Annotated in this window: 53 protein-coding genes (1 of these 53 running past the window's edge); 23 read left to right on the forward strand and 30 right to left on the reverse strand. The window is 69.8% G+C overall.

All coding sequences use genetic code 11. The annotated features are described in order from the left end of the window. Positions 1-150 precede the first annotated feature (150 nt). Positions 151-318: a hypothetical protein gene (locus tag ACFLIM_RS36990; protein ID WP_393173038.1), complete on the reverse strand. Its 168-nt coding sequence runs from the start codon at positions 316-318 to the stop codon at positions 151-153. A 273-nt stretch (positions 319-591) separates the two neighbouring features. Here ACFLIM_RS36990 and ACFLIM_RS36995 point away from each other — a divergent pair, with 273 nt between their 5' ends. Further along, positions 592-3339: an AfsR/SARP family transcriptional regulator gene (locus tag ACFLIM_RS36995; protein ID WP_393173039.1), complete on the forward strand. Its 2748-nt coding sequence runs from the start codon at positions 592-594 to the stop codon at positions 3337-3339. On the opposite strand, the gene ACFLIM_RS37000 is transcribed toward ACFLIM_RS36995, so the two are convergent. Beyond that, on the reverse strand, positions 3336-4226 hold the full coding sequence (locus ACFLIM_RS37000) for an ABC transporter ATP-binding protein (RefSeq protein ID WP_393173040.1): 891 nt from the start codon (positions 4224-4226) through the stop codon (positions 3336-3338). The two genes, ACFLIM_RS36995 and ACFLIM_RS37000, sit on opposite strands and share 4 nt — an antisense overlap. A 353-nt stretch (positions 4227-4579) precedes the next feature. Then, positions 4580-5290, reverse strand: a complete 711-nt coding sequence (locus tag ACFLIM_RS37005) for a GbsR/MarR family transcriptional regulator (RefSeq protein WP_393173041.1) — start codon at positions 5288-5290, stop codon at positions 4580-4582. Between the two features lie 281 nt (positions 5291-5571). Here ACFLIM_RS37005 and ACFLIM_RS37010 point away from each other — a divergent pair, with 281 nt between their 5' ends. From ACFLIM_RS37010 to ACFLIM_RS37020, 3 genes are read left to right on the forward strand one after another with little or no spacing between them, the layout of a single operon-like run. Next, positions 5572-6399 carry an oxidoreductase gene (locus tag ACFLIM_RS37010; RefSeq protein ID WP_393173042.1) on the forward strand — a complete coding sequence of 276 codons (828 nt, stop codon included), beginning with the start codon at positions 5572-5574 and terminating at the stop codon, positions 6397-6399. Positions 6400-6442: 43 nt separating this feature from the next. Then, positions 6443-7336: an ABC transporter ATP-binding protein gene (locus tag ACFLIM_RS37015; RefSeq protein WP_393173043.1), complete on the forward strand. Its 894-nt coding sequence runs from the start codon at positions 6443-6445 to the stop codon at positions 7334-7336. After that, a complete protein-coding gene (locus ACFLIM_RS37020) occupies positions 7333-8961 on the forward strand; it encodes an ABC transporter permease (protein ID WP_393173044.1) in 1629 nt (542 codons plus the stop codon). Before ACFLIM_RS37015 ends, ACFLIM_RS37020 begins: the two co-directional genes overlap by 4 nt. Positions 8962-9101: 140 nt before the next feature. Here the strand turns inward: ACFLIM_RS37020 and ACFLIM_RS37025 are convergent, their stop codons facing one another. Beyond that, positions 9102-9416: a hypothetical protein gene (locus tag ACFLIM_RS37025; protein ID WP_393173045.1), complete on the reverse strand. Its 315-nt coding sequence runs from the start codon at positions 9414-9416 to the stop codon at positions 9102-9104. Positions 9417-9711: 295 nt separating this feature from the next. On the opposite strand from ACFLIM_RS37025, the gene ACFLIM_RS37030 reads away from it, so the two are divergent. Further along, positions 9712-11121, forward strand: a complete 1410-nt coding sequence (locus ACFLIM_RS37030) for a sensor histidine kinase (RefSeq protein ID WP_393173156.1) — start codon at positions 9712-9714, stop codon at positions 11119-11121. Between the two features lie 230 nt (positions 11122-11351). Here the strand turns inward: ACFLIM_RS37030 and ACFLIM_RS37035 are convergent, their stop codons facing one another. The 3 genes from ACFLIM_RS37035 to ACFLIM_RS37045 all read right to left on the reverse strand — a co-directional run bounded on the left by ACFLIM_RS37035 (position 11352) and on the right by ACFLIM_RS37045 (position 15059). Next, positions 11352-13016 (reverse strand): thiamine pyrophosphate-binding protein, encoded by a 1665-nt coding sequence (locus ACFLIM_RS37035; RefSeq protein WP_393173046.1) that lies wholly within the window; start codon positions 13014-13016, stop codon positions 11352-11354. A 33-nt stretch (positions 13017-13049) separates the two neighbouring features. After that, complete coding sequence (locus tag ACFLIM_RS37040) at positions 13050-14156, reverse strand: FAD-dependent oxidoreductase (protein WP_393173047.1); 1107 nt, start codon at positions 14154-14156, stop codon at positions 13050-13052. Positions 14157-14411: 255 nt separating this feature from the next. Then, positions 14412-15059 (reverse strand): class I SAM-dependent methyltransferase, encoded by a 648-nt coding sequence (locus ACFLIM_RS37045; protein ID WP_393173048.1) that lies wholly within the window; start codon positions 15057-15059, stop codon positions 14412-14414. A gap of 305 nt (positions 15060-15364) precedes the next feature. Here ACFLIM_RS37045 and ACFLIM_RS37050 point away from each other — a divergent pair, with 305 nt between their 5' ends. Further along, positions 15365-15910: an ATP/GTP-binding protein gene (locus tag ACFLIM_RS37050; RefSeq protein WP_393173049.1), complete on the forward strand. Its 546-nt coding sequence runs from the start codon at positions 15365-15367 to the stop codon at positions 15908-15910. Between the two features lie 18 nt (positions 15911-15928). Here the strand turns inward: ACFLIM_RS37050 and ACFLIM_RS37055 are convergent, their stop codons facing one another. The 3 genes from ACFLIM_RS37055 to ACFLIM_RS37065 are packed head-to-tail and all read right to left on the reverse strand — an operon-like array spanning position 15929 to position 19094. After that, positions 15929-16789, reverse strand: coding sequence for a fumarylacetoacetate hydrolase family protein (locus ACFLIM_RS37055; RefSeq protein ID WP_393173050.1), 861 nt, complete (start codon positions 16787-16789; stop codon positions 15929-15931). Next, the gene (locus ACFLIM_RS37060) at positions 16786-17859 is read right to left on the reverse strand and encodes a cupin domain-containing protein (RefSeq protein ID WP_393173051.1); all 1074 of its coding nucleotides are present in this window, start codon (positions 17857-17859) and stop codon (positions 16786-16788) included. Before ACFLIM_RS37060 ends, ACFLIM_RS37055 begins: the two co-directional genes overlap by 4 nt. Continuing rightward, positions 17856-19094, reverse strand: a complete 1239-nt coding sequence (locus ACFLIM_RS37065) for an FAD-dependent oxidoreductase (RefSeq protein WP_393173052.1) — start codon at positions 19092-19094, stop codon at positions 17856-17858. The genes ACFLIM_RS37060 and ACFLIM_RS37065 overlap by 4 nt, the downstream gene beginning before the upstream one ends. A 59-nt stretch (positions 19095-19153) precedes the next feature. On the opposite strand from ACFLIM_RS37065, the gene ACFLIM_RS37070 reads away from it, so the two are divergent. Beyond that, on the forward strand, positions 19154-19936 hold the full coding sequence (locus ACFLIM_RS37070) for an IclR family transcriptional regulator (protein ID WP_393173053.1): 783 nt from the start codon (positions 19154-19156) through the stop codon (positions 19934-19936). A 10-nt stretch (positions 19937-19946) separates the two neighbouring features. On the opposite strand, the gene ACFLIM_RS37075 is transcribed toward ACFLIM_RS37070, so the two are convergent. The 9 genes from ACFLIM_RS37075 to ACFLIM_RS37115 all read right to left on the reverse strand — a co-directional run bounded on the left by ACFLIM_RS37075 (position 19947) and on the right by ACFLIM_RS37115 (position 28041). Beyond that, positions 19947-20936 carry an ABC transporter substrate-binding protein gene (locus tag ACFLIM_RS37075; RefSeq protein WP_393173054.1) on the reverse strand — a complete coding sequence of 330 codons (990 nt, stop codon included), beginning with the start codon at positions 20934-20936 and terminating at the stop codon, positions 19947-19949. Beyond that, positions 20933-21697 carry an ABC transporter ATP-binding protein gene (locus tag ACFLIM_RS37080; protein WP_393173055.1) on the reverse strand — a complete coding sequence of 255 codons (765 nt, stop codon included), beginning with the start codon at positions 21695-21697 and terminating at the stop codon, positions 20933-20935. The genes ACFLIM_RS37075 and ACFLIM_RS37080 overlap by 4 nt, the downstream gene beginning before the upstream one ends. Next, complete coding sequence (locus ACFLIM_RS37085; protein WP_393173056.1) at positions 21690-22547, reverse strand: ABC transporter permease; 858 nt, start codon at positions 22545-22547, stop codon at positions 21690-21692. The genes ACFLIM_RS37080 and ACFLIM_RS37085 overlap by 8 nt, the downstream gene beginning before the upstream one ends. Further along, on the reverse strand, positions 22544-23344 hold the full coding sequence (locus ACFLIM_RS37090) for an ABC transporter permease (RefSeq protein ID WP_393173057.1): 801 nt from the start codon (positions 23342-23344) through the stop codon (positions 22544-22546). The genes ACFLIM_RS37085 and ACFLIM_RS37090 overlap by 4 nt, the downstream gene beginning before the upstream one ends. 253 nt (positions 23345-23597) lie before the next feature. Further along, positions 23598-23774 carry a PaaX family transcriptional regulator C-terminal domain-containing protein gene (locus tag ACFLIM_RS37095; RefSeq protein ID WP_393173158.1) on the reverse strand — a complete coding sequence of 59 codons (177 nt, stop codon included), beginning with the start codon at positions 23772-23774 and terminating at the stop codon, positions 23598-23600. 36 nt (positions 23775-23810) lie between these two features. After that, the gene (locus ACFLIM_RS37100) at positions 23811-24884 is read right to left on the reverse strand and encodes a Zn-dependent alcohol dehydrogenase (protein ID WP_393173058.1); all 1074 of its coding nucleotides are present in this window, start codon (positions 24882-24884) and stop codon (positions 23811-23813) included. A gap of 14 nt (positions 24885-24898) precedes the next feature. Continuing rightward, a complete protein-coding gene (locus ACFLIM_RS37105) occupies positions 24899-26320 on the reverse strand; it encodes an aldehyde dehydrogenase family protein (protein WP_393173059.1) in 1422 nt (473 codons plus the stop codon). 508 nt (positions 26321-26828) lie between these two features. Further along, a complete protein-coding gene (infA, locus tag ACFLIM_RS37110) occupies positions 26829-27053 on the reverse strand; it encodes a translation initiation factor IF-1 (protein WP_393173060.1) in 225 nt (74 codons plus the stop codon). Between the two features lie 217 nt (positions 27054-27270). Continuing rightward, complete coding sequence (locus ACFLIM_RS37115; protein ID WP_393173061.1) at positions 27271-28041, reverse strand: GNAT family N-acetyltransferase; 771 nt, start codon at positions 28039-28041, stop codon at positions 27271-27273. Positions 28042-28408: 367 nt separating this feature from the next. On the opposite strand from ACFLIM_RS37115, the gene ACFLIM_RS37120 reads away from it, so the two are divergent. The 9 genes from ACFLIM_RS37120 (at position 28409) to ACFLIM_RS37160 (ending at position 36583) form a co-directional block, all read left to right on the forward strand. Further along, positions 28409-28687: a TetR family transcriptional regulator gene (locus tag ACFLIM_RS37120; protein ID WP_393173062.1), complete on the forward strand. Its 279-nt coding sequence runs from the start codon at positions 28409-28411 to the stop codon at positions 28685-28687. Positions 28688-28801: 114 nt separating this feature from the next. After that, entirely contained in the window at positions 28802-29005 is a 204-nt protein-coding gene (locus tag ACFLIM_RS37125) for a ferredoxin (protein WP_393173063.1), read from the forward strand. Beyond that, positions 29002-30276 (forward strand): cytochrome P450, encoded by a 1275-nt coding sequence (locus tag ACFLIM_RS37130; protein WP_393173064.1) that lies wholly within the window; start codon positions 29002-29004, stop codon positions 30274-30276. The genes ACFLIM_RS37125 and ACFLIM_RS37130 overlap by 4 nt, the downstream gene beginning before the upstream one ends. 249 nt (positions 30277-30525) lie before the next feature. Further along, complete coding sequence (locus tag ACFLIM_RS37135; RefSeq protein WP_393173065.1) at positions 30526-31848, forward strand: MFS transporter; 1323 nt, start codon at positions 30526-30528, stop codon at positions 31846-31848. A gap of 213 nt (positions 31849-32061) precedes the next feature. Next, positions 32062-32850: an SDR family NAD(P)-dependent oxidoreductase gene (locus ACFLIM_RS37140; protein ID WP_393173066.1), complete on the forward strand. Its 789-nt coding sequence runs from the start codon at positions 32062-32064 to the stop codon at positions 32848-32850. Positions 32851-32888: 38 nt separating this feature from the next. After that, positions 32889-33290 carry a Zn-ribbon domain-containing OB-fold protein gene (locus tag ACFLIM_RS37145; protein ID WP_393173067.1) on the forward strand — a complete coding sequence of 134 codons (402 nt, stop codon included), beginning with the start codon at positions 32889-32891 and terminating at the stop codon, positions 33288-33290. After that, a complete protein-coding gene (locus tag ACFLIM_RS37150; RefSeq protein WP_393173068.1) occupies positions 33290-34435 on the forward strand; it encodes a thiolase C-terminal domain-containing protein in 1146 nt (381 codons plus the stop codon). The genes ACFLIM_RS37145 and ACFLIM_RS37150 overlap by 1 nt, the downstream gene beginning before the upstream one ends. After that, positions 34432-34665 (forward strand): hypothetical protein, encoded by a 234-nt coding sequence (locus ACFLIM_RS37155; protein ID WP_393173069.1) that lies wholly within the window; start codon positions 34432-34434, stop codon positions 34663-34665. The genes ACFLIM_RS37150 and ACFLIM_RS37155 overlap by 4 nt, the downstream gene beginning before the upstream one ends. A 13-nt stretch (positions 34666-34678) precedes the next feature. Next, entirely contained in the window at positions 34679-36583 is a 1905-nt protein-coding gene (locus ACFLIM_RS37160) for a flavin-containing monooxygenase (protein ID WP_393173070.1), read from the forward strand. Between the two features lie 39 nt (positions 36584-36622). Here ACFLIM_RS37160 and ACFLIM_RS37165 read toward each other — a convergent pair whose 3' ends face one another. The 10 genes from ACFLIM_RS37165 to ACFLIM_RS37210 form a co-directional block, all read right to left on the reverse strand. Beyond that, on the reverse strand, positions 36623-37903 hold the full coding sequence (locus tag ACFLIM_RS37165) for an Nramp family divalent metal transporter (protein ID WP_393173071.1): 1281 nt from the start codon (positions 37901-37903) through the stop codon (positions 36623-36625). A gap of 3 nt (positions 37904-37906) precedes the next feature. Next, entirely contained in the window at positions 37907-39598 is a 1692-nt protein-coding gene (groL, locus tag ACFLIM_RS37170) for a chaperonin GroEL (RefSeq protein ID WP_393173072.1), read from the reverse strand. Between the two features lie 22 nt (positions 39599-39620). Then, positions 39621-40646 carry an NAD(P)-dependent alcohol dehydrogenase gene (locus tag ACFLIM_RS37175; RefSeq protein WP_393173073.1) on the reverse strand — a complete coding sequence of 342 codons (1026 nt, stop codon included), beginning with the start codon at positions 40644-40646 and terminating at the stop codon, positions 39621-39623. Then, complete coding sequence (locus ACFLIM_RS37180; protein ID WP_393173074.1) at positions 40643-41350, reverse strand: iron-sulfur cluster assembly protein; 708 nt, start codon at positions 41348-41350, stop codon at positions 40643-40645. The genes ACFLIM_RS37175 and ACFLIM_RS37180 overlap by 4 nt, the downstream gene beginning before the upstream one ends. Next, the gene (locus ACFLIM_RS37185; protein WP_393173075.1) at positions 41347-42375 is read right to left on the reverse strand and encodes an amidohydrolase family protein; all 1029 of its coding nucleotides are present in this window, start codon (positions 42373-42375) and stop codon (positions 41347-41349) included. Before ACFLIM_RS37185 ends, ACFLIM_RS37180 begins: the two co-directional genes overlap by 4 nt. A 16-nt stretch (positions 42376-42391) precedes the next feature. Continuing rightward, complete coding sequence (gene mimD / locus ACFLIM_RS37190; protein ID WP_393173076.1) at positions 42392-42763, reverse strand: propane 2-monooxygenase effector subunit MimD; 372 nt, start codon at positions 42761-42763, stop codon at positions 42392-42394. Then, a complete protein-coding gene (locus tag ACFLIM_RS37195; protein ID WP_393173077.1) occupies positions 42760-43929 on the reverse strand; it encodes a hypothetical protein in 1170 nt (389 codons plus the stop codon). Before ACFLIM_RS37195 ends, mimD begins: the two co-directional genes overlap by 4 nt. A gap of 13 nt (positions 43930-43942) precedes the next feature. After that, positions 43943-44980, reverse strand: a complete 1038-nt coding sequence (locus ACFLIM_RS37200; protein ID WP_393173078.1) for an FAD-binding oxidoreductase — start codon at positions 44978-44980, stop codon at positions 43943-43945. A 67-nt stretch (positions 44981-45047) separates the two neighbouring features. Beyond that, on the reverse strand, positions 45048-46700 hold the full coding sequence (locus tag ACFLIM_RS37205; protein WP_393173079.1) for a hypothetical protein: 1653 nt from the start codon (positions 46698-46700) through the stop codon (positions 45048-45050). 90 nt (positions 46701-46790) lie between these two features. Beyond that, entirely contained in the window at positions 46791-47057 is a 267-nt protein-coding gene (locus tag ACFLIM_RS37210; protein ID WP_393173080.1) for a hypothetical protein, read from the reverse strand. 178 nt (positions 47058-47235) lie between these two features. Between ACFLIM_RS37210 and ACFLIM_RS37215 the strand changes: the two genes are divergently transcribed. After that, positions 47236-49044 carry a sigma-54-dependent Fis family transcriptional regulator gene (locus tag ACFLIM_RS37215; protein ID WP_393173081.1) on the forward strand — a complete coding sequence of 603 codons (1809 nt, stop codon included), beginning with the start codon at positions 47236-47238 and terminating at the stop codon, positions 49042-49044. A gap of 81 nt (positions 49045-49125) precedes the next feature. Here the strand turns inward: ACFLIM_RS37215 and ACFLIM_RS37220 are convergent, their stop codons facing one another. Next, positions 49126-50169, reverse strand: a complete 1044-nt coding sequence (locus ACFLIM_RS37220; protein ID WP_393173082.1) for an alcohol dehydrogenase catalytic domain-containing protein — start codon at positions 50167-50169, stop codon at positions 49126-49128. A 230-nt stretch (positions 50170-50399) separates the two neighbouring features. Between ACFLIM_RS37220 and ACFLIM_RS37225 the strand changes: the two genes are divergently transcribed. The 6 genes in view from ACFLIM_RS37225 to ACFLIM_RS37250 are tightly spaced (at most 37 nt apart) and all read left to right on the forward strand, a layout consistent with a single transcriptional unit that may run on beyond the window. Next, the gene (locus tag ACFLIM_RS37225; protein ID WP_393173083.1) at positions 50400-51755 is read left to right on the forward strand and encodes an ABC transporter substrate-binding protein; all 1356 of its coding nucleotides are present in this window, start codon (positions 50400-50402) and stop codon (positions 51753-51755) included. Positions 51756-51757: 2 nt separating this feature from the next. After that, on the forward strand, positions 51758-52675 hold the full coding sequence (locus ACFLIM_RS37230) for a carbohydrate ABC transporter permease (RefSeq protein WP_393173084.1): 918 nt from the start codon (positions 51758-51760) through the stop codon (positions 52673-52675). Then, a complete protein-coding gene (locus ACFLIM_RS37235) occupies positions 52672-53550 on the forward strand; it encodes a carbohydrate ABC transporter permease (RefSeq protein ID WP_393173085.1) in 879 nt (292 codons plus the stop codon). The genes ACFLIM_RS37230 and ACFLIM_RS37235 overlap by 4 nt, the downstream gene beginning before the upstream one ends. Before the next feature lie 14 nt (positions 53551-53564). After that, positions 53565-54371, forward strand: a complete 807-nt coding sequence (locus ACFLIM_RS37240; protein WP_393173086.1) for a VOC family protein — start codon at positions 53565-53567, stop codon at positions 54369-54371. Beyond that, entirely contained in the window at positions 54368-55318 is a 951-nt protein-coding gene (locus ACFLIM_RS37245; protein ID WP_393173087.1) for an aldo/keto reductase, read from the forward strand. The genes ACFLIM_RS37240 and ACFLIM_RS37245 overlap by 4 nt, the downstream gene beginning before the upstream one ends. 37 nt (positions 55319-55355) lie before the next feature. Next, a protein-coding gene (locus tag ACFLIM_RS37250) for a GH1 family beta-glucosidase (protein ID WP_393173088.1) crosses the window boundary here: on the forward strand, positions 55356-56027 show its 5' end (the start). 783 nt of this gene lie beyond the right edge of the window; only the first 672 of its 1455 coding nucleotides appear in the window; the start codon lies at positions 55356-55358; its stop codon lies beyond the right edge, outside the window.

Here is a 56027-nt window from a genome sequence, read left to right on the forward strand (position 1 = left end):
GGTATGGCTCCCGGCGTCAGACTCATCCACGGGGTCCAAGCCCGCCAAGAGGTTACGACGTCAGTGAGCGGCCACGCCCACCCTCAGTCTCACCGATCACAGCACCCCCGCTGGCAACAATCCGGAGTACGGCGGAGCAGGCCCCCCTTTTCACGCCGAAGCAGCGTCCTCCAAGGGCATTAAGGACTCATCCGGGAACAGGTTCCGGCACTCGCGGTGCAGCACCGCGTAGATCGAGTTCGGCGCCAGCCGACCCTCGACGAAACTCACCGTGGAGGACAGCAACCCCGGCTGCACCGGGGTGTGACCCACTGCCATCGCTCAGCCGCTCCTCGCTCCCGGTGACCAACACCGATCACCCTGGCACAGAAGGACAGAGCTACGCGAGATAGATCAAAAAACACCAGCCACCTAGCGGCCGGCCGGGCGCGCGGCAGGTCGATAAAAGGATAATCCCGCTCGCTTGACCTGGCCGGGGGGCGGGAGTCAAGCGCTTACAGTGACGTGCTCGTGAATTGTCGCGCATGAGCCAGGACAAAGCGGTTCGAATAGGGAATAATTACGGGGAACGCTAGGGGGATCGTGCCGCTGATGCGCTTTGGAATCCTGGGCCAACCGGCAATTTGGCAGCATGACGAGGAGATCAGGCTCGCCACCCGGCGGTCGCGCGGGGTTCTGGCACACCTGTTGCTGAGCCCCGCCCGCTCCGCCTCGGTCGAGAGCCTCATCTACGCGATCTACGGCGACACGCCCACGAAGAGCGCCCGGAATCAGGTGCACCGTGGGGTCGGGGAGCTCAGGAAGTACGGCGTCACCATCGACGTGCACGACAACGTCTACCGGCTCGAGGCCGCCGAGGACAGCGTCGACGCCTTCGTCTTCATCCGGTTGTACGACCAGGCGCGCGCCCTGGCCGGCGATCGGGACCACGCCGGGGCGGCCCGGACGCTGGGCGAGGCCCTGGCCCTGTGGCGTGGCGCGGCCCTGTCCGGCCTCGACAGCGAGGCGTTCCTCGCCGAGGCGGCGGTGTGGGACGAGCGCAGGCTCGCCGCGATCGAGGCCCGCATCGACGCCGACCTCGCGCTCGGCCGGCACCGGGAGGTGATCGCCGAGCTCCAGCGGCTCGCCGACCAGCACCCGCTGCGGGAGGTCTTCTGCGGCCAGCTCATGCTCGCGTTATACCGGTCGCAGCGGGGTAGCGAGGCGCTGCAGGCGTTCACCGACCTGGAGGAGCGGCTCAGGGACGAGCTCGGCACCGATCCGAGCCCCGTACTGCGGGACCTCAGGACGCAGATCCTGCGCCAGGACTCCGTCCTCGAACCGGCCCGCCCGTCGGCGCTCGTGCCACGGCAGCTTCCCGCGCGCTCGGGCGTCCTGGCCGGCAGGGATGCCGAGCTGCGGCGGATCGCCGACGCGATCGAGGACCACGGCACGTCTCCCGTGGTGGTGGTCACCGGTCCTGGCGGCGTCGGCAAGACCGCGCTGTGCCTGGAGGCCGCGCACCGCGTGGCCGGCCGGTACCCCGACGGTCAGCTCTACGCCGACGATCTGAGCGAGCCCGGCGACGTGCTGGCCGGGTTCCTGACCGCGCTCGGGGTCGCCGCCGACGAGATCCCGGAAGGCACCGGCGCACGCGCCGGGCTGCTGCGCAGCGTGCTGGCCCGCCGCCGCGTGCTGATCGTGCTGGACGGCGTGAGCGGCGCCCGCCGCATCGATCCCTTCCTGCCCGGGCATCCGGGCTGCGCCGTCATCGTGACCAGCCGCTCGCCGCTGGCCCTGCTGCACGGAGCCATCCGGGTGCGCGTGTCCGCGCTGGACCGGGCCGACGCCCGGGCGCTGCTGGCCACGGGCGCGGGCGACGAGCGGATGGCGGCCGAGCCGGCGGCGGCGGACCGGATCATCGACCTCTGCGCCCGGCTGCCGGTGGCCCTGAACATCGCCGCGGCCAGGCTCGCCACCCGGCCGCACTGGACCCTCGCGCGCCTGGCCGAGCGCCTCGCCGACCCGGCGAAGATCCTCGGCGAGCTGCGGTACGACGGCCAGAGCGTCGTCCCGACGTTGATGCGGGGCTACGAGGTGCTCCCCGCCGGCCCGCGCTCGCTGATCCGCAGGATCGGCTTCTACGGCAGTGCGGAGGTCACCGCCAGGACCACTGCGGCGCTCGCGGACGTCCCCATGGACGTGGCGGAGAACATGCTGGAAGAGCTGGCCGAGACCCATTTCCTGGTCACCCTGCAGGACGGCGAGCGGTTCCGCTGCCACGAGCTGCTGCTCAGCTTCGGGGCCGGCCGCGCGCTCGCCGAGGACCGGGAGCAGGACCTGCGCGCGGCCGCGCGGCGCGCGCTCGGCGGCTGGCTGGCGTTGACCGACGACGCCCACGCCTCGATGCGCGGCCAGGACAACTCCATCCCACGCGGTACGGCTCCGCGCTACCGGCCTCAGGGAGCAGCAGCCTGGTCAGGCCAGGGAGCGGCGTGGTTCGACGCCAACCTGGACGGGATACTGGCGGCCGTACGTCGGGCGGCCCCATTCCCCGAGGTGTGCTGGGAGCTGGCCATCGCCCCGCTCGCCCTCTACGAGGCGGGTTCCCGCTTCGACGTGTGGCTCGAGTCCCACGAGCTGGCGCTGTCCAGCGTGCGCGGCGCCGGGAACATCCGCGGCCAGGCGGCCCTGCTCTACTCCCTTGGACACCGCTCGTTGCTGGTCGGCGACTACGCCGGCGCGGCCCGCCGGCTGGAGGAAGCCCTGCGGCTCTTCCAGCACCTGGACGACGACCACGGCCGCGGGTTGGCGCTGCGGTTGCTCGCCGACCTCGACCGGATCCGCCAGGAGCTGGGCAAGGCGCGCAGGACCTACGAGGAGGCCGCCGAGGTGCTGCGGAGGAGCGGGGACCCGGTGGGCGAGGCCGACGCGCTGGGCGGGCTGGCGATGGTGCTGCACAGCACGGGGGAGGAGCAGGCGTCCCAGGCGTGTCTGGAAAGGGCGCTCGTTCTGTGCCGCGAGGGCGGCAGCCTGCGCAGCGAGGCCCAGATCCGGCGCGGGGTGGCCATGCACGCCGCCAGGGCGGGCACGCCGGAGGAGGCCTATCCCGAACTGCTCCAAGCCCTGGAGATCGCCACGTACATCGGTGACCGGGTCGTGCTGTCGGACATCCTGCTCGACCTCGGCACCACGCGGATCCTGCTCGGCGACCCGAGGGCCGCCTACGACAACCTGGTCACCGCTGAGGAGATCGCGAAGGTCGCCGGCGTGAAGCGGACCACCCTCAGGGCGCGAAGGGCCCGAGCCTTCCTCAACGGCAACGGCGAGGCCACCCCCAGACCGGCGCGTGACCACTAGAGGTCGGTCATTTTGGCGGTCGCCTCGGAGAACGCCTTCTTCAGGCTGCGCTCCTCCGTGAGCCCCAAGAGCACGATCCCGGCGTCGCGGGCGATCTCGCCGAGCTGGATGGAGGTCAGCCCGCTGATCTCCATGCGCTGGCCCTGGGTTTCGATGACCTCGCCGCCGGCCTCGATCACGGCGGCGCCCAGCGGCTGCGGCTTGTCCGACAGGACGCTGATCGTCTGCGGCTGGAAGCGATCGATGAACGCGGTGGCGGACCCGCTCCCGATGATCTCGCCGCGCGCGATCACCACCAGGTCGTCCACCAGGTCCTCCAGCTCGGCCAGCAGGTGGCTGGAGATGAGCACCGTACGGCCCTGGTCGCGGAAGCGGCGCAGCAGGTCCTTCAGCCACGCGATCCCTTCGGGGTCGAGCCCGTTCATCGGCTCGTCGAGCACCACGATCTCGGGGTCGCCGACCAGCGCGATCGCCAGCGCGAGGCGCTGCCGCATGCCGACGGAGAACTTGCCCGTACGCTGACCGGCCACCGCGCCGAGCCCGACCCGGTCGAGGAGCGTCTCGGCCTGGGACGTGGGTACGCCGGCCAGCCAGGCCGCCCACCGCACGCTGTCGATCGCCCGGCGGGAGGGATGGACGCACTGGGTGTCCAGCACGGCGCCGACCTTGCGGCTGGGAGCGGGCCACTCGTGGATCGGCCTGCCGTCGATGAGGGCGGAGCCCGACGTCGGGTGCACGAGACCCAGGAAGAGGCGCAACATCGTCGACTTGCCGGCACCGTTCGGTCCCAGGAAGCCGGTGATGGCGCCGGGCCTGATGGCGAAGCTGGCGTCGCTGACCGCCACGACCGCACCGAATCGCTTCGTCAGGCTCTCCGCTTCCAGCATCGGCCTCATGCTCGGCGCAACCCCCACTGCCGCCGCCGCTCTGCCGGATGCCGACGTAACGTGCTCACCATTCACCCGTTTTCGCAGCAAGTGTGTTGTAGATCTTGCCTGTGGAGCCAAATGTAAACACCGCACTACACAGCGTGTCAATACTGTCGGAATGCCTCGGCGGGCGGGCGTCGGACGTCGGCGACAGGAGAACGGGACTCGCGAGCAGTACCGGCTTGTGGATCAATGGTAGCTCTGCGTGGCCGAACAGCTGAGTTTTGCTCATTTTGCTGCTGGCAAACCTGGGACAGATCTGTATCACGAGGCGGGGCGGCACCGTCACCACTACTTCAGTCGGGGCGCGGTCAGTTTGCAACGTCCCCGGTGCCGGAGAAGGTTTGCCGGTAATGTTCGGCCGCCTGGGCCATGTCGGAGCTGAGGAGCTGGAAGAACCGGCTTGCGGTATGGAGCCGGGCGCCTGCTGGGGTTTGGACGCCGAGGACGTCGACGCCTTCCTGAACGGTGTCGGCCCACAGCGCCATCGACCGGGTGCCCACCAACCACGCCCGGTACCAGACCTCGGTGTCGATGAGGTACCGCTCACGCCGGTTGTCACGCTCGCGTTTGATGAGCCCGACCTGCTCGAGCCAGCCGACGCCCTTGGAGATCGACGCGGGGCTGACCCGCAGCCGCTCGACCAGGTCGGCGACGGTCAGGTCGCCCTCATCGCTGGTGAACAGGCAGACCAGCACCCTGGTCGCCATCGGCGGCATCCCTGACAACACCGCGGTGAGTTTCTGCTCGAATTCGCGTACTGCCCGGGGGTCACGCTCGTCGGTCTCCGCAGTGGCTGGCGTGCTCGGTGGCGGGTGCGGCCGGCGGCGGGCGCGCCATCCGGTCGCCTGCTGCGCTCGGGCCGCGCGGTAGCCGTGCGGGCCGCCGTTGCGTGCGATCTCGCGGCCGATGGTCGACCTCGGCCGCCCCAGACGACGGGCGATCTCCGCATAGGTGAGCCCTTCCGTCAGCCCTTCGGCGATCTTGCGGCGGTCCTCGTACGTCAGGTGGCCTCCCGGCATGCGTCCTCCCGGCACTTCCTCGTCGCGCACGCCCAAGTATGCCTCCGGGCGTGCTTGATTGCGACACACGGCCGTGAGGTTGTTGCATTTGCCAGCACCGTCGTTGCGCCAATTGCTCGTGCCTGAGCTGCGATAACGACGTTCATAACTTGCCGAATCCTCAAACGCATCCGTAGCTTTTCGTCATGCGTGAACCCGCCCCGCCGGGGGTGTTCCCCATGCTCCCTGCCGCCTGGGACGCGTAGATCACCCTTTGTCGAATCTCAAAGGAGACCACTGGCATGACTGCCAAAGTATGCCTCGTCACCGGCGCCTCATCCGGCATCGGCCACGCCACCGCACTCGAGCTTCTGCGCGGCGGCCACATCGTGTACGGCGGGGCGCGGCGGGTGCACAAGATGGCGGCGATCCGCGAAGCGGGAGGTCACTTCCTGCCGATGGACGTGACCAAGGAAGAAGACCTCCAGCGGGTCGTCCGTACCGTCCTGGACGAACACCAGCGGATCGACGTCCTGGTGAACAACGCGGGAGCCGTCGTCCACGGCGCGGTCGAGGACACGCCGATGGCCATGGCGCGAGACGAGTTCGAGGTCAACGTGTTCGCGCCGGCCCGGCTGACCCAGCTGGTCCTGCCGCGGATGCGGCAACAGCGATCGGGCACGATCGTCAACGTGTCCTCGATCGGCGGCGAGATCGCCCTGCCGCTCGGCGCCTGGTACTACGCCTCCAAGCACGCCCTGGAAGCGTTCTCCGACACGCTCCGCATGGAGGTCGAACCGTTCGGCATCGACGTCGTCGTCATTCAGCCCGGCATCATCAGGACCGACTTCGAAGCCGGGACCGCGCGGCAACTGCGGGAGATCTCCGGAAACGGGGCCTACCGGCAGATGGCCGAAGCCATGGCACGCGCAGCCGAGATGCAGGTGGGCCAGGACAACCCAGCCTCGGACCCCGGCGTCGTCGCGACGACGATCCGGCAGGCCGTCGAATCGGCCCGGCCGGAAACCCGGTACGTCATGGGCTGGCAGGCCGAAGCGCTCCTTCACCTCAACAGGTCCCTGTCTGACCGCGAATTCGACGCACGGGTAACCGGCAGCCCGCTCAAATGATCGAATTCGCGTCCCCGTACGCGGCTTTCCATCGGAGAAACCCATGATCCCTGCCATCGCCACCTCCGGGCTCGTCAAGGCCTTCGGGCCGACACGCGCCCTCGACGGTCTCGACCTCACCGTGGACGCCGGAGAGGTGCACGGCTTTCTCGGCCCGAACGGGGCGGGAAAGACCACCACCATCCGCATCCTGCTGGGCCTGATGAGAGCCACCTCCGGCAGCGCCAGGTTGCTGGGCGGCGACCCCTGGGCCGAAGCCGTCGCGTTGCACCGGCGGCTGGCGTACGTGCCGGGCGATGTGGAGCTGTGGCCCAACCTCACCGGCGGCGAGGCCATCGACACGCTCGGCCGATTGCGCGGCGGGCTCGACAACAGGAGCCGGAACGAGTTGATCGAGCGGTTCGAGCTCGATCCGACGAAAAAGGGGCGGACCTATTCCAAGGGCAACCGCCAGAAGGTCGCCCTCGTCGCCGCCCTCGCCGCCGACGTGGAGCTGCTGATCCTGGACGAGCCCACGGGCGGGCTGGACCCGCTGATGGAGGCGGTGTTCCAGCGGGTCGTCGCCGAAGTCAAAGCCGCCGGCCGCACCGTCCTGCTGTCCAGTCACATCCTCGCCCAGGTCGAGAACCTCGCCGACCGGGTCAGCATCATCCGGGATGGGAAGATCGTGGAGTCGGGGACGCTGGAGCAGCTGCGGCACCTGACCCGTACGACGATCAAGGCCGGCACCGCCACCCCGGTCACCGGCCTCGACCGGCTACCCGGCATCCACAACACGAAGATCGAAGACGGCAGCGTGCGGTTCAGCGTGGACGCCGAACACCTCGACGCCGCTGTCCGGCACCTCACCAGGTTCGGCATCCAATCGCTGGTCAGCCACCCGCCGACGCTCGAGGAGCTCATGCTCCGGCACTACGGAACCGGGGAGGCGGCATGACCGCCACGGTTTCCCCGGCGCGCGCCCGTACCGGATCGAGAGCGGCGGGCAGCCCCCTGACCGGCACCGGCGCCATGGTACGGCTGGCGCTGCGCCGCGACCGGATCAAGCTTCCCATCTGGGTGCTCGCCCTCACGGCCCTCGTCCCGCGCTTCTACAACGCGGCCACGACCAGCGTCGTCCCGACGCCGGAGGCACTGGCCGAAGCCACGCAGATGATCCAAGTTTCGTTCATGAGGGTGCTCGGCGGGCCCGTCTTCGGCGCCGAAGCCATCACCACGCAGCGCTACTTCCTCGCCGCCTACTGGGTCGAGTTCCTGCTGGCCGCGGCGCTGATGAACATCCTGCTCATCACCCGGCACACCCGGGCCGAAGAGCAGACAGGCCGGGCTGAGCTCATCCGGGCGGCCGTCGTGGGCCGGCACGCCCAGCTCACCGCGGCGCTGATCATCGCTTTGCTGGGCAATGTCGTCCTCGCGGTCTTCACCGCCGCCGCGGCGATCAGCATAGGGTTTCCCACCGGCAGCGCGCTGCTGTTCGGTGCCACCCTCGCCGCGGTCGGGCTGGCGTTCGCCGCGGTCGCCGCGGTCACCGCCCAGATCACCGAGTACTCCAGAGGCGCCAGCGGGCTCGCGGGCGCAGCGCTCACCGTAGCGTGGATCCTCCGCGGCGCGGGAGCGATGCAGAGCCAGGAGGGTGGCCCGCTGTTCTGGCTGTCCCCGATCGGCTGGTCACAGCAGACCCGGGTGCTGGCCGGCGAGCGCTGGTGGCCGCTCGGCCTCTCGGCTCTGCTCACCGGGCTCCTGGTCGCGGGCGCCTACACCCTGGCGAGCCGCAGGGATCTCGGCGCCGGCTTGGTGGCCCCGCGTCCCGGCCCGGCCTCGGCGCCTTCGTGGCTGCGCTCGCCGTTCACGCTCGCCCTCAGGCTCCAGCAGGCGGCCATCGTCTCGTGGGGAGCCGCGTTTCTCGCCATCGGCCTCGTCCTGGGCGGCATGACCGGTGGAATGGCGAACACCGATCTACCCATCTTCGCCGGGGCGGACTTCGGGCGAGCCTGGGTCAGCCTCATGGTGTTCACCGGGTCCCTCTACACCGGCGTCTTCGTGGTCCTGTCGGTCCTCCGGCTCCGGGCGGAGGAGGTGCGCGGGCGTGTCGGTCCGGTGCTGGCCGGACCGACGGGCAGATCGACGTGGCTCGGGTCGTCCCTGCTGGTCTCCGCGCTCGCCGTGATCGCGCTGCTGGCGGTGTACGGCGCCGGGCTCGGTGCCGGCGCCGCCGCGTCGACCGGCGACCTCGGCTTCGTGGGAGAGGTCATCGCGGCGTGCCTGCTCCGCATCCCGGAGGTGCTGGTGCTGCTCGCCGTCCCCGCCGCGCTGTTCGGGCTCGCCCCGCGGGCCATCAGCGTGGCCTGGGCCGTGCTCGTGTACAGCGGGTTCGTACAGATCCTGGGGTCCTTCGCGGGCATGCCGGGATGGCTGGTGAACACGTCGGTGCTGTCCCACCTTCCCTGGCACCCGTTGGGGGCGTTCGCCCCGGTGGCCACGGTGGTGCTGCTCGCACTCGCCGCGGCGCTGACAATCCTCGGTCTGTACGGCTTGCGCCGCCGCGATCTCGCCTCGGGCTAGGGTCCGGCCGGCGCCGACGACCGCCACCACCGACGGCAAGGCCACCACCACCTCCTCACCCGGTTCGGCGAGCCGGGCGAGGAATCAGGTCGGCCATCGGCATTTCGCCACGGCCCGACTCGCCAACTGATTCGCGGCGTTCAGCGGAAGCGCTCGACGAAGGCCAGGGCGGTGCCGGCGACCTCGCGCCATCGGCTGTCGATGGTGAGGGAGTGGCCGCGGTTCGGGAGTTCGACGATCTCGGTGACCGCGTGCTCGTTGCGGACCTGCTTCTTGTAGGAGGCGTTGGCGATCGCCCACGGCACGGTGTGGTCCTTCTCCCTGGAGATGATCAGCAACGCGCCGCGGTCGGCGGACGTACTGTCGACCTTGGTCTCGCTCCAGGGGTTGTTCGTACGTGACGTCTCGCACCGCTTCCTCCCGGTCGCCCGGCGACAGGGACGCGGTATCCACAAGGGTCGTCACGGAAGGAATTATGCGGTGGCCGCCCCTTGGCGACCAGCGGACGAGGTCAGAGGTTCAGCCGCCGGTTTTGGAAAGCGTTGGTTCAGCAGTGGTAATGTCTGGCCCTTCTTTTGGCTCGGGCATGGGCCGAGCTGGCAAAGTAGCTTGTTTGGCCATTACCTTCGAAAGGTGAGCTGACCTGGACCTTTACTGGAAGGACGCGTCACCGTGGGGGGCGGAAGGAGATCATTTCTTCCAGACTCGCTTCGCGCCCGCACGACGCTGGGTGTCGGAGCGCTGGCTTTGGTGTTCCTTACCGTGATCGGCGCCGGCGTCAATTTCCTGGTCCTCGACCGGGTCCAGGAACGCATCTTCCAGGAATCACTGCAGGTCGCCGCCGTATGGCTCCAGTCCTTCCAGCCCGGCCGCACGCAGGAGCCGATTCCGAAGACTCGGATCGACCTCCTCCAGCTCGTCGACTCCCACGGCCGGGTGGTGACGGCCAGCGCCGCGGCGAAGGGCAGACCACCCCTGTCCACGATGAGGCCCCCGGCCGACGACCCGGAGCAAGATCGCACCGAGTGCTCCGCGCGGGGCGAGTGCGTCATGGTGATCGCCCTCCGGGTCCCTCAGCTGATGACCACGCAGCTCTGGCAGGGTGAACCCCACTATGTCTATGTCGGGATGGAGGAGCCTCCCCTCCTGACCACGCACCGCCTGGAGCTCTTCACCGGCGCCGGAGTCGTGCTGACCACCGCCCTCATGGCGTGGGGGAACTGGTGGCTGGCGGGCCGGAGTCTGCGCCAGGTGGCGGCCATCCGGGAGCGGATGTCCGAGATCACCGTGAGCGATCTGAGTCTGCGGGTGCCCGCGCCGCCGGGCCGCACCGAGTACGCGCTGCTCGTCGGCACCGTCAACCAGACGCTGGCCCGGCTGGAAGAGGCGGTCACGAAACAACGCCGATTCGCCTCCACCACCTCTCACGAGCTCAGGACCCCGCTCGCCGGCCTGCGTACCCGGCTGGAGGAGGCGGAGCTCTACCCCGGCGACGTGGACCCACGCGAAGCCATCCACGAGGCACTGTCGATCACTCAGCGCCTGGAGACGATCGTCGACGACCTGCTGGTGCTGGCCCGCCTCCGCGCCGGCGGACCTACGGCGCGCGAGCGGGTCGACCTCGGCGCGCTCGTCAAGGAGGAGGCGGCGTCACGGGCCGGTGGCGTGCCGATCCACGTCGATGCCGCTCCCGACGTGAACATTCGAGGCAACCGGATCCAGCTGATCCGAGTCCTGGACAACCTCCTGGCCAACGCCCGGCGGCACGCCGACAACAAGATCGAGGTCACTGCCGAGCGCAGCGGTGGGCAGGCCGTCGTCACGGTGACCGACGACGGTGACGGCATCGCGCCGCCGGACCGTGAACGCGTCTTCGAGCGCTTCGTCCGCCTGGAGGCCGGTCGGCGCCGCGAACCCGGAGGCAGCGGGCTCGGCCTGGCCATTTCCCGTGACATCGCGCACGCCCACGACGGAACCTTGCTGGTCGAGGACTCGCCGCGAGGCGCGCGGTTCGTGCTCCGGCTGCCGGCTGTGAACGGCCCGCCGGAGGGGACGAACATGAGGACGAGGCCGGACGTCCCGGAGGAGTCGCACTCTCAGGCGCCCACAGAACGCGGCGTCAAGGTCTCCGCTCAGAGGCCGATCCCGCACAGAAAGTAGATGGATGCCGTCCGGCAGGACTCACCGCCACCGGGCGCCGGCGCCTCGGCCAGAACCACGCAAGGATCGAGCTTCAGGTCGTCTTCGACACCCTTTGCCGCCGCATACCGACCATCGAACTGGCCAAGCCTGTGAGCGACCTGCCGTTCTGGGCGGCGCGGCACCCCGGCCGCTGATGGTCGGCCGGAGAGGGGATTGAGCGCCTTGACACCCTTCACGCTGGACGAGGACTACTGGCGCACACCGCTCGGGGCGCTCTGAGGGAGCTCTGCCAGAGAGAGCTCAGCCGGCAGGTCGTGCGGATTGACCTTGGCCACGATCAGCGCCGGGGCGCTGGACGCCTTCGCGGCGGAGAGTGCCAGATCGAACGCCGCCGCGGAGTTGACCGACTGGGCGGACTGGACGCCGAGCCCGTTCGCGAATTTGACGAAGTCCCATCGATTGAGGACCACGTACGGTTTCGGCTGGGCGTTGGGATCGCTGAAATACGCATCGTCGATGAGGAATTGCTCGAAGGCGTAGATGCCGTTGTCGATGACGACGAAGACCGGGTTGCGCCCGTACCGCACGACCGTGGAGAGCGCTTGCGCGGTCATGTGGAAACCGCCGTCGCCGCAGATGACCAGCGGTCGCCGGCTCGACCCGAACGACGCGCCGACGGCGGCGGCCACCGAATGCCCGATCGAGGCCCACACGGCGCCGCACATGAACGAGTTGCGGCCCTTCACCGGCAGGTTCGCGGCCGAGGAAATGCCGATGAACGTGTCAGGGACCACGATCCAGGAATTGTCCAGCGCGGCGCCGATGCGTTCGAACACCTGGCGGTAGGTCAATGCGCCCGCGGCCGGCGTGGGCGCGGGCGGATCGACGGCGGCGGGCACGAGTTCCGGGGGCGCCTTCGCGGCCTCGGTGACGAGTGCCGCGACCAGGGCGCCGATTTCCGCATTCTGCTTGGGGCCGCCCTTGATTTTCACCTTGCCGTCATAGACCGAGACGATGCGGTTGCTGCCGCTCGTCACCAGCGGTGCGAAGCTGCTCGGGAAGACGCAGCCGAGTGTCACGAGCAGGTCCGCGTGCTCGACGGCGGTCTCGGCGGCGGGGGTGGAATTCGGCGGGGCATACACACCGACCCACCCGTTGCCCTGCTCGGCCAGCGTCGACTTGGCGAGCAGCGGGGTCGACCAGCGTATCCCGAGCTTCGCGATCAGCTCGGCGACCTTGTCCGCGAGCCCGTAGCGCTGGATTTCGGTGCCGACGAGAATCAGCGGTGACGTCGCGCCGCGGATCAGCCCGACAATCGTCGTCGCGAGCTGCTTCTCGGTGCCCGCCGCAGGATTGCTCACCGACAGCGGCCCGCCCGGCATCGGACAGGCCAGATTCCAGATATCCCTGTTGATCTCGACATAGACCGGCCGCTTATTCTTGACCGCGGTCGCGATCGCATTGTCCACCACGGCGGGCACCTCTGACGCCTTGCCGGCGCGCGCCGCGCTCGCGGTGACGAGCTTGTACGCGGCCAGGTCCGTGTCGGGTTGGCCGGTCGAGTGCGAGAACAGGACGTCGAAGTCTCTGAGATTGGTGAGGTTGCGGGTGTTCGGGCCGCCATTGATGACGACGACCGGGCTGCGTTCCACAAAAGCGCCGGCGATCGCGTTGATCATGCTCAGCATGCCGACGCCGTTGGCGACCGCGACTGCGCCCAGACCTTTCGTCCGCGCGTAACCGTCGGCCGCGTAACCGGCTTCGAGGTCGCTCGCGGTGACGACCGGCTTGATGTTGTGCGCGCCGACCGCGTCGAACAGCTCCGCGCAGAAGGCGGCCGGCACGCCGAACAGGGTGTCGACCTGCTGCTGGCTCAGCCGATTCAGAAGGTAGTCGGCGACGGTGAAGGCCATGGTGACGCTCCGGTGCATGCCCGCCGTGGCGGCTCAGACGGTGATGGGCAGCGGCGGGTTGACCAACCGCGCGTTGCTCGGATGGTGGATGTGGAAATGAGGCAACGTTATGGGCGCCGCCTGGCCGAACAGCGAGGCCATGTGCTGAACCAGGCTCTTGCACACGTCCGGCTCGAGCGTCTCGCTGTCCGAGCATTCCTCGAAGGTGGCGCCGATGACGACATGATCGGAGCGCGGAAACATGTAGCCGTCCTGGCCGTAGAGATATTTCAGCGCGGGCTGCGCCGGCAGCATCGCGAGCTGTCCTTGGATAGGGACCATCTTGTCGTCGCTCCACAGCCGCTTCGCGCCGAGCCCGGTGCAATTAACGATGAGCTTCTCCGCCAACGACGTGAGCACGTCCGCCTTCGTCAGGAACTTACGCGGCACGAACATGACGCCGGCCGCCTTCAGGTCGCGTTCCAGCCGAGGCAGGAAGATGGGCGGTTCAACCAGCAACGTCTGATACTGGAAGCCTGGTTTGGTGTGCCCTTCGAACGGCAGGCGGTTCAGCGAGACGCGGTCCGGCAGCAGGCCCGGTACGAGGTCCATCACTTTCTCGAGACCAGGTGTCACGCTTTTGCTGAAGTTGGGCACCTCGGACACGCCGAAACCTTTGCCGATGCTGTTCTTGAAGGTCGTGTAGGCGGTCTTGATGATGCCCTTGAGCTCTTCTTCCTTGCCCTCGAATGCGACGACGGACACGGCCCACTGGCCGCCGGCCTTGAACGACGTGGTCTGGACCGGCCTGCGGTCCGAATAGATCGTGACCTTGAGGCCGAGCTCGCGCAGCCGGGTCGCGGCGGTGAGCCCCATGACACCGGCCCCGAGCACCGCGACTTCCGTGTCATGCGACACGGCTATGCGCTTCTGGACGATCTCCTTCACCTTGGCGGCGCAACCCCAGCTCAACGTGATTCCGGCGCCACCGTGACCGTAATTGTGCACGACGAACTTGCCGGACGCCGTCTCGGCGTCGAGCCGATAGGAGCCTTCGCGGAAAGGCCTGACCCCTGTGACGCACGTACACGGCGCATCGGGATCGAAGGTGAAATTCGGGGTCGGCAGATTGGCATCGGCATCAACGCGCTCGGATGGCATCTTGGCAACGCTCCAATTACATGGCACTTGTCGCGAAATGCCATCTCTCCGAAAGACTGTCCATCCGTACGCTTACCCTCGTTCACGGTGCTGGCCGCACCGCATACAAGGCTTTGACCTGCTACTTGGCAGCTGTTTCCGGGCCAGGGCGGTGAAGGGCCGCACGGCCGGGTGAGGCTGGACGTCGGCCTGCGTTCCTTGAGCAGGGCCCCACGGGCAGGCCGTACCGCTTGAGCAGAGACACATGTCGCGGCGTCACGGTCGGCGCGGGCGGGGATCCAGCGTGGTCACGGTCTCGTCCCGGCCGGCGAGCAGGAACGCGTCGATCGCGTCTCGCGGGCCGCTCTCCACCGGCCGGCGCCGGGGCTGTGCGCGGACGATCCGCAGCCCGCACCGCTCGATGTCGGCCGCTACGTCGCCCGCGCTGTAGAGTACCGCCGGATCCTGCGGGCCGCCCGTGCCGTGCGCCAGATTGTCACTGTCGTGAGCGACGACCAGCAGCAGCCCACCGGGCGCGACCGCGGCGGCGGCCGAGCGCATCACGCGCCGCCTAAGACCTGCCTCCACCTGCAGATACGCAATGACGACCAAGTCGAAGCGATCCCGCTCCGGCTCGTAGTCGCGCAGGTCCGCCCTGATCAGGCGCAGCCGGTCGGCATGCTCGCCAAGCCGCTGCGCCGCGAGGGAGCGGGCCCGGTCCAGGCCGACGGCCGAGAAGTCCACCGCCGTCGCGCTCCATCCCCGCTCGGCCAGCCACAGAGCGTTGCGCCCCTCGCCCGCGGCCAGATCCAGAACGCGGCCCGGCGGCAGCTCGGCGGCCACCTCCTCCACCCACCGGTTCGGCCCCGCCGACCACACCAGATCCTTGGTCGCGTAGCGACGGTCCCACTGGTCACTGTCCACATCGCCCTCCCCACGCCAACATATCCTCGACGCGACGGGCGAGGTCCGGCGGCGCAACGTCAGTGCGCGGCCTCACTCCCGTGCACCGGCATGAGGCCGGTCGCGGCCGAACCAGCCTCAGTATCGCCCCGCACGCCGCGATCAGCTGATCTGGGCCGCCGACGTGATCAACGACACCGTCGTGGCCCAGTAGTAGGCGTTGGCCCCACCACCTCATTCCCAGGGCTCCACTGACCCGATGCCTCCATCAGAGGCCCTGCCGGGGCCAGTAGACCTGTCTCGACACGCGCGAAAGGCTTCCGATCATGCGGCGGTACGTTCTCACCGGCACACCTGGCGCGGGCAAGACCTCGATCCTGCGGTGCCTGGCCGAGCTCGGCTATGGGGTCGTCGAGGAGGCGGCGACAGCAGTCATCGCACGAGCGCAGGCTCAGGGCGAGGACGAGCCATGGACACGGGCGTCCTTCATCGACGAGATCGTCACTCTGCAGCGACAGCGGCAGTTGGAGGCCGCCACCACGGGCTCTGTCCAGGTGTTCGACCGGTCACCGGTCTGCACCCTTGCGCTGGCCACCTACTTGGGGCGGCCGGTGTCCCGGATGCTGGCTGCGGAGCTCGAACGGATCACCTCCGAGGGGATCTACGAGCGACAGGTGCTCTTCGTCCGCAATCTGGGGTTCTGCGAGCCCACCACGGCCCGGCGGATCAGTTTCGAGGAGTCGCTGGTGTTCGAAAGGATCCACGAGCAAAGCTACCGCGCGTTCGGCTACGAGCTCATCGACATCCCCGCCGGCGACCTCGAACATCGTCTTGCCGCGGTGAGCTCGGTGATCTCGTTGCCCGCGGCATGAACGTCGCCCGGCGCCACGCTACCGGACGTTCAGGTGCATGGTTCCGATGCGGCTGATGCCTGTGTCCAGGACGTCGCCGCGGTGGATCGGGCCGACGCCGGGTGGGGCGCCGGTGAAGACCAGGTCGCCGGGCAGCAGCGTCATCATCGATGAGGCGTAGGCGACGATGACCGGCACCTTGGTGATCATCGTAGACGTGTGCACCGCCTGGCGTTCCAGGCCGTTCACCGACAGGCGGATGTCGAGGTCGGACGGGTCACCGACCTCGTCGGCCGTGACCAGCCAGGGGCCCAGCGGGCTGAAGGTGTCGTAGCTCTTGCGGCGGGACCGGTCGGCGGCGCTGCGCACGGTGACGTCCAGGCCGAGGGTGTAGCCGACGACGTGGTCGAGTGCGGTCGCCTCGGGAATGTCCTTGCCGCCGGCGCCGATGACGACGACGAGTTCGGACTCGTGGTGGATCTCCTGCCCGGCCTGTACGACCGCGTCGGGCAGCACGATGTCGTCGTCCGGCCCGGAGATCGACGACGGCGCCTTGAGGAAGACATCGAAGTCGAACATCCACGACACGACACCGCCGAGGGTACGCTCCTGCACGCCGTGCATCTCGGCCACGTGGTCGGCGTAGTTGCTGGCCGAGGCGACGATCTTGGATGGATTGAGGGCCGGAGCGCGCAGCCGCGCCGGTTCCACGGGGCGGCCCTGCGCGGCGGCCTTCTCCAGCGCGTCCCGCACGTCCGCGAAGTCGCGGCAGAGCCTGCGCCACCAGCCGGCGGTCAACGGGTCGGGGTCGTGCGGCCAGGGCAGCGCGTCCGTCACGTCGACGACGCCGTCGCCGGTCACCACCCCGAGGCGGTAGTCGTCGAACAGGGCCAGTTTCATGCGGGCTCCTCGGGTGCGAACGTGGACGTGACGGTCTGCGGCCCGGCGAGGGTCTCCTCGCGGTAGATCCCCAGCGCGCGGAGCACAGGGGCGTCGCCGAGACTGAACAGGTCCGCCGGCGTGGCGGCGTGGTGCTCCACCGGCACCCACGACGGCGCCGCGAACATGTCGCCGGCCTGCCAGTCGAAGCGGCGGCCGGCCATGACCGAGTGGCCTTCGCCGCGGAAGACGACGTACACGGTGTTGCCGGTGCGCCGGACCGGCAGCGTGCTTCGTCCCGGGACGATCCGGTGCATCCCGCAGGCGAGGGTGGGCAGGACGCTGGCGCCCGAGACCGGGTTGGTGAACTCCAGGCTGACCACACCCGCGTCGGTGCCCGCGGCCAGCCGGGTGAGCTCGGCGTCGGTGTCGGCCCACCGGTAGATCAGCAGCGGGGACGGCGCCGGGTCCAGGGCCTCGGTGACCTGCCCGGCGGCGAACGCGCTCGGGCCGTGTGCCGCTGGGTCGTGCGGGCCACGTACGGGCTGGCGCTCCTCGGGGTGCGGCTCGAAGAAGATGGCGTCCAAGGCGTCGATCATCGGCAGGTCGAGGCCGTCGAACCAGAACATGGGGGCGTCGCCGCCGTTGGTGTGGTCGTGCCAGGCCCACCCGGGCGTGAGGATCAGGTCGCCGGGGCCCATCGCGCAGGCCTCGCCGTTCACCGTCGTCCAGACGCCCTCGCCCGTCAGCACGAACCGGATCGCGCCGGGCGTGTGCCGGTGCGCGGGCGCCGACTCACCGGGGCCCAGGGCCTGGATGGCGCCCCACAGCGTGCCGGCCGCGTACGGGCTGCCGTTCAGCCCCGGGTTGGCCAGGGACAACACGCGGCGTTCGCCGCCGCGCTCCACCGGGACCAGCCGGATGGCCTGCTCGGCCAGCGGGCGCATCACCCGCGCCGGCCAGAGCCAGGGCACCGCCTTGGGCCGCGGCGACGGGGTGAGCAACTGCTCGGTGATGGTCCACAGCGGCCGCAGTCCCGCCGCCGACAGGCGCGCGTACAGGTCCTCCAGCTCCGCGGCAATCGTCGTCATGCCGGCACCTCCATCGGTTGTCCGGGCGGCAGTCCGATGCCGAAGCGCCGCACGCTCTCCAGCAGCGAGACCCGCCGCATGTACGCGCGGGCCCGCGCCGGATCCGCGGCGATGGCCCGCATCTCTTCCTGGTTGGCTCGCCTGAGCCTCTCGTCGGTCTCCTTGAGACGTTCGGTGTTGCGCTGGGTGTCGGCCTGCACGTACTCCAGGGCGACCTGGCGCCGCACGGCGTCGTAGGTGCTCAGCTCCGCGTCGGGATCGCCCTCGCCGGCGCGGATCCGTACGATGCGGGCGGCCGCGTCCATCACGTCGTGGATGCCGCTGTTGAGGCCGACGCCGCCGACCGGGCTGTTGATGTGCGCCGCGTCCCCGGCGATCACGATGTTCCCGGCCCGGAAGACGGCGGCTACCCGCTGGTGCACGTTGTAGACCTGGAAGTCGATGATCGGGTAGCCGGCCGGGTAGGGCGCCACCGCCTGGAGCTGCTCCTGCATGCGGTCCGGCGCGGTGGCCGCCGCGACGGGCTCGTCCGGCGGGACCGGATAGACCGCGCGCCACGACTCGGGAGTGCGCAGCAGGAACAGCCACTGGGCCGGGTCGGCGATGTAGTTGACGTGGGCGAGGCCGGGGATCCGCGCGCCCAGGTCGACGGTGGTGCTGACGATCATGAAGCGTTCGGGATAGGTGTGGCCGGCGAACTCGATGCCCAAGGATCGGCGCACCGTGCTGGCCGGGCCGTCCGCGCCGATCAGGTGGCTGCCGAACAGGATGCGCGGGCCGTCCGGGGTCTGGACGGTGGCGGTGACGCCGTCGGCGGTGTTGGCCACGCCGGTGACCCGGGATCCGAAGAGCAGCTCGACGCGGTCGTCGGCGCGCAGCCGGTCGTGCAGCATCCGGACCAGGTGCTGCTGGTTGAGCTGGAGCCGGTACGGATAGGGCGTCTCGGCGGCGAGCAGACCGAAGTCGAACTCGGCGATCAGGCCGTCCCTGCGGTCGCGGAAGTGGTAGATCGGCGTGACCAGGCCCTCGGCGTTCATCTGCTCCGTCACGCCGATGTCGTGGAGCAGCTCCAGCGTGGCCGCGTGGAAGGTCGAGGCGCGCCAGTCCGTCTTCGGGACGGGCTCGGCCTCCACCACCACCACGGGGATGCCGTCCTTGGCCAGCCGCGCCGCCGCCGTCATGCCGACCGGCCCCGCGCCGACGACGATCGCTGGGAGATCAGTGCGCTGGGTCATGACATCGACGGTAATCAGCTATTCCGGAGATACGAAAGACATGACGCTAGAGTTCCTTCATGTCGAATTTAGTTCCGGGGTCGGAATCCGTGCCCACGTCGGTGGACAACGCGCTGAGACTGCTCGCCCTGATCGGTGAGCAGCAGACCGTCCGCGTCTCCGAGGCGGCCGATCGGCTCGGCGTGGCGCGCTCGACCGCGCACCGCCTGCTCAGCGCGTTGCGCAGGCACGGGTTCGTGCTCCAGGACAAGCCCAACGGGGTGTACCGGCCCGGCCCGGTCCTCAACGAGATCGGGCTGGCCGCCATCGGGCGGATCGACATCCGGTCGGTCGCCCGGCCGGTGTTGGAGGAGCTCAGCGAGCAGACCCGGGAGACGGTCAGCCTCAGCCTGATCGAGGGACGCAACGTCCGCTTCGTGGACTGCGTTGAGAGCCCGCGCACGGTTCGCGTCGGCGATCGCACCGGCGTCGTCATGCCCGCGCACTGCACGGCCGCGGGCAAGGCGATCCTGGCCGCGCTGTCCACGATGGAGCTGGACCGGCGCTACCAGGACCGGATCCTGGTCACTCGCACGCCGAACTCCATCTCCACCTGGGAGCGGCTGGAGAAGGAGCTGGCGCTGGTGCGGCGGCACGGGTACGCGCTCAACGAGGAGGAGGGCGAGGAGGGCGTGTGCGCGGTCGCGGTGGCGGTGCGCGACCTGACGAACGCCCCGCTGGCGGGGCTGGCCGTGCTGCTGCCCGCGGCCCGGGCCGGGCAGGCCGACGCGCGCCGCGACTTCGTGCCGCTGCTCGACCAGGCCGCCGAATCCGTCCAGCGGTTGCTGCGCGCCAACCTCTGAGCCGGTACGGCTATTTGAGAACGTGCCTGGTCTGGTCGAAGGAACGGTCGGTGAGGCGCAGGCGCCTCATGGAGGTCGCGATGAGGTCCACAGAGGCGCGGTCGGTGGTCCCGTTCCAGTGCGGCAGATGGATCTTCTCGGCCAGCTCGGGCTTGAGGCCCGCGATCTTCGGCAGCGCGGTGCGGAACGCGGCCGGATCCCGTCTGATGGACTCCGCGGTCCGCCGCACCCCCGCCTGGAAGGCGGACACCAGCCGCGGGTTCTGCCGCGCCTTGTCGGCCGACATGAGGAACGTGCCGATCTGCAGGCCGCGCCGGGCGTCGGAGTACGGGTCGGCCACCACCCGCATCCCGGCCGTCCGCGCCATGGTCAGGAACGGCTCGATCAGCATGGCCGCGTCCACGTCGCCGCGCTCCAGGGCGGGCAGCATGTCGGGAAAGCCCATCTCGACGTACTTGACGCCGACCGGTGCGACCCCGGTCTTGCGGATGGAGGCGTCGATCACGATGTCGTTGATGTTGCGCAGCGTGTTGACGGCGATCCGCTTGCCGTTCAGTCCCGCCGCGCTGGTGACCGTGCTGCCCGCCGGGACCGCGATCCCGGAGAAGTCCTGGTCCGGGTCGTCGGACGTGCTGGTGCCCGAGCCGACCATGGTGAGCGGCAGGCCCCGGTTCATCGCGATCACCGCGGAGACGACGTTGGAGCCGGCCACGTCCAGGCCGCCGTTGAGCAGCGCCGGGATCACCGCGGCCCCGCCCGCCGACGTCTGCATCTGGACGTCCAGGCCCTCCGCCTTGAAGAAGCCGCGCTGCACCCCGTAGGTCAGGAAGGCCGCCGGCATGCCCGCCGTGTCGGACACCTTGATCCGCGTCAGGCCGTCGCCGCCCCCCGACGTGCCGGAGCCGCCACCGGACAGGTCCCCTGGATAGTCGCTGCACGCGGTGATCAGGAACAGGGCCAGCAACAGGGCGCAGACCCCGCGCAACCTCCCCGCCTTCATGGCGATCCCGCCGGGCTGAGCGCGCCGAGCAACTCACCGCGCAGCCGCCCGAAGTCCGGATGGCTCTTGGTGGTGAGCTGGTCGCGCGGACGGGGCAGGTCCACGTCGACGGCGAGCGCGACGTGCGCGGGCGCCCGCAGGACCAGGACGCGGTCGGCCAGGTAGACCGCCTCGTCGATGTCGTGTGTCACGAACAGCACGGTGATCTCGTACCGGCGCCAGACGTCGAGCAGCAGGTCCTCCAGGCCCGCTCTGGTCTGGGCGTCGACGGACGCGAACGGCTCGTCCATCAGCAGGATCTGCGGCCGGTAGGCCAGCGCCCGGGCGATGGCCACGCGCTGCTGCATGCCGCCGGACAGCTGCCACGGGTACGACCGGCCGCGCCCGGCCAGGCCGACCGCCTCCAGCGCCTCCTGGGTGGCGGCGCGCGCGTCCTGCTTCGACACGCCCTTGTAGCGCAGCGGGAAAGCGACGTTCCGCTCCACCGTCATCCACGGGTACAGCGACCTGCTGTAGTCCTGGAAGACGAAGGCCATCTCCCTGGGCGGACCGGACACCACCTCGTCGCGCAGCCGCACCTCGCCGGAGGTGGCCGGCTCCAGCCCCGCCAGGCAGCGCAGCATCGTGGTCTTCCCGCATCCGGACGACCCCAGGATGCAGACGAACTCGCGCGCGGTGACGTCGAAGGTCAGGTCGGCGACGGCGGGCCGGGCGGCCGGGTCCGGGCCGTAGACCTTGCTCAGCTGGGCGACCTCAAGCATCGGAGTTCCCCTTCAGACCGCGGTGCCAGAACAAGACGCGTTCCTCCAGTACGAGAAAGAGCCAGTTGAGGACGAAGCCGAGGACGCCGAGCAGCACGATCCCGGTCCACATCTCCGGGATGGCGAAGGACCGCTGCGACTCCAGCACGAAGTAGCCGATCCCGTTGTCGCTGGCCACCATCTCCGAGACCACCATCAGGATGATCGCGATGGACAGGCTGGTCCGCATGCCCGCGAAGATCCGCGGGGAGGCCGCCGGGAGGATGATCCGCGTCAGCCGGGCGGTCGCGGGGATCTGGTACGAGCGCGCCGCCTCCACCTGCTGTGCCTCGACGCCGCGGATGCCGTCGATGGTGTTGAGCAGGATCGGCCACACCGTGCCCAGCGCGATGATGAAGACCTTCGACCCGTCGCCGGCGCCGAACAGCAGCAGCGCGAACGGGATGAGCGCGGGCGGCGGCAGCGCCCGCAGGAACTGGACCACCGGGTCGGCCGCGGTGCGCAGCCACCGGAACAGCCCGAGCGCCGTGCCGAGCACGACTCCGGCGACGACCGCGATCGCGTATCCGGCGAACATCCGGCCCAGGCTGGGCAGCACGTCCCCGGCTACCCGGTCGAAGAGCCACAGGTCGGCGAAGTAGCGGGCGACCTCCGACGCGGGCGGGAAGTAGAAGCTGCCCGCCTGGCCCGTCCACCACCAGACCGCCGCCAGAAGGGCGCACGGAACGACGAGCTGCAGCCCGAGCAGCCGCAGCGCGCGGCCCATCCGGCGGGTCGCGCCGCCGGCCGCCGGACGGGTCCGCCCGCCGGTCACCGGGTCGGGAGCCGCGTCGATCGCGGCACGCGTCATCGGGCCACCTCCTGCCGTTGCGCGGGATGCCAGGCCAGCATCCGGCGTTCCAAAGCGGCGAACGCCGCGTTGAGAACCCAGCCGAGCAGCCCGGTCGTGATGATCAGCGCGTACATGCGGGCGGTCCCGCCCGCGGACTGCGCGACGATGATGGCCCGGCCGAGGCCGGGCGTGCCGACGACCAGCTCCTCGGTGATCGTCAGGATCAGCGCGATCGACGACGCGATGCGCAGCCCGGTCGCGATGTAGGGGGCGGCGCTCGGGAGCACGACCGTGCCGAACCGGGCGAACGTGCCCAGCCCATACGAGCGCGCCGTGTCGGTCGCCACCGGGTCCACGTCCTGGACGCCGTAGATGGTCTGGAACAGCATGGGCCAGAACACGGCGAAGGCGACGAGGAAGACCTTCGTCTGCAGCCCCGTGCCGTACACCAGGACGGTCAGCGGGATCAGCGCCACCGGCGGCACCGGACGGCAGAACTCGATGACGACGCGGGCCAGCCGGAAAGCGGTGCGGCTGGAACCGAGCACCAGGCCGATGGGCACCGCGAGCACCGCGCCCAGCCCGAGCCCGCTCGCCCAGCCGAGCAGCGTCCGGCCGATCTCCACCCACAGCGGCCGTCCGCCGGCCAGCCGGAAGAACTCGGCGTAGATCTCGCCGGCCGGCGGGAACCAGCGCTCCGGGAGCAGCCCGCTGCGCGTGCACAGCTCCACCAGCAGCAGCGCCACCGCGATGCCCGCCAGCTTGAGGCCGAGATCCGAGCCGCGTCCGGCCGACACGCGGGCGAGAAGTGCCATGGACGCCTCCTTCCTAGCCTGGGTGCTGGTGTTACAGCCTGGTTAAGGGGAACTTATGTATGGCTTCCGCCCTGCGCAATGGCACCTCACTCGAATTCCGCAGGCTCGAATCATGCCCGTCACGGGCGCCGCTGCCGCCCGCCGCCGTGGCCGGTCCAGCGGCAGCGGCGGCAGGTTCTGGCCGGAGGCCGGCCGGTGACCCCAGGCAGTGCTCCCCACGGGAAGCCAGCCACCTGGCCAGCGAAGGCCTGATCTAGTGCCGGACGGCGGTGTCCTCGTCCATGCGGTCCCACTCGGTCTGTGCGCGGCGGTGCCACCGGTTGTGCAGGTCGTGGAAGACGGCCGCCGCCCGGGGGCCGGGCCAGGCGTGGCCGAGCAGCTCGGCCGGGAGATCGGGGTCGAGGAACGGGAATCGCGGAGCCTGGCTCAGCCTTCGAGCCGGAGTGTGCGTAGGGCGCGCCGTTGCTCAGAAGGTGACCAGCGAGCGGATCACCTCGCCCGACCCCATCGCCGCGAACGCCTCGCCCACGTCGTCGAGCGTGATGCGCTTGCTGATCAGGCCGTCCAGGTCGAGCCGCCCGGCCCGCCACAGCCTTAGCAGGCGGCCGAAGTCGGTGCGCACGTCGCCGGAGCCGTACAGGCAGCCGAGCAGGCGCCGCTCCGTCGCGAAGAGTTCGGCGGCGCTGAAGCACACCTGGTCCTCCAGGCTGCCCGCGCCGACCACGACGGTCGTCCCACCGCGCCGGGTCGCCTGCCAGGCCTGCCTGATGGTCGCGGAGCGGCCGACGACCTCGAAGGCGTAGTCGAACCCGCGTCCCTCGGTCAGCTCCTTCACCGCGTCGGCCAGCCCGTCCGGGGTGGTCGTGTGGGTGGCGCCGAACTGCCGGGCGATCTCCAGCTTCTCGGGGAAGCGGTCCACGGCCAGCACCGGGGCGGCGGCGGCCAGCTTGGCGCCCTGGATCACGTTGATCCCCACGCCGCCGCAGCCGATCACCAGGACCGACGACCCGGGACGTACCTTGGCGGTGTTGACCACCGCGCCGACGCCGGTCAGCACCGCGCAGCCGACCACCGCGGCCACGTCGAACGGCACGTCGTCCGGGATCGGGATCGCGGCCCGCGCGTCGACCACCGTCTCCTCCGCGAAGCAGCCCACGCCGAGCGCGGCGTGCGCCTGCTCGTCGCCGAGGCTCAGCGTGGGCGCCCCCGCGGTGGCCCGGGCGCTGACGCACAGGTTCGGCTGGCCGCCCAGGCAGAAGTAGCAGGTCCCGCAGGGCGGGATCCAGGAGAGGATCACGTGCGTGCCGACCGGCGGACCGGCCACTCCCGGGCCGAGCTCGACCACCTCCCCCGCGCCCTCGTGGCCGGGCACCAGGGGCAGCGGCGCGGGCAGCGTGCCATCGCACATCGACAGGTCGGAGTGACACACCCCGGCGGCGCGCAGGCGCACCCGTACCTCTCCGGGGCCCGGCCGTCGCAGCGTCAGCCGGTCGCTGATCTCGACGGGTTTTCCGACTTCGCGCAGGATGACGCCTCGCATGGACTTCCCCTGGTCTAGAGCTGTACGGACGTGGTGGTGAGGAACTCCTCCAGGCCGAAGCGGCCGTACTCGCGGCCGTAGCCGGATTGCTTGAAGCCGCCGAAGGGCGCCAGGCCGTTGTGCGCGCCGTCGTTGATCCGGATCTGCCCGGCCCGCAGTCGCCTGGCCACTCGGTGGGCGCGGGCCGGGTCGGCGGCGCGCACGCCCGCCGCCAGCCCGTACGGGGTGCCGTTGGCGATGCGGACCGCCTCGTCCTCGCCGGAGTAGGGCAGGATGACCAGGACCGGGCCGAAGATCTCCTCCTGGGCGATCCGCGCCTGCGGGGCGACATCGGTCAGCACGGTCGGCCGGACGTAGAAGCCGCGCTCCAGCCCGTCGGGCGCGTCGGGGCCGCCGGTGAGCGTCGTCGCGCCGTCCTCGGCCGCCGCCCGCAGGTGCTCGCGTACCCGGTCCCGCTGCACGGCCGAGACCAGGGGCCCGAGCCGGGTGCCGGGATCGCGGGGGTCGCCGGGCGTGCAGATCCGCGCCTCGTCCGTCGCGATCCGCTCGGCGTCCAGGAGACGCTCTCGCGGGACCAGCAGCCTGGTCAGCGCCGAGCAGGTCTGGCCGGAGTTCAGGAAGCAGGCTCCCACGCCCTTGCGTACGGCGTCCTCGAACGCGGCATCGTCCAGGTCGTCGAGGAGCACGTTCGGGGACTTGCCGCCCAGCTCCAGCGCGGTGCGCTTGACGCCGGCCGCGGCCAGCTCGGCGACCCGCCGCCCGGCGCGGGTGGAACCGGTGAACGAGATCATGTCGACCAGCGGGTGCGCGGCCAGCGCTTCCCCCGCCTCGGGTCCGGTGCCGGAGACCAGGTTGAACACGCCGCGCGGGAACCCGACCTCGTGCATCACGTCGGCCAGCACGAACGCGTTGAGCGGCGTGACCTCGCTCGGCTTGAGCACCACCGTGCACCCCGCGGTCAGGGCCGGAGCGACCTTTGCCGCGATCTGGTGCAGCGGATAGTTCCAGGGGGTGATGGCGCCGACGACGCCGATCGGGTCCCGGTACACCACCGAGCCACCGAGCCGCTCCTCGAACCCGACCTCGGCCGCCACCTCCGGCATCGAGGCGAAGGTCCTGATCGGCGCGCCCACCTGGATGAGCCGGGTCAGCGGCAGCGGCATGCCCAGCTCGTTCACGATCGTGTCCGCCAGCTCCTCGGCCCGCTCCTGCAACGCGGCCGCCACGGCCGCACAGAGCGCGGCCCGCTCGGCGGCAGGGCGAGCGGCCCAGGCGGGCAGCGCGGCGGCCGCCGCCTCCACGGCCCGTGCCACGTCTTTGGCACCGCTGCGTGGCACCTCGGCGACGACCTCCTCGGTGGCGGGATTCACTACAGGGATCGCCTCGCCGCCGCTCGCCGCGATCCACTCACCGTCGACGTAGATCCGGTACGGCATGTCCCCACCTCACCCACAGAATTCTATTCTAGATTTCGATTCTAGAAGCATTAGACCATGGGAGCGGTGGGCTGTGAAGGCCCCGACATGGGTGTCTGGCGTTGATCCTCATCGTCGATCATCCGGATGTCCTAGGGGCCCGGGAGCGGCGGCGCGACAACTGTCGTGCGACGGCGTTGCCCGAAATCTCGGTGAACCTTGCGGGTTCGATCCATGTTGATCTTTGGCGGGCGCCGGCCGAGACGGCGGACCAGCGCGCAAGACGCGCGCTCATGCAGATGAGCGTGCATGTCAGCTCCGACGGAAGACGCGATGCGACAGCGGTATCGGCGACCGGCTCGAAGCCGGACGCCGATACCGCTGTCCGCATCAGGCCGGTGACGTGCCTACCTGGCCGAGATGCCGGGACGAAGAACCGAGCCGAGTCGTCGACTCTGATTCCTGCATCGAGCACATTTCCGATCCAGATCGGCGACTTCTTCTCCTATTCGGCGTGTCTCGACCACCGCTACGTCCTGTACCGGAAGAGGATCCGGCCGCGGGTGAGGTCGTACGGGCTGAGCTCCACGAGCACCCGGTCATACGGCAAGATCTTGATGTAGTTCTTCCGTATCTTCCCGCTGATGTGCGCTAGCACCTTGTGCCCGTTCTGGAGCTCCACCTTGAAGGTAGCGTTGCGCAGACACTCGACGACGGTGCCCTCGACTTCGATGCCGCCTGCTGTTCTTGCCATATTCTCGCACTTCTCCGTTCGGTGACTGTGAGGTCGGTGAGGAAACGAATTCCGTTGACGCAACCGTGATCGAGGCGCCTCGGCAGACGCGGTTGTCGCGGACGGCGGCCGCGACCGGCCGTCCCGCGCGCTACGGGAACCGATGCTCGCTCATCAGGTCGGCCTGTGCCGCGCGTGCTTCGGGCGCGGTCCCCTCGCGCGGTGATGCGGTGGGGCGTCAGCGGAGCACCAACTCCAGGTTGCTGCTCGCACGCCGGGCGCCGACGCCCTCGAACAGCGCCATGGCCGCCCCGTTGGATTCGTTCACTTCGGCCGATGCCGTTTCGATCCCGCAGCGGTGCAGCGAACCCAGCACGTGGGCGAGCAGCGCCCGAGCGATACCGCGGCGGTGCTGGTCGGATCGGACTGCGATCAGCCCGATCCGTGGCTGCCGGGTCACCGGCGCCACCCGGACCAGTCCCACGTATTTATCGGACTGTGCTGCCACCGCGTACTTCGACGGGTCCAGCAGGGTAGCGCCGTCCGGGCGGGCCAACACCTCAGCCGGCATCTCCTGCCATCCGACGGTGGCCTCGACTTCGTCGCGAATCACGCGGTCCAACTTGCGCAGAGGGCCCTCCTCCGCCTCGCCGACGGCCACTATCGTCACGCCCGACGGCGGTAGCACTGAGCCGAGTCCCGTGACCCGCGGGTCGGTGGGCACGAGGTACTCCCACTCGCGGCGTCGGGTCGTGAAGCCGGCTCGCTCCCAACGGGACGTCAAGTCGAGGTCAGCCTCGTCGACCACCGTGTACAGCGGCTTCGGCAGGCCCGCCAGCATGGCATCGGCGAGTTGGTCAAAGACCGCGCCGTGCCACGCGTCGATGCTGAGGAAGATCCGACCGTCGGGCCTGCGCGAAGTGTCGCCGCGGCCGACCACCCGGTCGTCCTTCACAGCGTGCCATTGGCTCTCCGCGACCCGCGTGATCACTACGGCATGCTCGCCCATGCCCGAAGTGAAATGCACAGAATTCATAGGTTGTTGCCTTTCGGGATTGCCTTGTCGAGGCGCTCCCGGCGACACCTACGTCAATCGCCCGACCGTGACGACGAGGGGGAGCACCCACTTCGATACAGCGTTCATGGGTCTCACCTCCTCGCGCGATGTCACGGTCCGCGGAACGCTATCAGCCCGAACGTCGTCCCGGCCAACCATTTTCCCGCCGACCAACTCGGCGGGCCGCCAATGCGCTCATCTGCCGCAAGTCGCGCGGCACCCCAAGGTCCAGGTGCCCGCTTGAGAGACGCCAGACAGGAAGGGGCTCGACGGTCGAGGAGCTCTTGACGTATCAAATGAATGATTTTTTAATACGCCCATGGGGCGCATCGCAGGAGTCACCGCCGCTGAGACGCGTGCGCGGTTGTTGCAGGCGGCTGTCGTGGTCTTCGCCGAGCGTGGCTATGACGGCACGCGGGTGGCCGACATCGCCCAGGCCGCGGGCGTGAGCAACGGCGCTCTGTACGCGCACTTCGGCTCGAAGGCGGAGCTGCTGGTGGCCGCGCTGCACCAGCACGGGCGGCCGATGCGCCCACTTCTGTCTCCTGCTGGCGATGGGCAGCGCGCTGGTGACCACGGACCTGCATGCGGTCGATGACGAGGAGTGGGCGGCGTTACTGACCCGCGTCCTGACCGCCTTCCCCCGAACCGGCACACTTCACCGAACGGAGGCCACAACCCAGTCAGGAACGACACAGACAGGAACGAGGCAATGAAAGTACTGATCGACTCCGAGCGTTGTCACGGGCACGGCCGCTGCTACGACCTGGCCCCCGACATGTTCGGCGAGGACGGCGAAGGCTACGGCACCGTCCTCGGCGACGGTTCCGTGGCGCTGGGCAAGGAGCCCGATGCGCGCCTGGCGGCGTCCAACTGTCCCGAACGGGCGATCGACATCGAAGGAGCCATACGATGAGCGTGGACGACCGCTTCGGCGAAGACCTCGAACAGGCGCGTAGAGAACGGTTGCTCAGCGGTTACCGGAGCGAGATCGTCACCGATCCCGTCTCGGACTGGGCGACCGACTTCTCCCACGTCGACCCCGCGTGGGCGGCCGACCCGTACCCGATCCAGGACGACCTGCGGCAGCGCTGCCCGATCGCGCACACCGACCGGTTCGGCGGCGCGTGGCTGCCCACCCGCTACGAGGACGTCTCGGCCATCGCCTACGACACCGAGCACTTCACCTCCCGGGCGATCATCGTGAGCAACGTCCGGCCCCCCAAGGAGATGGCTCCGGTGGGCGGCGCACCGCCGATCTCCTCCGACCCGCCCTTCCACCACGACGCGCGCAAGCTGCTGCTCCCGGCCTTCACCAAGACCACCGTCGCCAAGCAGGAGCCGGCGACCAGGGCGTTCTGCCACTCGCTCATCGACGCTTTCGAGGGGCGGGACGTCGTCGACGCCGCACGCGAATACGCCAAGCACATCCCGATGCGGGTCATCGCCGACATGCTGGGCTTCCCGCAGGAGGACTCGCCGAAGTTCGGCGCGTTCGTCGAGAACGCACTGGAGAACATCAACGCCTCGAACGAGGAGCGCATCGAGCGGTTCACCAAACTCTCGGACTACCTGCTGGCGCAGATTCGCGACCACATCGACCACCCCCGCGACGACCTGACGACGTACCTCCTCAACGCCGAACTCCACGGCCAGAAACTCGAACCCACCCACGTCCTCGGCACGATCAACCTCCTGCTCATCGCCGGCATCGACACCACCTGGAGCGCCATCGGCGCGTCCCTGTGGCACCTGGCCAAGACTCCCGAGCACCGCGAGCGCCTGGTCGCCGAACGGGGGTTGCTGCCCACCGCGATGGAGGAGTTCCTGCGGGCCTACGCGCCCGTCACCATGGCGCGCCTGGTGAAGGAGGACATGCACTGGAACGGCGTGGACATGAAGGGCGACGACTGGGTGCTGCTGCCGTTCCCCGCGGCCAACCGTGACCCGGCCCAGTTCGACCGGGCCGACGAGGTGATCATCGACCGTGAGGTCAACCGGCACGCCGCCTTCGGCCTGGGCATCCACCGGTGCGTCGGCTCCCACCTGGCGCGCATGGAACTCCGGGTCGCCCTGGAGGTCTGGCTGGAGCGCATCCCCAGCTTCACCCTGGCGGACCCCTCCGCGGTGACCTGGGCCGCCAGCCAGGTTCGCGGTCCCCGCAGGCTTCCCCTGCGCATCGGCTGACAAGAGGCGCACCTGTCGCAGGCTCGCTGCCGAGGATGCCGGCCCGTGTCCACGGCAGCGAGCCTGCCGATCTGGGCCTTTCGCGGATCAGCGATGGGCCCGACTGCCGTCCCGCGTCGCCCCACGCGGGGACGGATCTCTCACAACCCTTGACTCGGGCGGTGAGCGAGCGGAGGATCGTGGAAATCAATTCTAGATTATTGCTCTAGAACTGGTGGCGAGGGTTGGCCCCATCAGAAAGGCACCCCCATGGGCTGGTCTTACGTCCGCGAACTCGACGAGTACCCCACCGGCGCCCGCCGCATGAAGATCCTCACGATGGCCGTACTGGCCATCCTCATCGGCTCCTACGAAGCACAGATCGCGCCTGTGGTACCGCTGCTGCTCAAGGACCTGCACATGACGCTGGGCACGTACGGCGCCGTGTCAGGGGCCGCCCTCGTGGCCGGTGCCATCGCCTCCGCGCTGGGCGGCAGGCTCACCGACCGGCTCGGCCGGGTGCGGCTGCTGGTCCCGCTGATGCTGCTGACCGCCCTGTGCTGCTTCGGCATGACGCTCGCGCACAGCCCCCGCGACCTGCTGATCGCCCGGATCGTGCTGGCGTTCGTCGACGGCGTCGCGATGGCCAGCACCGCCCCGCTGGTACGCGACTTCTCGCCACGTCTGGGCCGGGCGCAGGCGTTCGGGTTCTGGACGTGGGGGCCGGTCGGGGCGAACTTCCTCGCCGCCGCCATCGCCGGCTGGACCCTGCCGATCTTCAACGACTCCTGGCGGTCGCAGTTCGTCATCATGGGCTGCTTCTCGCTGGTGATCTCGCTGGTCATCGCCTTCAACATCGCCGACCTGTCGCCCGAGCTGCGCGCCCGCATCCAGCACACGGAAAGCGAAGCCGCCCACGTGGTCGACCTGGCCAAGCCGGCCAGGGTCAGGGCGCTGCTGGCGCGGCGCAACATCTGGGCCCATGTGATCGGCATCGCGTTGTGGCTGGTCCTGTACATGACGCTCTCGCTGTTCGGGCAGACCATGCTCGTCGGAGCGCTGGGCATCAGCACCGCGCAGGCGTCCACGGTCATGGCCGCCTTCTGGACCCTTGACCTGGTCGTGCTGGTCGTCATCGGCCGCGTCTCGGACCGGATCAGGCTGCGCAAGCCCTTCTCGCTGGTCGGTACGGTCGCGGGCGTGGTCATCACCGGCTACCTCGCCTACCTGCTGGGGCAGGATGACGTCTCGCTCGGCCTGTTGATGATCGTCGGCGCGTTGCTCGGCGGGTCGCTGGCCGTGGCGTACGCGCCCTGGATGGCGAACTACTCCGAGGACGCCGAGGACGTCGACCCCCGCCTGCAGGGCACCGCGTGGGGCCTGTTCGGCTTCCTCAGCAAGGCCGTCGCCGTGGCCGCCCTGCTGATCATTCCGCAGGTCGTCGAGGGCACGAGCTGGCAGACCTGGCTGCTGATCTCGCTCGGCTGTCTCGTCCTGTACATCCCCGCGATCTTCCTGTTCCACGGCCCGTGGCGGCGCGAACCCGTCCCCGCCGCGATGGAGACCGCCCCGGCCGTGCTGAAGGCCGACTGACACCCCGGCGCGGCCGGAAGGAAATGCCGATGCCCGAGCCGGCACCCGGTGGTCGATATGAGGCTGTTCGCCGACCGGGTGTTCGGCCTCGACCTGCTGTCCGCGTTCCGCGGGCCTGGTCGTGTCGACTCCTTGACAGCGGAGCCCATACAGTTCGAAGCTAATTCCAGAACCAAGTTCTAAAACTATCGACCGCAGGAAGGCGGGGTGGCCATGGGCCGGCTGGACGGACGGGTCGCGCTCGTGACCGGGGCCAGCAGAGGCATCGGCGCCGCCATCGCGGTGGAGTTCGCCGCCGCGGGCGCCCGCGTGGCGGCCAGCGCGCGCACGGTGAAGGCGGGCACGAGCCGGCTGCCCGGCACCCTGGAGGACACGGTCGGCGGCATCCGGGCGGCGGGCGGGACGGCGGAGGCCTTCGCGGCCGACCTGTCCGTGCCGCAGGACCGCGAACGGCTGGTCGAGCAGGTGCGCGAGCGCTACGGCGAGGTGGACATCCTGGTCAACAACGCCGCCGTCACCTACTTCACCCCGGTCGCCGACTTCACCGCGCGCCGTGCCGCGCAGATGTTCGAGGTGCAGGTGACGGCGCCGATGCAACTGGCGCAGCTGGTCATCCCCGGCATGCGGGCGCGCGGGCGTGGCTGGATCCTGAACATCTCCTCCGGCGCCGCCCGGCACCCGGCCATCCCGCCGGGGCCGTTCGCGAGGCGGGGCGGCACCGTGTACGGCATGTGCAAGGCGGCCCTCGAACGGTTCGGCACCGGACTCGCCGCCGAGCTGTACGACGACGGGATCGCGGTCAACTCGCTCGCCCCGACCAAGGTGGTGCCCACCCCGGGCACGCTGTTCCACCACCTGACCACCGAGGACGACCCGGACGCCGAGCCGCCGCAGGTGATGGCCGCCGCCGCCCTGGCCCTGTGCCAGGCTCCGGCGAGCGAGCTGACCGGCCGGATCGCCTACTCCCAGGAGCTCCTGACCGAACTCGGGCTCGCCCCCTGACCATACGAAGGAGTTTTGTGCCCGCCAAAGGAAAGCCGGTGCCGGTTCCGACACCGGAATCCCAGCCCTTCTTCGACGCCGCCGCCAAGGGAGAGCTGAAGATCCAGCGCTGCCTCGACTGCGGCAAGCCGTTCTTCTACCCGCGCCCGTGCTGCCCGTTCTGCGCCTCGGACGCGCTCGAATGGATCACCACCAGCGGCCGCGGCACCCTGTACTCCTACACGATCAACCACCGGCCGGTCCCTGGCTTCGAACAGGACGCCCCGTACGCGATCGCGGTGGTGCAGCTGGCCGAGGGCCCGCGCATGATGGCCAACATCGTCGGCATCGACAACACCCCGGACAACCTGGTGCTGGACATGGACCTGCAGGTCACCTTCGAAAAGCGCGGTGACGTGACGATCCCTCAGTTCAGGCCGGCGGGAACGGAGGCGAGCTGATGGCACGAGGCGACGTGGTGATCGTCGGCGCGGCCGAGACCGACGAGGTCGGCGTGCTGCCCGAGCACTCCACGCTACGACTGCACGTGGAGGGCGCCCGCAACGCCGTGCATGATGCCGGCCTGCGCATGTCTGACATCGACGGCATCGCCGGCGTGTCCGCGCCCGGCCCGATCCAGGTGGCGCACGCGCTGGGCATCAAGCCGCGCTGGATCGACGGCACCGGGGTGGGTGGCACCTCGTTCCTGCTGCACGTCCGCCACGCGGTGGCGGCGATCCGGGCCGGCCACGCCACCACCGTGCTGATCACCCACGGCGAATCGGGCAGGTCCCAGGTCGGCCCGGCGCGTGGAGCCCTGCCGGCCTCCAGCCCCAACGCCCAGTTCGAGGCGCCCTACGGGGTGTACGGCCCGCCGACCATGTTCACCATCCCGCTGCTGCGGTACATGAAGGAGTTCGGGCTGACCGCCGAACAGCTCGCCTACGTCCCGGTGGCGCAGCGCAAATGGGCCACCCGTAACCCCCGGGCCCGCTACCGCGACCCGATCACCGTCGAGGACGTGCTCGACTCGCGGATGATCTCCTACCCGCTGCACCTGCTGGAATGCTGCCTGGTCACCGACGGGGGCGGCGCGCTGGTGATCACCTCCGCCGACCGCGCCGGGGACCTGCCGCAGCCGCCGGTGCACATCCTGGGCACGGGGGAGACCTTCGAGTCGCCGCTGATCTCCCAAATGGAGGACTTCACCACGTCGGCGGCGTTCCGGCGGTCCAGCGCGGAGGCGTTCGCGGAGGCCGGCATCACGCACGGCGACGTCGGCCATGTGATGATCTACGACGCGTTCGCGCACGTGCCGATCTACGGGCTGGAGGACATGGGCTTCGTCGGCCGCGGCGAGGCCGGGGCGTTCATCGCCGAAGGCAACACCGAGCCCGGCGGACGGCTGCCGCTGAACACCAACGGCGGCGGGCTGTCCTACACCCATACCGGCATGTACGGCATGTTCCTGATCCAGGAGTCGGTGCGGCAACTACGCGGGCAGGCGGCCGCCCAGGTGCCGGACGTCGAGATCAGCGTGGCGCTGGGCAACGGCGGCATGTTCATGGCCGCCGGCACGCTCGTGCTGAGCAACCGCACGCCATGATCGCCGCACCGGACCCGACGCGGCCCGTCCGGCCGGGCTGGGTCCGCGTCGACTGCCACCTGCACACGGTCGCGTCCGGTGACGCCGTCATCACGCTCGACCAGCTGGCCGAGCGGGTGGCGGCATCGTCTGCGCGCCGCACCCCTACGACCCGCTCCGCAACGGGGTGGGCGCCGGGCGTCTCGCCAGGGTGTCCCGCTCGGCGCTCGGGGGACGGCTCGACGATTTGACGGAGGTGAAGGTATGACGACCACGGAGCCGATCATCGACGGAGAGGACGCCATCCGGCGCGCTCTCCTTGACGCCGAGCTTCCCCCGCTGCTCGCGGCGCTGGCCATCGCCACGGGGGATCCGGCGCTGCTGCCGGACCACCTCCGCCCGTCCACGGTCAACCGGCTGGTGCCGCAGGGCGGCTACTCCGTGGCACAGCAGGAGGAGGCGCGCTCGCTCGCGCTCGCCACGCTCATCGCGATGCGCGACGGCCGGCTCCCGGCCCGGCGGGCATCGAACGGGGTGCTGGACACGGTACGGTTCCTGGCCGGTGCCGACGCCGACCGCTACCTGCCGCTGCTGATGGACGAGCTCGCCGCGCCGGACGACCCGGCGGCCCCCGGATGGCGCAAGGACGACCTCGCCCCCGAACGTCCCTTCCACGTCGTCATCATCGGGGCGGGCATGTCCGGCCTGCTGGCCGCCTACCGGCTCGGCCAGGCCGGCGTCCCGTACACGATCGTCGAGAAGAACGGCGACGTGGGCGGCACGTGGCTGGAGAACAGCTATCCCGGCTGCCGCGTCGACGTCAGCAGCCACCTGTACAACTACTCCTTCTTCGAGCACGACGGCTGGCCCCTCTACTTCTCCACCCAGAACGTGCTGCTGGACTACTTCCGGCAGTTCGCCGACCGGAGCGGCATCCCCGAGCACATCCGGTTCGGCACGGAGGTCCTGGCCGCCGAGTTCGACGACGGCACGTGCACGTGGACGATCCGCGTACGGACGCCGGACGGCGACACCGAACTGCTCGGCGCCCAGGCGGTCATCTCCGCGGTCGGCCAGCTCAACCGCCCCTCCTACCCGCGTATCGGAGGCAGGGACGACTTCACCGGGCCGAGCTTCCACTCCGCGCGCTGGGACCACGGCATCGACCTGACCGGCAAGCGGGTCGCGGTGATCGGCACGGGAGCCAGCGCCTTCCAGTTCGTGCCCGAGATCGCCCGCACCGTCGGCAGCATGGTCATCTTCCAGCGCACCGCGCCCTGGCTGGGACCGACACCCGAGTACCACGCGCCCGTCTCCGACGGCCTGCGCTGGTTGTTCCGGCACGTCCCCGGCTATGCGCAGTGGTATCGCTTCTGGCTGTTCTCCAGCTCAGTGGAAGGCGGCCTTCCGACGGTGTACGTCGATCCCGCATGGCCGCGGAGCGAACGTTCGGTGTCCGCGCCCAACGACGAACGGCGAGCGCTGCTGACCTCGTACCTGGAGCACCTGTTCGCGGGCCATCCGGACCTGCTGCGCGCCGCGATCCCCGACTACCCGCCCGGCGCCAAACGGATGTTGCGCGACAACGGTGTGTGGGCCGCGGCGCTCAAGCAGGACAACGTCGAGCTGGTCACCGACCCGATCAGCCGCATCACCGAACGCGGCGTCGCCACCGCCGAGCGGGAGTACGAGGCCGACGTCATCGTCTACGCCACGGGATTCACCGCCTCCGACTTCCTGGTCCCGATGACGGTGACCGGCCGCGACGGAGCCGACCTGCACAAGCGCTGGACCGGCGACGCCCGCGCCTACCTCGGCATGACCGTGCCCGGCTTCCCCAACCTCTTCCTGATGTACGGGCCGAACACGAACATCGTCGTCAACGGCAGCATCATCTTCTTCTCCGAATGCGAGGCCCACTACATCCTCGAATGCCTCCGCTCGCTGCTGCACGACGGGCACCGCGCGCTGGAGTGCCGGGAGGACGTGCACGACGCGTACAACGAGATGATCGACGCCGCCAACCGGCAGCGGGCCTGGGGCGTGTCCACGGTGAACAGCTGGTACAAGAACGCGCTCGGCCGCGTCGCGCAGAACTGGCCGTTCACCCTGATGGAGTACTGGGAACGGACCCGGACCGCTGATCTCGACGACTACCACCTGCTCTGACTCCGGCAGCGCCGCGATCGCGGTGACGGGCCCGGAACGCTAGGCGAGGAACGTGACGTAGAGCAGGTACACGTTCAACGCGATGATCATGGCGGCGATGCCGCCGGCCGCCGCATTCGTGACCCGGTTGTTGACGAACGGGCCCATGATGTCGGCGCGACGGGTCAGCAACAGCAGCGGCACCAGTGCGAAGGGGATGCCGAACGACAGCACGACCTGCGAGATCACCAGGCTGTCGGTGGCCGGCAGGCCCAGCCCGAGCACCACCAGCGCCGGGAGCATCGTGAGCCCCCGCCGCAGGAACAGCGGGATGCTCCGGCGGATGAAGCCCTGCATGACCACCTGCCCCGCGTAGGTGCCCACGCTCGACGACGACAGCCCGGAGGCGAGCAGCGCCACCGCGAACGCGAGGGCCGCCCCGCCGCCGACGAGCTGACCCAGCCCCGCGTGCGCGGCCTCGATCGAGTCGACGTCGGCGTGGCCGGTGCGGTTGAACAGCGACGCCGCGATCACCAGCATCGACAGGTTGATCACACCGGCCGCGCCGAGCCCGACCACCACGTCGAGCCGCTGAAAGCGCAGCAGCTCACGGCGTTCGGCGTCGTCCCGGCACGTCACCCGCGCCTTCGTCAACGCGGAGTGCAGGTAGACGACGTGCGGCATGACGGTCGCGCCGATGATGCCCGCCACGAGCAGGAGGCTGTCGTCGCCGGCGAGACCCGGAACCAGTCCGCCCGCGACGCCGGCCGGGTCGGCCCCCACGATGACCAGGTCGTAGAGGAAGCCGAGGAACACGATGAGGAGCAGCCCGACGATGGCCAGCTCGAAGCGCCGGTAGCCGCGTTGCTCGAGGGCCAGGATCCCGAACGCGACGACGGCGGTGATCAGCCCGGCCGGGAACAGCGGCACATGGAAGAGCAGGTTCAGCCCGACCGCCGCGCCCACGAACTCGGCCAGGTCGGTCGCCATCGCGATGATCTCCGCCTGCACCCACAGCCCGCGGGACACCGGACGCGGCAGGTGCTCGCGGCACAGCTCCGGCAGATCGCGCCCGGTGGCCACGCCGGCCTTCGCCGACAGGTACTGCACCAGCATGGCCATCAGGTTGGCGACCACGATCACCCAGACCAGGGTGTAGCCGAACTTCGCGCCTGCGGTGACGTTCGTGGCGAAGTTGCCCGGGTCGATGTACGCCACCGCGGCGACGAACGCGGGGCCCATCAGCGCCACGGGGCCGCGCAGCCGCCCGCGCGAGCGCAGCAGGCGGAGAACGCTCTGCGGGGAGGCGACGGTCACGTCGTCCCCGAGCACGGGGCCCATGCCTCACCCGACCGACGGCCCGAGGCCGAGCGACTGCGGGGTGCTGGAGTCCGGCGACGGCTGGTGCAGGCCCTCGTCGAGCGGCCCGAACTCGGTCATGAGCGCCCGGCTGCCGCCCCACGGCGTCTGCTCCTCGGCCACGAGCGTGTTCGTCGTGAGCAGGAGGCCCGCCACCGAGGCCCCGTTCTGCAGCGCCGAGCGGGCGACCCGCAGCGGGTCGACGATGCCCATCTCGATCATGTCGCCGAAGCGATCCAGCAGCGCGTCGAACCCGTCGTCGGGGCCCAGCTTCGCCATCCTCGCGATCACCTCCGCGCCGGAGAATCCGGCGTTGGCGGCGATGAGATACGCGGGTTCGGTCAACGCCCGGCGCACGATCTCGACGCCGGTGGCGTAGTCGTCCTTGACCTCCAGGTCGTCCAGCGCGCCCGCGGCGTGCAGCAGCGCGGCACCGCCGCCGGCCACGATGCCCTCGGCCATCGCGGCCCGGGTGGCCGACAGCGCGTCCTCGACCCGGTGCTGGAGCTCCTTGAGCTCGGCGTTGGTGGGCGCGCCCACCTTGATGACGGCGACCTTGCCCGACAGCGCGCCGATCCGCTCGGTGAGCACGTCCTCGTCGACGCCGAAGGTGGCGCGCCCGAGCTCCGCGCGCAGCTGGGTGAGACGGTGCTCGACGGCCTCGGGCGCACCGCCGCCGCCGATGAGAGTGGTCCGGTCCGCGGTGACCCGTACCTGAGCCGCGGTGCCCAGGTGGTCGATGGTCATCGTCTCCAGGGTGAAGCCTGAGTGCTTGCTGTACACGGCGCCGCCCGTGATCGCGGCGATGTCCTCCAGCTTGTGCAGCCGGCGGTCGCCGAAGCCGGGCGCCCGGACGGCGACGCACTGGAAGATCCCGTTGACGTGGTTGTGCACCAGCATGCCCAGCGCCGTGCCCTCGACCGCCTCGGCGACGATGACCAGCGGCCGCGGCGCCCGCATGATCTTGTCGAGCAGCGGCATCAGTTGCTGGACCTTCGTGATCTTCTCGCTGCACAGCAGGATGTACGGGTCGGCGATGACCGCCTCAAGGCTCGCCGGGTCGGTCACCATGTACGGCGAGAGGTAACCGTTGTCGAACTCGAAGCCCTCGACGAACTCCACGCTCATCCCGTGCCGCACCGACTCCTCGACGGTGACGATGCCGCCGTCGCCGACGGTGGCCAGCGCCTTCGCGATCACCGCGCCGACCGTGTCGTCGTCGTTCGCCGAGATCGCGGCCACCCGCGCCAGGTCCCGCTCGCTGCTCACCGGCCGGGCGACGTCGCGCAGGCGCTCGACGAGCCGGCCGACGGCCAGGTCGACGCCACGCTTGACGAGCACCGGGTTGGCGCCGGAGCCGATCGCCGTCATGCCTTCCCGGACGATCGCCTGGGCGAGCACGGTCGCCGTCGTCGTACCGTCACCGACGATGTCGTTGGTCTTGATCGCCGCTTCCTTGACCAGCTGGGCGCCCATGTTCTCGAACTGGTCCTTGAGGTGGATCTCCCGTGCGATCGTCACGCCGTCGTTGGTGACGACCGGCGAGCCGGTGATCTTCTCCAGGATGACATTGCGGCCCTTGGGCCCGAGCGTCGACTTCACCGCTTCGGCCAGCTTGTCGACCCCGCTCAGCAGCAGGGTGCGCGCTTCCGCACCGAAACGCAGTTCCTTGGCCATCGGTACTCCTGTCAGGGGGGCGCTACGGGACGAGGATGGCGCGGCCGCGGACCCGGCCGGCGTCGAGATCCTGGAGGGCCTGCACCGCGGCGTCCAGCGGGTACGTCTTGGTGTGCAGGGTGACCTTCCCGGCCTGCGCCAGCACCATCAGCTCGGCGAGATCGTTGTAGGTGCCGACGATGTTGCCGACGAGGTTGCGCTCGGTCGAGATGATGTCGAGCGTCGGGATGTGCACGGTGCCGCCGTATCCGATGACGTAGTACGAGCCGGCGCGCGCCGTCATCGCGAACCCGTCCTGCTCGGCGCCCTGCTCGGCGACGAAGTCGAGCACGACCTCGGCACCCCGGCCGCCGGTGAGGTCCTTGACCGCGTCGACCTGCCCGCCGTCGGCGACGACGCCGGCGTGCGCGCCGAGCTGCTCGGCGAGCTTGAGCGCGTCGGGGTTGCGGTCGACCACGACGATCGTCGTCGCGGTGAGGGCGGCGAGGCACTGGATGCCGATGTGGCCGAGCCCGCCCGCGCCGATGAGGACGCACGTCGTGCCGGGGTACAGCAGCGGGATCGCCTTGCGGACCGCGTGGTACGCGGTGATGCCGGCGTCGGCCAGCGCGGCGACGTCCTCCGGCCTGGTCCGCGGGTCGAGCTTGACGCAGGCCCGCTCCGAGGTCAGCAGCAGCTCGGCCATGCCGCCGTCGCGGTCCAGGCCCGGGAAGGCGCTGCTGACGCAGTGCATGTCCTGCCCGACCCGGCAGGCGCGGCAGAGCCCGCAGGTGGGCGTCGGGTGCAGGATCACCGTGTCGCCGGCCTGCACGCTGGTGACCGCGGAGCCGACCTCGTGCACGTGGCCTGCGTTCTCGTGGCCGAGCGTGTAGGGCAGCGCGACGCCCATCGCCTGGGCCCACTGGCCCTCGACGATGTGCAGGTCGGTGCGGCACACGCCGGCGCCGCCGATCCGCACGACGACGTCGAGCGGACCCTTGACGGTCGGCTCCGGTACCTCCTCGACCACGGGCAGCTGGTGATACCCGTGTAGCCGGACGGCCTTCATCGGTCCTCCTCGCCTTCTCCCTTGTTCTGATACCGGTGCCGCAACATGCCGCGGCAGATGCCGGTATTGGCCTCGATGCCGACCCGCGTGGTGTGCGCCCGGCGCAGGTGCCCCGGGACCGCGTCCGGGCCGATCGGCGCGCCCGTCGCCGGGTCGATCAGCAGCGGGGCGTCGTCCCCGGTGGGCAGGCCCAGCTCGCCGCGCCGCTGACGCAGCCGGTCGAGCTCGCGGGAGGCCGGCACGTCGCCGAGGGTCAGCTCGACCAGCGTCGCCGGCTCGACGCCCGCGGCGAGTACGGACCGGCACACCTGGTCCGTGCCGGCCATCACCGCCTTGCGCAGGAAGTCGGCGCGCAGCTGGTCGAGCTCCCCGACGGCCTCGCCGGCGAAGGATCGCTCGAATCCGGCCCGCGCGGCCACCCCGCCGTTGATCGCCTCGGCCGCGAAGTGGTCCTCGAGGACCACCTCGGTGTGGCGTACGCCCTCCATCGCGGACACCACGTCGTGGGCGTCGGCGACCATGAGGAAGGCGAAGTTGGGTGCGCAGAAGTACGTCGGCAGCCGCAGGCGCACCTCCGCGCGCCCGTCGGCGGAGACGGCGCACGACGCGACGAACCCGAGCGAGGTGATCGGCTCGTCCAGCTCCGGGTCGCGCACCATCTCCAAGGCGGCGAGGATGCGCGACCCGTCGGTCACCGCACTCATGCCGGCGTGACCGGCTGCGTGGTCGGCTGGGCGTCGAGCCGGCACTCGGCCGGCACCTCGATGCCGTAGAGCTTGGCCGCGTTCAGCCCGAGGATCTTCTTCTTCGTCGCGGTGGTGACCCGCGGGAAGTCGGAGAACTCATCGCTCGGGTAGTCCCAGTCGACGAAGCCTTCGATCTGCCACTTGGGTTCCCAGATCCCGTAGTCGCTGCCGAAGGTCATCTTGTCCTCGCCGACCCAGAACAGCAGCTCGCCCATCACCTTGGCGAAGAACTTGGGGCGGGCGTGCATGAGGCCGCCGATGACGACCGACAGTCCCGCGTAGACGTTGGGCTCCTGCGTCGCCATGAAGCAGAAGTCCTCGATGCGCGGCAGCCCGACGTGCTCGACGATGAAGTTCAGCTCGGGGAAGTCGGTCGCCGCGTGGTCGATGTCGGACACGTCGAACGCGTCCTTGTCCAGCGGCCAGATCGTCGGGCCCTTGTGCACGTGGATGTTGACGATCCCGAGCTCCCGGCACGCCTCCAGATAGCGGTAGGCCGCCGGGTCCTTCAGCGTCCAGCCGCGGGAACCGTCGCGCCACTCGGCGGTGTAGAGCTTGACGCCCTTGGAGCCGTAGCGCTCGACGTTGTGGGCGAGCGTCTTGAGCCCGTCATCGCCGTCGCGGGGATCCCAGCGGGTGTTGGCGATGAACCTGCCTGGGTGCTTCGCGCCGAGCGCCGCGTTGCGCTCGGTGGTGTTGAAGCCTTCCTTGTACCACTCCGTCAGGTACGTCGGCTGGAAGATCGCCACGTCCACGTACCCGTCCTCGAAGAGGTCCTTCATCAGGTCCGCTTCGGAGTACTTCTGGAACTTCTCGATCGGCCAGTGGGTCTCCGGCGGGCCCAGCCCCTGGTACGCGTGGAAGCACTCGATCCAGCCCTTCGCGTACTGCTCGGCGCCCGGCACCCAGTTGTCCGGCGCGGCGTTCCAGTAGTGCATGTGGCTGTCGACCACGAAGTACTTCTCGCCGTCCTTCTGGTACACGGTTCCTCCTCGGCGTCTACGACGTGGTGGTCAGGTCGAAGCCGAGGTAGCCGGCCGCGTCCTCGGGGTTCGCGAACATGATCGTCCGGTCGTCCTCGTGGATCATCCGGCCGTAGTGCGTGGACATGTTCTCCTCGAACTCGGCGGCGTCGAAGTAGCCGGGCTCCTCGCCGAGCGCCTCGGAGATCTCGTCGTAGACGACGTCCATCCGCCGGACCGCGTCGACCCGGATCATCGATGGCAGCGGCGTCACCCGTACGTTGGGTTTGGTGCTCATGAACTCGGCCACCACCACGCCGACCTGGTTGTTCATCAGCGTGAACCCGCACATGCCGGACGAGGTGTTGTCGGACTTGAAGGGGCTCTCTGCCGTCTTGAACGTGCTCATTGCGTCAGCTCCTTCGGGGTTTCCAGGCGGAACTCGGACAGGATGCCGGTGAAACGGCTCTTGGCCCGGTCCAGACCGTCTTCGAAGCGAGGTGCCTTCGAATCGGGCTGCGACCACAGCGGCTGCAGCGTGCGGGCGGCCGAGATGGCGCGGGGGACCCAGACCCTGAGCCACTCCTGCATGACCGTCGTGTTGTGGTCGGCGAACTCGCGGTCGTTGGCCAGCAGCCCGAACATGACCCTCGTGTACCGCAGGTCCCGCTCGGCGTAGTCGTACTCCTCGGCGCCGACGATCGTGGGAGTGACGAAGTCGCCGTTACGCGGCGCCGCCTGCTGCACCAGGTGGCTCCGGAACAGCTCGCCGACCAGCGGCTCGAAGACCACGTTCGCGGCGAAGACCGCCTCGCACCAGTCGTCGACGGCGGTCAGCTGTTCGGCGGTCCGCCGTACGCCCTGCCACGACGGGTCCTTGTTCCAGGCCTCGAGGTGCGCGGCGCCGTCGAACCCGTCGATCTCCTCGCTCAGCGTCAGGTTGTACAGCGCGAGGTCCTGAGCCGACCTGATCCGGTGCATGCTGTTGACCGAGATCGCGTTGTTGTGCATGTTGGTCGGCGCCCGCCGGTTGGCGTTGGCGAACAGGTAGAGGCCGAGACCGTGGTCGACGTGCATCCACGCGCCGACGTGGCTCTCCACGAAGCGCACCCAGTTCGGGTTCCACTGTTCGAACGCCTTCGCCTGCCTGGCCGCCTCGATGTTCTGGCCGACCTGGCGCACCACGTTGGAGTTGTAGCGGTAGAGGGAGAGCTCCCACTCCTGGTTGGGGTCGCGGAACTCGTGCCAGCCGTGCGCCGGCCAGTCGTAGCCCTTGCCACCGGAGCCGGGTCCCCGCTTGGGCTCGGGCCGCTCCTGGCCCCAGGCCTTGAGCGCGGTCCAGTCCAGCGGGTAGCCGCCGCGGCCGTCGGAGAACCCGTACAGCCAGCCCTGGCTCAGATAGTGCCGCGGATCCGGCTGGACCTCGACGGTCACGTCCTCGTAGTGCGTCTGCTTGCGCTTCTGCGGCAGGTAGTAGTTGAAGTGGCGCGCGGTCGAATCCGGGAACTCCTTGGCGCCGGCTTCGGCGTCGGTGAAGACCGGCTTCGGTACGCTTCGCTGCTGCGGTGTTGTCATCAGGTTCGTCCCCTCACTGCCCGGTCGTGGTGAACTTGTCGTAGTAGATGTGTTTCTGCGACACCCCGAGCGCGGTGAGCAGCGGCATGGCCGCCTCGACCATGGGCGGCGGCCCGCAGAGGTAGGCGTGCGCACCTTTGAGGTCGTGCTCGTGCCGCTTCACCACATCGGTGATGAGACCGACCTCGCCGTCCCAGTCCTCGTCGCCGTCCGGCTCGGACAGCGCCGGCACGTACCGGAAGCCGGGCAGCGCGTCCTCCAGGGTGCGCAGCTCCGCCTCGAAGCACAGGTCGCGGCGGCGCCGCGCGCCGTAGTAGTAGGTGGCTTTGCGCCGGATTCCCCGCTCGGCCATCGAGCGCAGCAGCGCGAGGATCGGGGCCATGCCGGCGCCGCCGCCGATGAAGACCAGGTCCTCGTCGTGCCCTTCGCGCAGCGTGAAGACGCCGAACGGGCCGGTCAGGTCGAGGCGGTCGCCGACCGCGACCCGGCTGTCCAGGAAGTACGAGAACAGCCCGTCCGGGTACACCTTGATGACGAACTCCAGCCGGCCGCCGTCGCGGCTGGAGGTGTTCGCCATCGAGAACGACCGGGTGGCCTCGGTGCCCGGGACGGCGATGTCCACGTACTGCCCGGGAAAGAACTTGATCTCCTTGGGCTCGATGAGCCGCAGCACCAGGTGGCGCAGGTCGTGGGTGACCGGGTCGTTGGCGACGACCTCGGCCACCGCGCTCACGATCGGCAGCCCGGAGCGGATCATCTCCTCGTCGAAGTTGAGCAGCTCGATCGTGACGTCCTCGTACACGTGCGCCCGGCACAGCAGCGTGAAACCCTCCTCCCTCTCGTAGTCGGGCAGGGCGAAGGTGGAGTACCGGTCGAGCTCGATGTCGTCGCCGTCGAGGACGAACGACTTGCAGGACGCGCACTGCCCCTCCTTGCAGCCGTGCATGAGCATCAGCCCCTGCTCCGCCGCGGCACGCAGCACCGTCTGGTCCTCTTCGACCTCGATCTCGATGCCGACCGGTTCGAACCGCACGACGTGCTTGTCAGCCATGGCTCCCTCGCAGACGGCGCCTCGCGGACCGACGAGGAGGGCCCTCGAGCCCTCCTCGAACCGCCGCTTACGTGTGCTTGGGGGCCGGCCGGCCGGCGGGTCCGCCGCGCACGTAGTCGGCGTGGAACGCCTCCCGCTGCTGCGGCGACATCTCGTTGAGCAGCACGTTCGGGCTCTGCAGCGGCGGGCAGCGACGCAGGTGATCGAGGGTCCACATCTTCGTGGGATCCAGGTTCAGATGCGGCTGCGCGACCAGCGTCTTGCCGTCATCGCGGACGAAGCCCATGTCGGAGACGACGTCGGCCCAGTTCCAGCCGTGGTAGAGCGTCTCCCACTCCCGGGACCCGATCAGCTGGCCCATGTTGGGCGTCTCCCGGCCCTGATAGGTCGGGCGGAACGCGGTCACGTCGGTCCAGCGGCACGCCTCGTGGCAGTACGTGCGCACCTGCCCGTCGACCTCGTCCATGACCATGTCCTCGCGGACCAGGCACGGCACCATGCAGGTCCAGCAGCGGTGCGGGTACTGGTAGTCGACGTCCTCGAACACGATCGGGTGGTGGCCGTTGGGCGTCGACAGGCGGTTGTAGTTCTCCCACCACTTGCCGTACCTGTCGTACCAGCCCGGGTACTTGTGCTCGAACCACTCGAAGTCCTTGTCGGTCATCGGGTCGATCCGCCAGTAGTTGGCCAGCCAGCCGGTGGCGAAGAACTGGGCGACCTCGTGCACGTAGCCCTTGTTCCAGATCTGGTTCCACGCCTCTTCGATCAGGTCGTGCGGGATGACCAGGCCGTACTTCTCCAGCGGTACGAGGTAGCTGCGGTAGTAGTCGTCGTAGATCCACCGCCGCCACATCTCGGCGTAGCTCTCCCGGTCCTTGCGGCGGTCCTTGGTGCCGTACTCGATGAACGTGCCGATGGCCGCGTCGACCACCCGGTGGTTGTTCCACCAGGCGTAGCGCAGGTCGCGCTGCAGCAGCTGGTGGTTGCCCTCGTCGGCGAGGGCCATCAGCAGCGTCGCGTAGCCGTTGCTGATGTGCCGGGACTCGTCGGACTGCACCGAGTGGAACACCGTCGGCAGCAGGTAGTCGCCGTTGGCGGCGGCCTCGGCGGGCATGGCGACGAACAGCGTGTTGGTGAACGCCGTCTCCGCCACGATCGTGAGGTAGATGCTCGCCGCGGTGATGGCGTCGCCGGTGATGAAGCCCTCGGCGAACTGCCGGCCGATCGTCCCGCAGTAGTCGTTCTGGAAGTTGCGCAGGCTGCTGTTGAAGCCGGCCGGGTCGATGTAGTTGTTCATGTACAGGCGCTTGAGGTTCTGCTGGATCGTCGAGTGCCGGACCTCGTCGATCATCTGGATCGCCTGGCCGTTGTGCAGCTCGGGGTTGGGCACCGTACGGAAGAGCAACGGCATCGCCCGCGCCGCCGAGATCTCCGGCAACGGGATGATGCTGAGGAACAGCTTCTGCCACTCCAGCCAGCGCTCCTGCACCTGGCGGAACATGTTGCCGCGGATGGCTCCGTCGGAGGCGCCGTAGACGCGGTGGTCCTTCTCCTCCTGCATGGGGAAGTACGACCGCAGCACCTGCTTGAGCGGGTCCTTCTTCTGCGCCTTCTGGAACGTGTAGTCGGTTCCGTACTGCGACACCGGCTCGTGGTACATCGGTTCCCAGGACAGCTCCTGGATCTTCTGGTGAGCCTTAGCCACGCTCTGGCGACTCATTGGTCACTCCTCACCGTGGGCTGAGCCCCGCGCTGGGGCCGACACTCCTCCTGCGACGGATCAGACCACGCGGCCGGCGGTACGGCGGTCTCAAGATGAGATGGGTCCCGGTCCGCGATCACCCAGCACGGCGGTCCGGAGGTCGGCCAGCTGTTGTCGGGTGTCCTCGGCGAGGTGCTGGTTCCCCTCCGGCGCCGGCTCGATGCCCAGCGCCCGCAGCAGCTCGGCCGCCGGCGCGCCCGGATCGGCGCCGCCCAGAATGGGGCGCAGGCCCTGCCCGGCCAGGTGGTGGAAGACCAGGTTGACGACGCTCCATGGGTTGTAGGTCTCGTCCTGTGGATCACGCGCACGGTCCATCGGGCACCTCCTCGCGGATCATCGACTCGATCGAACGGCGTCACCGGTGGCCCGGCGGTCTCAATATGAGACAGGTATCGGACATGTGCCGCGTATTGTGTAACCGCCAGGTAAACCGCGAACCCCGCCCGTGGGCCCGACCCGGCCCGCGGGGGCGTTCCCGCGAACAGGGGGCCCCATGCCGCCCACACTGACGCGTCCAGGTGACTTCACCGACGGCGAGAATCTGGCCAAGGCTCGCGAACGGTTCCTGACCGCCGAGGCCATCGATCCGGACCAGGTGCGCGACGCCATCCTGGCGTCGTGGTGGCGCTCCCGGCGCTGGAACGTGGCGGCCGATCACATCGACCTGACCTACATGCGCGACCCCGACCCCGACACCCCGCTGAGCCGCAGCGCCCTGCCGGTGCTCACACATCTGCGGGAGCACCTGGACGGCCAGCCGATCAGCATCATTCTCACCGACCCTGCGGGCCTGGTGCTGGCCCGGCTGGCGGCTGACCACGATCTCGACTCGCACCTCGACCGCGTCAAGCTCGCGCCCGGCTTCAGCTACGCGGAGGAGTTCGTCGGCACCAACGGCATCGGCACGGCTCTCGAAGGCGGCCGGCCGATGCAGGTGTTCGGCCACGAGCACTATGCGGAGCACCTGGAGGACCTCGCCTGCGCGGGTGTGCCGATCCATCACCCGATCTCGGGAAAGACGGTCGGCGCTGTCGACCTGACCTGCTGGCGCAAGGACGCCGACCCGCTGCTGCTGGCGCTGGCGAAGACCACGGCCGACCAGATCCAGCAGGCGCTGTTCGCCGACAGCAGCATCCGCGAGCTCGAATTGCTCCAGGAATACCTGCGGACGTGCCGGCGCACCGCCGGCATCGTGTTCGCGTTCAACAACGACGTCGTGATGATGAACTACCACGCCCGGCAGGTGCTCGATCCGAGTGAGCAGTCGATCCTGCTCGGGCAGGCGGCCGAGACGCTCGCCGGCCGCCACCCCACCAGGGCGGTCATGGTCGAGCTGCCCAGCGGCATGAAGGCGCGGCTGTACTGCCGGCCCGTACGCGGCGAGGGCCGGCTGGCCGGCGGTGTGGTGCACGTGAAGCTGACCGAGCTCGGCAACCGGCAGCGCACCGAGGCCGTGACGCCGCCGCGGGTGTTCCTGCCCGGGCTGGTCGGCTCCGGTGCGCTGTGGCTGCGCGGCTGCCACCAGGTCGAGGCGATATACGCCTCCGGCGAGTGGCTCGCGCTGGAGGGCGAACCCGGCGTCGGCAAGCTGGCCCTCGTCAAGGCCGTGCACCAACACCGGACCCCGGCCGCCCGCTTCTCCGTGCTGGACGCCGCCGAGGCCAGCGACCGGGGCTGGCTGAACGGGGTGCGGCGGGAACTGCTCGGCGGGGCAGGCAGCCTGGTGATCCGGCACGTCGACCGGCTCAGCGCCGGGCGTCTGCGCGCGCTGTCCGCGGCGCTGAAGGCGGCGAGAGCCGTGGACCGGCCAAGCCCGCTCTGGGTCGCGGTCACGCTGAGCCGGCGCCACGACGGCGGAGAGCTGGCCGAGCTGCTGCGGTTCTTCCCGAGTACGGTCGAGCTCCCGCCGCTACGGCACCATGTCGAAGACGTTCACGAGTTGGTGCCGTTCTTCCTCGCCAAGCTCATGCCGGACGGTCGTCTGGTCTGTTCGCCGGAGGCGATGCAGCTTCTCGTACGGTCGAGCTGGCCGGGCAACACCGAACAGCTCTGGCAGGTGCTCAGACGGATCGTCCAGTACCGGCGCACCGGCTCGATCCAGCCGAACGACCTGCCGCCGGAATGCCGTACGGTCAGCCGCCGGGTGCTCAGCCCCTTGGAGTCCATGGAGCGCGACGCCATTGTGCAGAGCCTGCTCGACCATGACGGCAACAAGATCAAGGCCGCCAGGTCGCTCGGCATGTCACGGGCGACGATCTACCGCAAGATTCACGAATACGGCATCGTCCCCCCGACCCGCTGACGGTAGACACCGAACAGGTTGTGGTGCCGAGCGAAGGTCGGATCGAACGCCGCAAGGTCGCGGCCGCGCCGTGCCCGGCGCTCAGCCGCCGTCCGCGACGCGCACGAGGATCTTCGCTTGCCGGTGCCGGCCCGGCCCGGCGAGCACGCCGAGACCGCCGGTGACGGTCTCGGCGAGGGGCACGCGTGACGTCACGATCCCCAAGGCGCGCTCGGCGTGCGCGGCGAGCACCGCGATGGCGGGGGCCATGTCGGCGTCCGCGAGGTGTGACATGCTGCCGGCGATGGTGATCTCGCGCAGCGCGACGTCGGCCAGGTCCAGTGTGCTCGGCTCGCCGGGCAGCCCGACGATCACGATCACGCCGCCGGCAGCGGCCAGCCGTACCGCGGTGCCGCCCGCCGACGCGGCGCCGGAGCACTCCAGTACGACCGGCGCGCGCAATCCCCCGCCGAGCGCGTCGGCGACCTGCCGGGCACGCAGGCCCAGCCTGGCGGCGTGCCGCAACCGTTCCTCCACCACGTCGAGCACGGTCACCCGGTTGCCGCCCGCGTCGAGGATGATCGCCGCGGCCAGGCCGATCGAGCCGGCGCCGAGCACGACGCACGCCTGCTCGGACAGGGCGCCCGCGTGCCGGATCGCCCGTATGGCCACCGCGAACGGCTCGGCCAGCGCCACCAGGTCGGGAGCCATGCCGGGAGGCGCGGTCACGGCCATCGAGGCAGGCACCGTGACCAGCTCGGCCAGCCCGCCGTCCGCCGACTGCCCCAGGTGTCCCAGCGTGAGGCAGAGCTGCACGTCGCCGCGCAGGCACGGCTCGCAGCGGCCGCAGGGCAGCAACGCGTTGAGCGCCACCAGAGCGCCGGGCTCGGGGGCGGTCACTCCTGTTCCGGCCGACTCGACCCAGCCGGAGATCTCATGACCGATGATGAGCGGCGCGCTGCGACCGGTGACAGGATGCGGCTCGATCGGGGTGCGTACCGGTCCGTAGCGGTATTCGTGCACGTCCGAGCCGCACAACCCGCACCAGGCGACTCTGACCCTGACCTCGCCGGGCCCGGGCGCCGGAGGCGGAGGCACGTCCTCGATGCGGACGTCACCCGCACCATGCCAGCGGACAGCTCGCACGTGTCTTCCCTTCTCAGCTCATGGGAGCGCTCCCCGAGTTTAGGTGCCGGGTCCTGCCCTGGCACCCCGATCGGACGGGTTCCGAATAGGTGTGATACGGGCCGGAAATGTTCCATTGACTCGTATGTCACACCCGTGCGACCTTCCGGACGTGACAACCCGTCACATTCCATCACGTGGAGTCGGCACGCGGGGGGCCGGGTCTTCGAACCGTCAGGGAAGGACGCGTCATGGGTGAGACGACACCCCTTGACAGCGCGGGCACCTGGGGCACCCCTCCCGCACGGCGAGTGAGCCGGCGGAGCCTGCTTCAGGGGAGCCTGCTCGGCGCCGCGGGCCTGGCCGCCTCCGGCCTGCTCACCGCTTGTGACAGCGCGCCCTCGACGGGCGGCGCCACCACCGGCGGCAAGGCGCGGGTACGGCTGTGGCACTGGTACAGCCAGCAGCGCGACCAATGGGGCCCGCTGATCGAGGAGTTCCAGGCCGCGCATCCCACCATCGTCGTGGAGAACCGCCTGTTCGGCGATCCCGACTCCTACCTGCCGGCGCTGCAGGGCGCCGTGGCGGCGGGCGATCCGCCGGAGATCTTCGCCCCGCACGTGCTGGCCATCGAGTACGGCAAGGCGGGCGTCTCCGCGGACCTGCGTACCGAACTCGGCGCCGACTTCCTGAAGGACTTCTTCAAGTCGGCCAACGACGAATACACCGACGCGGGCAAGCAGTACGCGCTGGGCTGGATGGCGCAGACGTTCGGCATCTTCTACGACCCCGACATCCTCGCCCGCGCCAAGGTGGACGTACCGGAGACCTGGGACGACCTCCTCGCCGCCGGCCGTAAGATCAATGACATCGGCGTGCTGCCGTGCCTGCTGTCCAACAATCCCGGCACCAACGGCCTGGACTTCTTCCTCCCGCTCATCACGCAGGCGAGCGACGACCCCGCCCTCCTCCTCGACATCGACCAGCAGCGCAACGGCGCCACGTGGGAGAACCCCAAGGTGGTCGAGGCGCTCACCACGATGGACAAACTGGTCAAGGGCGGCGCGTTCGCGCCCAACTCCAACGGGCTCACCACCGCGCAGGGGGAGAGCCTGCTCTACACCGGCAAGGCCGCCATGCTGTTCATGGGCTCGTGGGTGCCGCAGGACTTCATCCAGAGCGCGCCCAAGGCGTTCGTCGAACGCTACAAGGTCATGCCGACCCCCGCCTGGGCCGCGGGCAAGCGGCACTGGTGCGCCAACCAGGCCGGCGCCGGCTTCGCCGTCAGCCGGAACAGCCCGAACAAGGCGGCGGCGCTGGAGTTCGTCAAGTTCATGTACGAGCCCGCCCGCTACGCGAAGATCATGAATGACTCGGCCAGCATGCCCTCCACGCAGACGGCGGGCCGGCAGGTCGCCGACCCGGTGCTGAAGCAGATGACCTCCTGGCTGCTGAACGGCGACGGCGCGCCGCACATCCTGTTCGGCAAGGGCTCCTCGGCCGCGGCCGCCAACGCGGTGGCCGCACTCGTCGGTGGGCAGGCCGCGCCCGAGCAGACCTCGAAGAAGATCCAGACCGACGTGGTACGCGCCCGAGGCGGCAACTGATCATGGCCCTCCACGTCACCGGCAGGAGGCCTGCGCGGGCGAGGGTCAGGGAGGCGGGGGTCGGCTACCTGTTCGTCGCGCCGATCGTGATCTTCTTCGCGATCTTCGTCGGTTACCCCTTCGTGCGCTCCCTGTATCTGAGCCTGTCGGATTGGTCGGGCATCGGCGAGCCGCGGTTCGTGGGGTTCGGCAACTTCGGCTTCATGCTGCGCGACCCGGTGTTCTGGCAGGCCCTGACCACCACGGTGGTCTTCACGGCCGTCACCACCGTGCTGCAGACAGTCGTGCCGCTGCTGCTGGCCGTCCTGATGAACGGCCCGTGGCGCGGCTCGGTGATCTACCGCACGCTGCTGTTCATGCCGGCCGTGATCTCGCTCGTGGTGACCGGCGCGCTGTGGCAGCTCATCTACGAGCCCAACCTGGGCACGCTGAACGAGGCGCTGCGCGCGCTCGGTCTGGGCACGCTCGCGCAGCCCTGGCTGGCCGACCCGGACCTGGTCGTGCCCGCGCTGATCGTGGTCTCGCTCTGGCAGGCCGCGGGGCTCTACATGCTGATCTACCTGGCCGGCCTGCAGGGCATCGACCCGACGCTGTACGAGGCCGCCCGCATCGACGGCGCGGGCCCGTTCCAGCGCTTCCGCCGCGTCACCGTGCCCGCGCTGCGCATGGTCACCGGCGTGGTGGTGCTGCTCAACCTGATCAACGGGCTCAAGACCTTCGATCTCATCTACGTCATGACCGGCGGCGGCCCGAACCGCGCCTCGGAGGTGCTCGGCACGTACCTGTACGGCCTGGCGTTCGGCAACGAATCGGGCGCGACGCCGTCGTTCGGGTACGCCACCGCGATCAGCATGGTGATCTTCGTGCTCTGCATGCTCGTGACCATCGCCCAGCTACGGATCTCCAGGAGGACGGCATGACGCTCGCCCGAGCGCACGGCTCCGCGCGCTGGCGCAGTGCCTCCCGGGTGCGGGCTCAGCGGCGGGCCTGGCACTCGGCCGCCTACGTCGCACTGATCACGATCTCCGCGGCGACGGCCTTCCCGTTCGTCTGGATGCTGCTGACGTCGGTACGTCCCAGAGACACCGTCTTCAGCGGCTCGGCCGTCCCGGACAAGATCACCTTCGACGCCTACGAGCGGGCCTGGTCGCAGCTCGACTACCCCTCGCACTTCGCCACCACGCTGGTGATCACCGCCATCACGGTGGTGGCGGTGCTCGCGCTGGCCACCCTCGGCGGATACGCCTTCGCCAAGCTGCGCTTCCCCTTCAAGGGGTTCCTCTACCTCGCGCTGCTCAGCACGATGATGTTGCCGGTGACGGCGATCATCCTGCCGCTCTTCCTGCAACTGCGCACCATGGACCTGCTCGGCACGCGGCAGGGCCTGATCCTCGTCTACGTCGGCACGTCGCTGCCGTTCGCGATGTTCCTGATGCGCGCCTTCTTCGAGACGCTGCCCGACGAGCTCGTGCACGCCGCCAGGGTGGACGGCGCGGGGGAGTTCGCCATCTTCTGGCGGGTCATGCTGCCGCTGGCCGCGCCGGGCGTGGCCACCGTGGTGATCTTCCAGTTCATGACCACCTGGAACGAGTTCCTCTACGCGCAGACCTTCCTGCAGAACCCCGGCTACCTGCCGCTGCAACCCGTGCTGTACACCATCGTCGGGCAGTACTCCACCGACTGGCCGCTGATCTGCGCCTCGCTGACCATGTCGATCCTGCCGATCGTGCTGGTCTACATGCGCATGCAGCGGCGCTTCGTGGCCGGCCTCACCCTGGGCGCGATCAAGTCATAGTGAAGGGAACACGGGTGTCCATCCACCACATCGAGATCGGCGTCAGCGACCTGGCCCGCTCCGTCGACTTCTACCGCGACCTGCTCGACCTCAAGCCGGTAGGAGGCGGCCAGGATGCGAGCATCGCCCGGCTGTCGGCGGGACCGGTGACGCTCGACCTCGTCGAGGTCGCCGGCGGGAGCCTGGGCGGCTGGGTCAACGACGACCTGCAGCGCGGCGTGCGGCACATCGGCTTCAAGGTCGGCGACGTCGACCTGCGGGCCGAGAGGGTGCGCGACGCGGGCGTCCCCTTCACCCTGCCGCCGCTGGACGCCGTGGGCGGCGTCCGGCTGGCCTTCTTCCAGGACCCCGACGGCACCCATCTGGAGATCATCGACAAGTACCTGCAGTACCACGTGATCGGCTCGGCGGAGCTCGCCGCGCGTGAGCGCGCCGCCGCGCGCGCCAGGCCCCGCGACGCGGCCCCCGCCTTCGACCACGTCGCCGTCACTGCCGCCGACCTCGACGCCGCCCTGGCGTTCTACCGCGACATGCTCGGGTACGAGTTGATCGGCCAGATCTCCCAGGACCAGGACCCGCGCGGATTCCTGCTGACCTACCTGGCGGCCGGCGACGCTGTGCTGGAGATCTTCACCTTCACCGCGCCCAAGACCCCGGGGCCCGGGGCGCCCGATGAGGCCAGGCTCGGCTTCCGTCATGTCGGCATAGCCGCCGGGGACCAGATGTCCGCCCTGCTGTCGGCCGCCGGTGCCCGCTCCACTCCCGACGGCCTGCTCGCCGGCCCGGACGGCGTGGCCCTGCACCCCGTACCCGCACGATGACCGGCGCAACCGCCTTCCCCCGCAGGCCGCTGGGCGCCACCGGGTTGCACGTCACGCCGATCTGCGTCGGCGGAGGCCCGCTGGGCAGCATGCCGGAGAACTTCGGCTACGAGGTCGGCGCCGAGCGGGGCATCTCGACCGCGCTGGCCGCGCTCACCGGCCCCTTCAACTTCCTGGACACCGCCGCCGGCTACAGCGGCGGCGAAAGCGAGCGGCGCATCGGTACGGCGCTGGGGCGGCTCGGCGGCGTGCCGGACGGCTTCGTGCTGGCCACCAAGGTAGACCGCGAGGGCGCGGACTTCTCGGGCGACCAGGTACGCCGCTCCGCCGAGGGCAGCCTGGCCCGCCTCGGGCTCGACTTCCTGCCCCTGGTATACCTGCACGACCCCGAGCACATCACCTTCGAGCAGGGCATGGCCGCCGACGGCCCGGTCGAGGCGCTGCTCGCGCTGCGGGAGGAGGGCGTGATAGGCCACCTGGGCGTGGCGGGCGGGCCGGTACGGCTGATGTCCCGCTACCTGCGCACCGGCGCCTTCGAGGTGCTGATCACACACAACCGGTGGACCCTTGTCGACCGTTCTGCGAACGAGCTCGTCGACGAGGCCGTCTCCCTCGGCGTGGGCGTCGTGAACGGCGCTCCCTTCGGCGGCGGCGTGCTGGCCAAGGGAACCGGCACCTACCAGAGGTACGCCTACCGGGACGCCGCCGCGGAGACACTGCGCAGAATCAGGCAGATGGAGGACGCCTGCACGCTGCACGGCGTGCCACTGGCCGCCGCCGCCCTGCAGTTCTCCCTGCGCGATCCGCGCATCACCTCGACCATCGTCGGCGCCTCCCTTCCCGAGCGGATCGCCGAGACCGCCGGCCTCGCCACCCGCGCCGTCCCGGACGAGCTGTGGGACGCGCTCAGCCCGCTGGCCGCACCCGCGGACCTGTGGCTGCGGTGACCGCCTACGACCACCGCGAACGTCAGGAGAACCCCACATGACCGACACCCGGACCACCGCTCCCGCCTCCGTGTGCTTTCCCCCGGGCTTCGCCTGGGGTGCGGCGAGCGCCGCGTACCAGATCGAAGGCGCCACCGCGGAAGGCGGCAGGGGCCCCTCCATCTGGGACACCTTCGCCCACACGCCCGGCGCCATCCTCGACGGCGACACCGGCGACGTGGCCTGCGACCACTACCACCGGTACCGCGAGGACGTGGCGCTGCTCGCCGGCCTCGGCCTGACCCACTACCGCTTCTCGCTGTCGTGGTCACGGCTGCAGCCCGGCGGGCGCGGGCCGCTCAACCCCGCGGGCGTGGCCTTCTACGACCGGCTGATCGACGAGTTGCTGTCGCGTGACGTGCTGCCGTGGGTGACGCTCTACCACTGGGACCTGCCCCAGGAGCTGGAGGATGCGGGCGGCTGGCCGGAGCGCGCCACCGCCCACCGCTTCGCCGAGTACGCCGAGGCGGTGCACGCCCGCTTCGCCGACCGGGTGCGCTCCTGGACGACGCTCAACGAGCCGTGGTGCGCGGCCTACCTCGGCTACGCGTCGGGAGTGCACGCACCCGGCCGCCGCGAACCGGCCGCCGCCGTCCGTGCCGCCCACCACCTGCTACTCGGCCACGGCCTGGCGGTGCGCGCCATGCGGGCCCGCGACGACTCCGGCTCG

Origin of the sequence: Nonomuraea marmarensis, assembly GCF_043197025.1 — a bacterium.
Lineage (GTDB): Bacteria > Actinomycetota > Actinomycetes > Streptosporangiales > Streptosporangiaceae > Nonomuraea > Nonomuraea marmarensis.

What these genes read in the sequence shown, in the direction of transcription:
- ACFLIM_RS37155 (WP_393173069.1), top strand. Translation starts at nt 34,432, where the DNA reads ATGATCGCCGCACCGGACCCGACGCGGCCCGTCCGGCCGGGCTGGGTC.
- ACFLIM_RS36995 (WP_393173039.1), top strand. Translation starts at nt 592, where the DNA reads ATGCGCTTTGGAATCCTGGGCCAACCGGCAATTTGGCAGCATGACGAG.
- ACFLIM_RS37115 (WP_393173061.1), bottom strand. Translation starts at nt 28,041, where the DNA reads ATGGGCGAGCATGCCGTAGTGATCACGCGGGTCGCGGAGAGCCAATGG.
- ACFLIM_RS37230 (WP_393173084.1), top strand. Translation starts at nt 51,758, where the DNA reads ATGGCCCTCCACGTCACCGGCAGGAGGCCTGCGCGGGCGAGGGTCAGG.
- ACFLIM_RS37020 (WP_393173044.1), top strand. Translation starts at nt 7,333, where the DNA reads ATGACCGCCACGGTTTCCCCGGCGCGCGCCCGTACCGGATCGAGAGCG.
- ACFLIM_RS37120 (WP_393173062.1), top strand. Translation starts at nt 28,409, where the DNA reads ATGGGGCGCATCGCAGGAGTCACCGCCGCTGAGACGCGTGCGCGGTTG.
- ACFLIM_RS37210 (WP_393173080.1), bottom strand. Translation starts at nt 47,057, where the DNA reads ATGGACCGTGCGCGTGATCCACAGGACGAGACCTACAACCCATGGAGC.
- ACFLIM_RS37065 (WP_393173052.1), bottom strand. Translation starts at nt 19,094, where the DNA reads ATGACCCAGCGCACTGATCTCCCAGCGATCGTCGTCGGCGCGGGGCCG.
- ACFLIM_RS37075 (WP_393173054.1), bottom strand. Translation starts at nt 20,936, where the DNA reads ATGAAGGCGGGGAGGTTGCGCGGGGTCTGCGCCCTGTTGCTGGCCCTG.
- ACFLIM_RS37035 (WP_393173046.1), bottom strand. Translation starts at nt 13,016, where the DNA reads ATGGCCTTCACCGTCGCCGACTACCTTCTGAATCGGCTGAGCCAGCAG.
- ACFLIM_RS37215 (WP_393173081.1), top strand. Translation starts at nt 47,236, where the DNA reads ATGCCGCCCACACTGACGCGTCCAGGTGACTTCACCGACGGCGAGAAT.
- ACFLIM_RS37105 (WP_393173059.1), bottom strand. Translation starts at nt 26,320, where the DNA reads ATGCCGTACCGGATCTACGTCGACGGTGAGTGGATCGCGGCGAGCGGC.
- ACFLIM_RS37070 (WP_393173053.1), top strand. Translation starts at nt 19,154, where the DNA reads ATGTCGAATTTAGTTCCGGGGTCGGAATCCGTGCCCACGTCGGTGGAC.
- ACFLIM_RS37060 (WP_393173051.1), bottom strand. Translation starts at nt 17,859, where the DNA reads ATGACGACGATTGCCGCGGAGCTGGAGGACCTGTACGCGCGCCTGTCG.
- ACFLIM_RS37000 (WP_393173040.1), bottom strand. Translation starts at nt 4,226, where the DNA reads ATGCTGGAAGCGGAGAGCCTGACGAAGCGATTCGGTGCGGTCGTGGCG.
- ACFLIM_RS37140 (WP_393173066.1), top strand. Translation starts at nt 32,062, where the DNA reads ATGGGCCGGCTGGACGGACGGGTCGCGCTCGTGACCGGGGCCAGCAGA.
- ACFLIM_RS37150 (WP_393173068.1), top strand. Translation starts at nt 33,290, where the DNA reads ATGGCACGAGGCGACGTGGTGATCGTCGGCGCGGCCGAGACCGACGAG.
- ACFLIM_RS37225 (WP_393173083.1), top strand. Translation starts at nt 50,400, where the DNA reads ATGGGTGAGACGACACCCCTTGACAGCGCGGGCACCTGGGGCACCCCT.
- ACFLIM_RS37055 (WP_393173050.1), bottom strand. Translation starts at nt 16,789, where the DNA reads ATGAAACTGGCCCTGTTCGACGACTACCGCCTCGGGGTGGTGACCGGC.
- ACFLIM_RS37135 (WP_393173065.1), top strand. Translation starts at nt 30,526, where the DNA reads ATGGGCTGGTCTTACGTCCGCGAACTCGACGAGTACCCCACCGGCGCC.
- ACFLIM_RS37165 (WP_393173071.1), bottom strand. Translation starts at nt 37,903, where the DNA reads ATGGGCCCCGTGCTCGGGGACGACGTGACCGTCGCCTCCCCGCAGAGC.
- ACFLIM_RS37180 (WP_393173074.1), bottom strand. Translation starts at nt 41,350, where the DNA reads ATGAGTGCGGTGACCGACGGGTCGCGCATCCTCGCCGCCTTGGAGATG.
- ACFLIM_RS37200 (WP_393173078.1), bottom strand. Translation starts at nt 44,980, where the DNA reads ATGGCTGACAAGCACGTCGTGCGGTTCGAACCGGTCGGCATCGAGATC.
- ACFLIM_RS37245 (WP_393173087.1), top strand. Translation starts at nt 54,368, where the DNA reads ATGACCGGCGCAACCGCCTTCCCCCGCAGGCCGCTGGGCGCCACCGGG.
- ACFLIM_RS37015 (WP_393173043.1), top strand. Translation starts at nt 6,443, where the DNA reads ATGATCCCTGCCATCGCCACCTCCGGGCTCGTCAAGGCCTTCGGGCCG.
- ACFLIM_RS37100 (WP_393173058.1), bottom strand. Translation starts at nt 24,884, where the DNA reads ATGCGAGGCGTCATCCTGCGCGAAGTCGGAAAACCCGTCGAGATCAGC.
- ACFLIM_RS37175 (WP_393173073.1), bottom strand. Translation starts at nt 40,646, where the DNA reads ATGAAGGCCGTCCGGCTACACGGGTATCACCAGCTGCCCGTGGTCGAG.
- ACFLIM_RS37050 (WP_393173049.1), top strand. Translation starts at nt 15,365, where the DNA reads ATGCGGCGGTACGTTCTCACCGGCACACCTGGCGCGGGCAAGACCTCG.
- ACFLIM_RS37005 (WP_393173041.1), bottom strand. Translation starts at nt 5,290, where the DNA reads ATGCCGGGAGGCCACCTGACGTACGAGGACCGCCGCAAGATCGCCGAA.
- ACFLIM_RS36990 (WP_393173038.1), bottom strand. Translation starts at nt 318, where the DNA reads ATGGCAGTGGGTCACACCCCGGTGCAGCCGGGGTTGCTGTCCTCCACG.
- groL (WP_393173072.1), bottom strand. Translation starts at nt 39,598, where the DNA reads ATGGCCAAGGAACTGCGTTTCGGTGCGGAAGCGCGCACCCTGCTGCTG.
- ACFLIM_RS37130 (WP_393173064.1), top strand. Translation starts at nt 29,002, where the DNA reads ATGAGCGTGGACGACCGCTTCGGCGAAGACCTCGAACAGGCGCGTAGA.
- ACFLIM_RS37160 (WP_393173070.1), top strand. Translation starts at nt 34,679, where the DNA reads ATGACGACCACGGAGCCGATCATCGACGGAGAGGACGCCATCCGGCGC.
- ACFLIM_RS37235 (WP_393173085.1), top strand. Translation starts at nt 52,672, where the DNA reads ATGACGCTCGCCCGAGCGCACGGCTCCGCGCGCTGGCGCAGTGCCTCC.
- ACFLIM_RS37205 (WP_393173079.1), bottom strand. Translation starts at nt 46,700, where the DNA reads ATGAGTCGCCAGAGCGTGGCTAAGGCTCACCAGAAGATCCAGGAGCTG.
- ACFLIM_RS37040 (WP_393173047.1), bottom strand. Translation starts at nt 14,156, where the DNA reads ATGCCATCCGAGCGCGTTGATGCCGATGCCAATCTGCCGACCCCGAAT.
- mimD (WP_393173076.1), bottom strand. Translation starts at nt 42,763, where the DNA reads ATGAGCACGTTCAAGACGGCAGAGAGCCCCTTCAAGTCCGACAACACC.
- infA (WP_393173060.1), bottom strand. Translation starts at nt 27,053, where the DNA reads ATGGCAAGAACAGCAGGCGGCATCGAAGTCGAGGGCACCGTCGTCGAG.
- ACFLIM_RS37090 (WP_393173057.1), bottom strand. Translation starts at nt 23,344, where the DNA reads ATGGCACTTCTCGCCCGCGTGTCGGCCGGACGCGGCTCGGATCTCGGC.
- ACFLIM_RS37125 (WP_393173063.1), top strand. Translation starts at nt 28,802, where the DNA reads ATGAAAGTACTGATCGACTCCGAGCGTTGTCACGGGCACGGCCGCTGC.
- ACFLIM_RS37195 (WP_393173077.1), bottom strand. Translation starts at nt 43,929, where the DNA reads ATGACAACACCGCAGCAGCGAAGCGTACCGAAGCCGGTCTTCACCGAC.
- ACFLIM_RS37080 (WP_393173055.1), bottom strand. Translation starts at nt 21,697, where the DNA reads ATGCTTGAGGTCGCCCAGCTGAGCAAGGTCTACGGCCCGGACCCGGCC.
- ACFLIM_RS37085 (WP_393173056.1), bottom strand. Translation starts at nt 22,547, where the DNA reads ATGACGCGTGCCGCGATCGACGCGGCTCCCGACCCGGTGACCGGCGGG.
- ACFLIM_RS37010 (WP_393173042.1), top strand. Translation starts at nt 5,572, where the DNA reads ATGACTGCCAAAGTATGCCTCGTCACCGGCGCCTCATCCGGCATCGGC.